The sequence below is a fragment of the Bifidobacterium reuteri DSM 23975 genome (assembly GCF_000741695.1).
GTDB classification, from domain to species: domain Bacteria; phylum Actinomycetota; class Actinomycetes; order Actinomycetales; family Bifidobacteriaceae; genus Bifidobacterium; species Bifidobacterium reuteri.
The window spans coordinates 346030-393206 of record NZ_JGZK01000001.1; the positions used below are offsets into that span (position 1 = coordinate 346030).

Annotated in this window: 53 protein-coding genes and 1 tRNA gene; 43 read left to right on the plus strand and 11 right to left on the minus strand. The window is 60.2% G+C overall.

Annotation, left to right across the window (positions count from 1 at the left end; translation table 11 throughout):
• Window positions 1-79: 79 nt before the first annotated feature.
• The 29 genes from rpsJ (at window position 80) to rplQ (ending at window position 15162) form a co-directional block, all read left to right on the plus strand.
• Entirely contained in the window at window positions 80-388 is a 309-nt protein-coding gene (gene rpsJ, locus BREU_RS01335) for a 30S ribosomal protein S10 (protein ID WP_003808013.1), read from the plus strand.
• Window positions 389-404: 16 nt separating this feature from the next.
• A complete protein-coding gene (gene rplC, locus BREU_RS01340; protein WP_044089116.1) occupies window positions 405-1046 on the plus strand; it encodes a 50S ribosomal protein L3 in 642 nt (213 codons plus the stop codon).
• Window positions 1047-1052: 6 nt separating this feature from the next.
• A complete protein-coding gene (gene rplD, locus BREU_RS01345) occupies window positions 1053-1712 on the plus strand; it encodes a 50S ribosomal protein L4 (protein WP_044089115.1) in 660 nt (219 codons plus the stop codon).
• A gap of 5 nt (window positions 1713-1717) precedes the next feature.
• Window positions 1718-2014, plus strand: coding sequence for a 50S ribosomal protein L23 (rplW, locus tag BREU_RS01350; protein WP_044089114.1), 297 nt, complete (start codon window positions 1718-1720; stop codon window positions 2012-2014).
• 36 nt (window positions 2015-2050) lie between these two features.
• Window positions 2051-2881, plus strand: coding sequence for a 50S ribosomal protein L2 (gene rplB, locus BREU_RS01355; RefSeq protein ID WP_044089113.1), 831 nt, complete (start codon window positions 2051-2053; stop codon window positions 2879-2881).
• 15 nt (window positions 2882-2896) lie between these two features.
• Window positions 2897-3175, plus strand: coding sequence for a 30S ribosomal protein S19 (gene rpsS / locus BREU_RS01360; protein WP_003814508.1), 279 nt, complete (start codon window positions 2897-2899; stop codon window positions 3173-3175).
• 16 nt (window positions 3176-3191) lie between these two features.
• Window positions 3192-3551: a 50S ribosomal protein L22 gene (gene rplV, locus BREU_RS01365; protein WP_044089112.1), complete on the plus strand. Its 360-nt coding sequence runs from the start codon at window positions 3192-3194 to the stop codon at window positions 3549-3551.
• Window positions 3552-3553: 2 nt separating this feature from the next.
• Entirely contained in the window at window positions 3554-4357 is an 804-nt protein-coding gene (gene rpsC, locus BREU_RS01370) for a 30S ribosomal protein S3 (protein WP_044089110.1), read from the plus strand.
• 6 nt (window positions 4358-4363) lie between these two features.
• On the plus strand, window positions 4364-4783 hold the full coding sequence (gene rplP / locus BREU_RS01375) for a 50S ribosomal protein L16 (protein WP_044089109.1): 420 nt from the start codon (window positions 4364-4366) through the stop codon (window positions 4781-4783).
• Entirely contained in the window at window positions 4783-5034 is a 252-nt protein-coding gene (gene rpmC, locus BREU_RS01380) for a 50S ribosomal protein L29 (protein ID WP_044089107.1), read from the plus strand. The genes rplP and rpmC overlap by 1 nt, the downstream gene beginning before the upstream one ends.
• A 2-nt stretch (window positions 5035-5036) precedes the next feature.
• Entirely contained in the window at window positions 5037-5297 is a 261-nt protein-coding gene (gene rpsQ / locus BREU_RS01385) for a 30S ribosomal protein S17 (protein ID WP_044089106.1), read from the plus strand.
• A 93-nt stretch (window positions 5298-5390) separates the two neighbouring features.
• Window positions 5391-5759: a 50S ribosomal protein L14 gene (gene rplN, locus BREU_RS01390; RefSeq protein WP_044089104.1), complete on the plus strand. Its 369-nt coding sequence runs from the start codon at window positions 5391-5393 to the stop codon at window positions 5757-5759.
• A 1-nt stretch (window position 5760) separates the two neighbouring features.
• On the plus strand, window positions 5761-6096 hold the full coding sequence (gene rplX, locus BREU_RS01395; RefSeq protein WP_044089103.1) for a 50S ribosomal protein L24: 336 nt from the start codon (window positions 5761-5763) through the stop codon (window positions 6094-6096).
• The gene (gene rplE / locus BREU_RS01400; protein WP_044089102.1) at window positions 6093-6665 is read left to right on the plus strand and encodes a 50S ribosomal protein L5; all 573 of its coding nucleotides are present in this window, start codon (window positions 6093-6095) and stop codon (window positions 6663-6665) included. The genes rplX and rplE overlap by 4 nt, the downstream gene beginning before the upstream one ends.
• Before the next feature lies 1 nt (window position 6666).
• Entirely contained in the window at window positions 6667-6852 is a 186-nt protein-coding gene (locus tag BREU_RS01405; RefSeq protein ID WP_003814530.1) for a type Z 30S ribosomal protein S14, read from the plus strand.
• 88 nt (window positions 6853-6940) lie between these two features.
• The gene (gene rpsH / locus BREU_RS01410) at window positions 6941-7339 is read left to right on the plus strand and encodes a 30S ribosomal protein S8 (RefSeq protein ID WP_003829896.1); all 399 of its coding nucleotides are present in this window, start codon (window positions 6941-6943) and stop codon (window positions 7337-7339) included.
• Window positions 7340-7356: 17 nt separating this feature from the next.
• Window positions 7357-7896, plus strand: a complete 540-nt coding sequence (gene rplF, locus BREU_RS01415; RefSeq protein ID WP_044089099.1) for a 50S ribosomal protein L6 — start codon at window positions 7357-7359, stop codon at window positions 7894-7896.
• A 1-nt stretch (window position 7897) separates the two neighbouring features.
• Window positions 7898-8269, plus strand: a complete 372-nt coding sequence (gene rplR / locus BREU_RS01420) for a 50S ribosomal protein L18 (RefSeq protein ID WP_044089097.1) — start codon at window positions 7898-7900, stop codon at window positions 8267-8269.
• Window positions 8266-8994, plus strand: a complete 729-nt coding sequence (gene rpsE / locus BREU_RS01425) for a 30S ribosomal protein S5 (protein WP_044089096.1) — start codon at window positions 8266-8268, stop codon at window positions 8992-8994. The genes rplR and rpsE overlap by 4 nt, the downstream gene beginning before the upstream one ends.
• A 5-nt stretch (window positions 8995-8999) precedes the next feature.
• A complete protein-coding gene (rpmD, locus tag BREU_RS01430; RefSeq protein WP_044089160.1) occupies window positions 9000-9185 on the plus strand; it encodes a 50S ribosomal protein L30 in 186 nt (61 codons plus the stop codon).
• Window positions 9186-9187: 2 nt separating this feature from the next.
• Complete coding sequence (gene rplO, locus BREU_RS01435; protein ID WP_044089095.1) at window positions 9188-9640, plus strand: 50S ribosomal protein L15; 453 nt, start codon at window positions 9188-9190, stop codon at window positions 9638-9640.
• Between the two features lie 274 nt (window positions 9641-9914).
• Window positions 9915-11252 (plus strand): preprotein translocase subunit SecY, encoded by a 1338-nt coding sequence (gene secY / locus BREU_RS01440; protein WP_044089094.1) that lies wholly within the window; start codon window positions 9915-9917, stop codon window positions 11250-11252.
• Between the two features lie 91 nt (window positions 11253-11343).
• Window positions 11344-11904 (plus strand): adenylate kinase, encoded by a 561-nt coding sequence (locus BREU_RS01445; protein ID WP_044089093.1) that lies wholly within the window; start codon window positions 11344-11346, stop codon window positions 11902-11904.
• A gap of 181 nt (window positions 11905-12085) precedes the next feature.
• Window positions 12086-12304 carry a translation initiation factor IF-1 gene (gene infA / locus BREU_RS01450; RefSeq protein ID WP_003808114.1) on the plus strand — a complete coding sequence of 73 codons (219 nt, stop codon included), beginning with the start codon at window positions 12086-12088 and terminating at the stop codon, window positions 12302-12304.
• A 23-nt stretch (window positions 12305-12327) separates the two neighbouring features.
• Window positions 12328-12441: a 50S ribosomal protein L36 gene (rpmJ, locus tag BREU_RS11420; protein ID WP_003814578.1), complete on the plus strand. Its 114-nt coding sequence runs from the start codon at window positions 12328-12330 to the stop codon at window positions 12439-12441.
• Window positions 12442-12587: 146 nt separating this feature from the next.
• Window positions 12588-12965, plus strand: coding sequence for a 30S ribosomal protein S13 (gene rpsM / locus BREU_RS01455; RefSeq protein ID WP_026641530.1), 378 nt, complete (start codon window positions 12588-12590; stop codon window positions 12963-12965).
• A gap of 86 nt (window positions 12966-13051) precedes the next feature.
• A complete protein-coding gene (gene rpsK / locus BREU_RS01460; RefSeq protein WP_034527262.1) occupies window positions 13052-13453 on the plus strand; it encodes a 30S ribosomal protein S11 in 402 nt (133 codons plus the stop codon).
• An 80-nt stretch (window positions 13454-13533) separates the two neighbouring features.
• A complete protein-coding gene (locus BREU_RS01465) occupies window positions 13534-14529 on the plus strand; it encodes a DNA-directed RNA polymerase subunit alpha (RefSeq protein WP_044089089.1) in 996 nt (331 codons plus the stop codon).
• Window positions 14530-14622: 93 nt separating this feature from the next.
• Window positions 14623-15162, plus strand: a complete 540-nt coding sequence (gene rplQ / locus BREU_RS01470) for a 50S ribosomal protein L17 (protein ID WP_044089088.1) — start codon at window positions 14623-14625, stop codon at window positions 15160-15162.
• Between the two features lie 209 nt (window positions 15163-15371).
• Here the strand turns inward: rplQ and truA are convergent, their stop codons facing one another.
• Window positions 15372-16286, minus strand: coding sequence for a tRNA pseudouridine(38-40) synthase TruA (truA, locus tag BREU_RS01475; RefSeq protein ID WP_044089087.1), 915 nt, complete (start codon window positions 16284-16286; stop codon window positions 15372-15374).
• A 325-nt stretch (window positions 16287-16611) separates the two neighbouring features.
• Here truA and BREU_RS01480 point away from each other — a divergent pair, with 325 nt between their 5' ends.
• The 6 genes from BREU_RS01480 (at window position 16612) to BREU_RS01505 (ending at window position 24466) form a co-directional block, all read left to right on the plus strand.
• On the plus strand, window positions 16612-18792 hold the full coding sequence (locus BREU_RS01480) for a circularly permuted type 2 ATP-grasp protein (RefSeq protein ID WP_044089086.1): 2181 nt from the start codon (window positions 16612-16614) through the stop codon (window positions 18790-18792).
• Between the two features lie 140 nt (window positions 18793-18932).
• A complete protein-coding gene (locus BREU_RS01485) occupies window positions 18933-19733 on the plus strand; it encodes a transglutaminase family protein (RefSeq protein ID WP_044089085.1) in 801 nt (266 codons plus the stop codon).
• A 239-nt stretch (window positions 19734-19972) separates the two neighbouring features.
• Window positions 19973-21283 carry an ATP-binding protein gene (locus tag BREU_RS01490; RefSeq protein WP_052381978.1) on the plus strand — a complete coding sequence of 437 codons (1311 nt, stop codon included), beginning with the start codon at window positions 19973-19975 and terminating at the stop codon, window positions 21281-21283.
• 152 nt (window positions 21284-21435) lie between these two features.
• A tRNA-Ser gene (locus BREU_RS01495) sits at window positions 21436-21520 on the plus strand.
• A gap of 314 nt (window positions 21521-21834) precedes the next feature.
• Complete coding sequence (arfA, locus tag BREU_RS01500; RefSeq protein WP_044089083.1) at window positions 21835-23394, plus strand: arabinosylfuranosidase ArfA; 1560 nt, start codon at window positions 21835-21837, stop codon at window positions 23392-23394.
• A gap of 22 nt (window positions 23395-23416) precedes the next feature.
• Entirely contained in the window at window positions 23417-24466 is a 1050-nt protein-coding gene (locus tag BREU_RS01505) for a LacI family DNA-binding transcriptional regulator (protein WP_044089082.1), read from the plus strand.
• Window positions 24467-24755: 289 nt separating this feature from the next.
• Here BREU_RS01505 and BREU_RS01510 read toward each other — a convergent pair whose 3' ends face one another.
• Entirely contained in the window at window positions 24756-25505 is a 750-nt protein-coding gene (locus BREU_RS01510) for a hypothetical protein (protein WP_044089159.1), read from the minus strand.
• Window positions 25506-25781: 276 nt separating this feature from the next.
• On the opposite strand from BREU_RS01510, the gene nusA reads away from it, so the two are divergent.
• The 5 genes from nusA to ribF all read left to right on the plus strand — a co-directional run bounded on the left by nusA (window position 25782) and on the right by ribF (window position 33564).
• Entirely contained in the window at window positions 25782-26855 is a 1074-nt protein-coding gene (gene nusA, locus BREU_RS01515; RefSeq protein WP_044089080.1) for a transcription termination factor NusA, read from the plus strand.
• A 333-nt stretch (window positions 26856-27188) separates the two neighbouring features.
• A complete protein-coding gene (gene infB / locus BREU_RS01520; RefSeq protein WP_044089079.1) occupies window positions 27189-30143 on the plus strand; it encodes a translation initiation factor IF-2 in 2955 nt (984 codons plus the stop codon).
• 188 nt (window positions 30144-30331) lie between these two features.
• Entirely contained in the window at window positions 30332-30874 is a 543-nt protein-coding gene (rbfA, locus tag BREU_RS01525) for a 30S ribosome-binding factor RbfA (protein WP_044089078.1), read from the plus strand.
• A gap of 7 nt (window positions 30875-30881) precedes the next feature.
• On the plus strand, window positions 30882-32192 hold the full coding sequence (locus BREU_RS01530; protein ID WP_044089077.1) for a tRNA pseudouridine synthase B: 1311 nt from the start codon (window positions 30882-30884) through the stop codon (window positions 32190-32192).
• Window positions 32193-32319: 127 nt separating this feature from the next.
• The gene (ribF, locus tag BREU_RS01535) at window positions 32320-33564 is read left to right on the plus strand and encodes a bifunctional riboflavin kinase/FMN adenylyltransferase (RefSeq protein ID WP_044089076.1); all 1245 of its coding nucleotides are present in this window, start codon (window positions 32320-32322) and stop codon (window positions 33562-33564) included.
• A gap of 21 nt (window positions 33565-33585) precedes the next feature.
• Here ribF and BREU_RS01540 read toward each other — a convergent pair whose 3' ends face one another.
• From BREU_RS01540 to radA, 7 genes are all read right to left on the minus strand, one after another.
• The gene (locus BREU_RS01540) at window positions 33586-34395 is read right to left on the minus strand and encodes an amino acid ABC transporter ATP-binding protein (protein WP_044089158.1); all 810 of its coding nucleotides are present in this window, start codon (window positions 34393-34395) and stop codon (window positions 33586-33588) included.
• A 51-nt stretch (window positions 34396-34446) separates the two neighbouring features.
• Window positions 34447-35343, minus strand: a complete 897-nt coding sequence (locus tag BREU_RS01545) for an amino acid ABC transporter permease (RefSeq protein ID WP_044089074.1) — start codon at window positions 35341-35343, stop codon at window positions 34447-34449.
• 224 nt (window positions 35344-35567) lie between these two features.
• The gene (locus BREU_RS01550; RefSeq protein ID WP_044089073.1) at window positions 35568-36437 is read right to left on the minus strand and encodes an ABC transporter substrate-binding protein; all 870 of its coding nucleotides are present in this window, start codon (window positions 36435-36437) and stop codon (window positions 35568-35570) included.
• A 309-nt stretch (window positions 36438-36746) separates the two neighbouring features.
• Entirely contained in the window at window positions 36747-37349 is a 603-nt protein-coding gene (locus BREU_RS01555; RefSeq protein WP_044089072.1) for a cupin domain-containing protein, read from the minus strand.
• 101 nt (window positions 37350-37450) lie between these two features.
• On the minus strand, window positions 37451-38836 hold the full coding sequence (locus BREU_RS01560; protein ID WP_044089071.1) for an amidohydrolase family protein: 1386 nt from the start codon (window positions 38834-38836) through the stop codon (window positions 37451-37453).
• On the minus strand, window positions 38836-40371 hold the full coding sequence (locus BREU_RS01565; protein ID WP_044089157.1) for an adenosylhomocysteinase: 1536 nt from the start codon (window positions 40369-40371) through the stop codon (window positions 38836-38838). The genes BREU_RS01560 and BREU_RS01565 overlap by 1 nt, the downstream gene beginning before the upstream one ends.
• A gap of 208 nt (window positions 40372-40579) precedes the next feature.
• Entirely contained in the window at window positions 40580-42049 is a 1470-nt protein-coding gene (radA, locus tag BREU_RS01570) for a DNA repair protein RadA (RefSeq protein WP_044089070.1), read from the minus strand.
• A 93-nt stretch (window positions 42050-42142) separates the two neighbouring features.
• Between radA and BREU_RS01575 the strand changes: the two genes are divergently transcribed.
• A complete protein-coding gene (locus BREU_RS01575; protein WP_044089069.1) occupies window positions 42143-42769 on the plus strand; it encodes a hypothetical protein in 627 nt (208 codons plus the stop codon).
• Window positions 42770-42989: 220 nt separating this feature from the next.
• On the plus strand, window positions 42990-43079 hold the full coding sequence (locus BREU_RS11425; RefSeq protein ID WP_004268639.1) for a 30S ribosomal protein bS22: 90 nt from the start codon (window positions 42990-42992) through the stop codon (window positions 43077-43079).
• Window positions 43080-43316: 237 nt separating this feature from the next.
• Here BREU_RS11425 and rpiA read toward each other — a convergent pair whose 3' ends face one another.
• Entirely contained in the window at window positions 43317-44015 is a 699-nt protein-coding gene (gene rpiA / locus BREU_RS01580) for a ribose-5-phosphate isomerase RpiA (protein WP_044089068.1), read from the minus strand.
• A 174-nt stretch (window positions 44016-44189) separates the two neighbouring features.
• Window positions 44190-45179, minus strand: coding sequence for a ribonuclease H family protein (locus tag BREU_RS01585; protein WP_044089066.1), 990 nt, complete (start codon window positions 45177-45179; stop codon window positions 44190-44192).
• Between the two features lie 467 nt (window positions 45180-45646).
• Here BREU_RS01585 and BREU_RS01590 point away from each other — a divergent pair, with 467 nt between their 5' ends.
• Window positions 45647-46612 (plus strand): hypothetical protein, encoded by a 966-nt coding sequence (locus BREU_RS01590; RefSeq protein ID WP_238566970.1) that lies wholly within the window; start codon window positions 45647-45649, stop codon window positions 46610-46612.
• The last annotated feature ends 565 nt before the right edge of the window (window positions 46613-47177 follow it).

The following is a 47177-nucleotide window of genomic DNA, read 5'->3' on the forward strand; positions in this document are numbered from 1 at the left end:
AGGGAGGCCATGCGCGCCGGTGCCCTAATGAAGCAGGTTGGTAAACACTACAACGAATCGCTAGAAAGGGCGGACGGCAATGGCGGGACAGAAAATCCGCATCAGGCTTAAGTCCTATGACCATGAGGTCATCGACCAATCGGCGAAGAAAATCGTCGAAACGGTGACGAACGCGGGCGCAACGGTTGTTGGCCCGGTTCCGCTGCCGACTGAGAAGAACGTGTTTGTCGTTATTCGTTCTCCTCACAAGTACAAGGATTCTCGCGAGCACTTCGAGATGCGCACTCACAAGCGCCTCATCGACATCGTGGACCCGACCCCCAAGGCCGTGGATTCCCTGATGCACATCGATCTGCCTGCAGACGTCAACATCGAGATCAAGCTGTAAGGGAGGAGGAAGCATTATGTCTAATCGCAAGGCTCTGCTGGGCAAGAAGCTCGGCATGTCTCAGGTCTGGGACGAGAATGGCTTCTTCGTGCCCGTCACTCTCGTCGACGTGTCCACCAACGTGGTGACCGCCGTCAAGACCGAGGAGACCGACGGCTACAAGGCCGTTCAGCTCGGTTACGGTGCCATCGACCCGACCAAGGTGACCAAGCCGCTGGCAGGTCACTTCGCCAAGGCCGGTGTCACCCCGCGTCGTCACCTCGTTGAGGTGCGCACCGACGACGTCGACCAGTTCGAGGCCGGTCAGGAACTGACCGCCGAGCTGTTCGCCGAAGGTGCTGAAGTCGACGTGACCGGTACCACCAAGGGTAAGGGCTTCGCCGGCACCATCAAGCGCTGGGGCTTCAAGTCCTACCGTCGTTCCCACGGCTCTCACAAGAACGAGCGCCGTCCTGGCTCCGTGGGCGCATGCGCTACCCCGGGCCGTATCCTCAAGGGCAAGCGTATGGCTGGTCGTATGGGTCATGTGACCTCCACCACCCAGAACTTGACCGTCATCTCCTCCGATGTCGAGAACGGCATCCTCGCCATCAAGGGCGCCATCCCGGGCCCCAAGGGCGGCATCGTTCTCGTCCGTTCGGCTGTGAAGGGAGCCTGATAAACCATGGCAAACGTTACTCTGAACGTCACTGACGCCAAGGGCCAGGCTGCTGGTACCGTTGAGGCCCCTGCTGAGATCTTCGGCGTTTCCGCCGAGGACGTGCAGGCTCACGTCCCGCTGATTCACCAGGTCGTCATTGCTCAGCTCGCTGCTGCCCGTCAGGGCACCCACGCCACCAAGACCCGTGGCATGGTTTCCGGCGGCGGCAAGAAGCCGTGGAAGCAGAAGGGCACCGGTCGTGCTCGTCAGGGCTCCATCCGCGCTCCTCAGTGGTACCACGGTGGCACTGTGTTCGGTCCTCAGCCGCGTGATTACTCGCAGCGCACCCCGAAGAAGATGAAGGCCGCAGCCCTGCGCTACGTGCTTTCCGATCGCGCCAACGCCGGTCGTATCGCCGTTGTGGACTTCGGCATCACCGATACCCCGTCCACCAAGGCCGCCGTCGCCGCGCTGAGCCCGATCACCGCCGACAAGTTCACCACGGTCGTCTTCACTCGCGACAACATCAACGAGTGGCTGTCCGTGCGTAACATCCCGACCGTTCACCCGATTTTCGTCGATCAGCTCAACACGTATGACGTGGTCACCGCGCAGTACGTGGTCTTCACCAAGGAAGCCTTCGAGGCTTTCGTGGCTGCCAAGACTGAGCCGAAGGAGGCCTGATTCCGATGGTCGCTATTCACAAGCCCGCACATGACGTGATTCTGAAGCCTATCGTCTCCGAGAAGAGCTACGCCAATTCCGATCGTGGCCAGTACACCTTCGTGGTGTCCAAGGACGCAAACAAGGTTCAGATCAAGCAGGCAATTGAAGAGATCTTCAAGGTCAAGGTGACGAACGTCAACACCCTCAACCGCGCTGGCAAGAAGCAGCGCACTCGCACCGGTTTCGGCCAGCGTGTTTCCCAGAAGCGCGCCATCGTGACCGTGGCAGAGGGCCAGACGATCGACATCTTCGGCAACTGAAGGCTAGCCGAGAAAAGTTAAAGGAAGAACTATATTATGGCTATCCGCGTTTACAAGCCGACGTCCGCAGGCCGTCGTAACGCGTCCGTCTCGGATTTCTCCGAGCTGACGCGCTCCACGCCTGAGAAGTCGCTTCTTCGCAAGAAGTCCAAGACCGGCGGTCGTAACTCCTACGGCCGTATCACCTCCCGCCACCGTGGCGGCGGTCACAAGCGTCAGTACCGTCTCATCGATTTCAAGCGTTGGGACAAGGACGGCGTGCCCGCAAAGGTCGCTGAGATCGAATACGATCCGAACCGTACCGCTCGTATCGCCCTGCTGCACTTCGCAGACGGCGAGAAGCGCTACATCATCGCGCCGAAGGGCATCAAGCAGGGTGACGTCATCGAGACCGGTGCCCAGGCCGATATCAAGCCGGGCAACAACCTGCCGCTGCACAGCATCCCGACCGGTACCGTGGTCCACGCCATCGAGCTGAAGCCGCTGGGCGGCGCCAAGATCGCCCGCTCCGCCGGTGCTTCCGTCCAGCTCGTCGCAAAGGATGGCGCTTACGCCCAGCTGCGTATGCCGTCCGGCGAAATCCGCAACGTCGACGCCCGCTGCCGTGCAACCGTCGGCGAGGTCGGCAATGAGGACCACGCCAACATCCAGCTCGGCAAGGCTGGTCGCGCCCGTTGGATGGGCAAGCGCCCGATTACCCGTGGTGAATCCATGAACCCGGTCGACCACCCGCACGGCGGTCGTACCCGCGGTGGCAAGCCGCCGGTTTCCCCGTGGGGCAAGGGCGAGGTTCGTACTCGTCGTCCGAAGAAGGCTTCGAACAAGATGATTGTTCGTCGTCGTCCGTCTGGCAAGAACCGCAAGTAAGGGAGTATCGAGAAGATGACTCGTAGCATCAAGAAGGGCCCCTTCGTCGACGCCCACTTGCAGAAGAAAGTCGACGAGCAGAACGAGAAGGGCACCAAGAACGTCATCAAGACGTGGTCCCGTCGTTCGATGATCACTCCTGATTTCATCGGACACACCTTCGCCGTTCATGACGGTCGTAAGCATGTCCCGGTGTTCGTCACCGAGGCCATGGTTGGTCACAAGCTGGGTGAGTTCGCCCCCACGAAGACCTTCAAGGGTCACGTGAAGGACGACAAGAAGGCCCGCCGCTAAGGATAAGGAATAGAACATGGAAGCTAAAGCAATCGCTCGTCACGTCCGCGTGACGCCGCGCAAGGCTCGCCGCATGGTCGACCTCATCCGCGGCAAGAAGGCGACCGAAGCCGTCACCATTTTGAAGTTCGCCCCTCAGGCTGCGGCCCTGCCGGTCCGCAAGACCCTGGAGAGCGCCATCGCCAACGCTCGTGTGAAGGCCGACAAGGCCGGCGAGCCGTTCCGCGAGAACGACCTGGTCATCAAGGAGACCTTTGTTGATGAAGGCGTGACCCTCAAGCGCTTCCGCGCTCGTGCCCAGGGCCGTGCTGCTCGCATCAACAAGCGCACCTCTCACATCACGGTCGTTGTGGCTAACAAGGAAGGAGCCCGCTAAAGATGGGTCAGAAGATCAATCCGTTTGGCTACCGTCTGGGCATCACCGAGAACCACCGCTCCAAGTGGTTCTCCGACTCCAACAAGCCCGGCGAACGCTACCGCGACTTCGTCCTCGAGGATGATCAGATCCGCAAGGAGATGAACAAGGACCTCGAGCGCGCTGGCGTGAGCAAGATCGTGATCGAGCGCACCCGTGACCGCGTCCGCGTGGACATTCACACCGCCCGTCCGGGCATCGTGATTGGCCGTCGTGGCGCCGAGGCTGAGAAGGTCCGCGCCAAGCTCGAGAAGCTGACCGGCAAGCAGGTCCAGCTCAACATCTTCGAAGTCAAGAACGCCGCGCTGGATGCCCAGCTCGTCGCTCAGGGCATCGCAGAGCAGCTGACCAACCGCGTCACCTTCCGCCGTGCCATGCGCAAGGCTCAGCAGGACGCCATCCACGCTGGTGCCAAGGGTATCCGCATCAAGCTCTCCGGCCGCCTCGGCGGTGCGGAAATGAGCCGTTCCGAGTTCTCCCGCGAGGGTCGCGTTCCGCTGCAGACCCTCCGCGCCCTCATCGATTATGGCTTCTTCGAGGCCCGCACCACCTACGGCCGTATCGGCGTGAAGGTGTGGATCTACAAGGGCGATATGACCGAATCCGAGTTCGAAGAGCAGCAGGCTCAGCAGAACAACCGTCCTGGCCGTCGTGGCGATCGTCGTCCGCGCCGTGGCAACCGTTCCGCCGCCCAGCAGCAGTCCGCAGCCCCCAAGGCTGAAGCTCCTGCCGCCGAGGCCGCTCCTGCAGCAGAAACGAAGGAGTGAGCAAGAATGCTTATCCCCAAGAGGACTAAGTACCGCAAGCAGCACCGCCCCGTGCGTTCTGGCATGTCCAAGGGTGGCAACGAGATCAACTTTGGTGACTACGGCATCCAGGCTCTCGCCCCGGCCTACGTGACCAACCGTCAGATCGAGGCTGCACGTATCGCCATGACCCGCTACATCAAGCGCGGTGGCCGTGTGTGGATCACGATCTTCCCGGATCGTCCGCTGACCAAGCACGCTCTCGGCGCCCGAATGGGTTCCGGTAAGGGTGCTCCCGAGTTCTGGATCGCCAACATCCGCCCTGGTCGCGTGATGTTCGAGATCGGTGGCGTCTCTGACGATATCGCCAAGGAGGCCCTGCGCCGCGCCATCGATAAGCTTCCGATGAAGTGCCGCATTATCGCACGTGAAGGTGGTGACATCTGATGGCTATCGGTACCGCTGATTACTCCATCAAGAATCTGAACGAGAAGACCGACGCGGAAATCGAAGGCTTCCTCAAGAAGTCCAAGGAAGAGCTGTTCAACCTGCGCTTCCAGCACGCGACCGGTCAGCTCGACAACACTGCCCGTCTCAAGGCCGTCAAGCGCGACATCGCCCGCATGTACACCGTGCTTCGCGAGCGTCAGCTTGGCATCAGCCAGGAGCCGGCCGCTACCGAATCCAAGGAGAAGTGATTATGGCTGAAGAGCGTAACTCCCGTAAGGTTCGCCGCGGCTACGTCGTGTCCGATAAGATGGACAAGACGATTACCGTCGAGCTCGAGCATCGTTCGACCCACCCGCTCTACGGCAAGGTCGTTCGTACCACCAGCAAGGTCAAGGCCCATGATGAACACAACGACGCCCACATTGGCGACCTCGTGAGTATTATGGAAACTCGGCCTTTGAGCAAGACCAAGCGCTGGCGTCTCGAATCCATTATCGAGCGCGCTAAGTAAGTAAAGTTCGGCAAGGCTCGCCATTTACCGGGGCATCATGGACTCCACGATGCCCCGGTAAATGGGGAGAACCAGCTCGGCTAAGGAGAATCAATGATTCAGCAGGAAACGCGGCTTCATGTCGCCGACAACACGGGTGCGAAGGAACTCCTCGCCATCCGAGTGCTCGGCGGATCGAAGCGACGCTATGCCGGCATCGGCGACGTGATCGTCGCCTCCGTCAAGGACGCCATTCCTGGCGGGTCGGTCAAGAAGGGCGACGTGGTCAAGGCCGTTGTCGTCCGCACTGTCAAGGAATCCCGTCGTACGGACGGTTCCTACATCAAGTTCGACGAGAACGCCGCCGTCATTCTCGGCTCCGGCCGTGAACCGAAGGGCACTCGTATCTTCGGACCGGTTGGTCGTGAACTGCGTGAGCACAAGTTCATGAAGATCGTGTCCCTCGCTCCGGAGGTGATCTGACATGGTAGCCAAGATTAAGAGCGGCGATCTGGTCAAGGTCATCCGTGGCAAGGACCGCGGTAAGGAAGGCACCGTGAAGCGTGTGCTTCCGAACGACCGACTGATCGTTGAAGGCGTTCAGATCGTCAAGAAGCATGTGCGTGCCACCCAGCAGGGTCAGCAGGCAGGCATTGTGTCCACCGAGGCTCCGATTCATCGCTCCAACGTGATGATCATCGATCCGGAGACCAAGCAGCCTACCCGCGTGGGTGTCACCATCAAGGAAGAGGCGCGTGACGGCAAGGTGAAGACCGTGCGCGTGCGCGTCGCCAAGAAGTCCGGAAAGGAGCTGGCATGACCGATACCACTGTCGAAGCGCCGGCCACCCCGCGCTTGAAGGCCAAGTACAACGAGCAGATCATCGCTGAGCTCGAGAAGGAGTTCAAGTACTCCAACCCGATGCAGGTCGCTCGTGTCCAGAAGGTCGTTGTCTCCATGGGCGTTGGTGCCGCTGCTCGTGACTCCAAGCTCATCGAAGGTGCCGTCAAGGATCTCACTGTGATCACCGGCCAGAAGCCGAAGATCACCAAGGCCAAGAAGTCCGTCGCTCAGTTCCATCTGCGCGAAGGCCAGGCCATCGGCGCGTACGTCACCCTGCGTGGCGACCGCATGTGGGAGTTCCTGGATCGTCTGCTGACCCTTGCGCTGCCTCGTATCCGCGACTTCCGCGGTATCAACGGCCACCAGTTCGATGGCCAGGGCAACTACAACTTTGGTCTCACCGAGCAGTCCATGTTCCACGAGATCGATCCGGATGCGATCGACCACGTGCGCGGTATGGATATCACTGTGGTGACCTCCACCAAGGACGACAAGGAAGCCTACGCTCTGCTGAAGCACCTCGGCTTCCCCTTCAAGGAGAACTGATATGGCAAAAACCGCTCTTAAGAACAAGGCGGCCGGCAAGCCGAAGTTCAAGGTGCGCGCTTACACGCGCTGCCAGGTCTGCGGTCGTCCCCACTCCGTCTACCGCAAGTTCGGCCTGTGCCGCATCTGCCTTCGTGAGAAGGCCCACCGCGGCGAGCTGCCCGGAGTTACGAAGTCCAGTTGGTAAACATCGACGCTGAAGGTCCGCGGCACGTTCCGCCCATGAGGGCGGAACAGCGGCGGAAACCACGGCGAGAAAGGGCATGAAGCCCAAAATGACAATGACAGATCCGATCGCAGACATGCTGACGCGTCTGCGTAACGCGAGCGCGGCCAAGCACGAAACCGTGGATATGCCGTACTCGAAGTTCAAGGCGAACATCGCCGAGATCCTGAAGCGTGAAGGTTACATCAAGGACTTCACCGCCAAGGAAGCCAAGGTCGGCCAGACTCTTGAGGTCACCCTCAAGTACGGTCCGAACGGTGAGCGTTCCATTCAGGGCATCAAGCGCATCTCCAAGCCGGGTCTTCGCCGTTACGCGAAGTCCGACTCCCTGCCGATGCCGCTCGGTGGCCTGGGCATCGCCATCATCTCGACCTCCTCGGGACTGCTGACTCAGAAGGAATGCCTCGACCGAGGCATTGGCGGCGAGATTGTCGCCTTCGTGTGGTGAGAAAGGAGAGCTGAAACATGGCATCGCATATTGGTAAGCTCCCCGTCGCCATCCCTGCTGGCGTCGAAGTCAAGATCGACGGTCAGAACTTCTCGGCCAAGGGTGCCAAGGGTTCCGACTCCTACGTGGTTCCGGAAGGCATCTCCGCTGTCGTCGAAGGCAACGAGATCATTCTCACCCCGGCCGATGACCTGCGTCCGACCCGTGCCAAGCACGGTCTGGCCCGTTCCATCATCGCCGGCATGGTCAAGGGTGTGCACGATGGCTACTCCAAGACCCTCGAGATCGTCGGCACAGGTTACCGCGCCGTCGCCAAGGGCCAGGGCATCGAGTTCTTCCTCGGCTACTCCCACACCATCACCGTCAACCCGCCCGAAGGCATCACGCTGAAGGTCACCGATCCGACCCATGTGGTCGTTGAGGGCTCTGACAAGCAGGTCGTCGGCCAGGTTGCCGCCAACATCCGCAAGCTGCGCGCTCCGGAGCCTTACAAGGGCAAGGGCGTCAAGTACGCCGACGAGCACATCCTGCGCAAGGCTGGAAAGGCTGGTAAGTGATATGAGCGTTGCAATTCTCGGAAAGGGCAAGAAGGTCGCCCTCAAGCGCCGTCATGCACGCATTCGCAAGCGCATCTCCGGCACCCCCGAGCGTCCGCGCCTGGTGGTCACCCGCTCCAACCGCCACATGGTTGCCCAGGTGGTCGACGACACCAAGGGCGTGACTCTGGTGTCCGCTTCCACTCTGCAGGCCGACTTCGCCGGCTTCCAGGGCACCAAGGTTGAGGCTGCCAAGAAGGTCGGCGAGCTGATTGCCGACAAGGCCAAGGCTGCCGGCATCACCGCAGTCGTCTTCGACCGTGGTGGCAACAAGTACACTGGTCGCGTCGCAGCTGTTGCTGAAGGCGCCCGCGAGGGAGGTCTGGCACTGTGAGCGACAACGAAGCAAAGGAAACCCAAGTGGCTGAAGAAACTCAGAACACTGTGGCGACCGAATCCAACAACGAGGACCGCAAGGGTCGTCGTGGCCAGCGCGGTGAGGGCCGTCGTGGCGAGCGTCGTAACCGTCGCGAGGAAAACCGCGGCGACGAAATGCTCGATCGCGTGGTGACCATCAACCGTGTGTCCAAGACCCACAAGGGTGGTCGTACCTTCAGCTTTGCCGCCCTCGTGGTGGTCGGCGATGGTAACGGCACCGTTGGTGTTGGCTACGGCAAGTCCCGTGAGGTCCCGGCCGCCATCGCCAAGGGCCAGCTCGACGCCAAGAAGCACATGTTCACTGTGCCTCGCGTCCGCGGCACCATCACCCACCCGGTTCAGGGCCACGATGCCGCAGGCACCGTGCTCCTGCTCCCGGCAGCTCCGGGTACTGGCGTAATCGCCGGTGGCTCCGTGCGCGCCGTTATGGAATGCGCCGGCATCACCGACGTGCTGTCCAAGTCCATGGGCTCTGCCACCGCCGTGAACGTCGTCCGCGCCACTGTGGCTGCCCTCAAGCAGCTCGAGGAGCCGGAAGAGATCGCAGCCCGTCGTGGCCTCGCTCTGAACGAAGTCGCTCCTGACAACCTGCTGCGTGCCCGCGCCGAAGGCATCGCCGAAGCCCGCAAGGCTCGCGAAGAGGCTGCTGCCAAGGCCGCTGAAGAGAAGGATGGTGAGTGATAATCATGGCTAAGAACCTGAAGATTACCCTGCATCACGGTCTCGTGAACCGTACTCCGGCTCAGCGCGCTACCGCCAAGACCCTCGGTCTGAACAAGATCGGTAAGACCGTCGTCCGTCCGGACACCCCGGCCAACCGTGGCTTGGCTAACGCCTTGCGCCACCTGGTCACCGTCGAGGAGGTTGACTGATTATGGCAGATAACGAAATCCTGCAGATGCACGACCTGAAGCCCGCTCCGGGCGCCAACAAGGATCGCACCCGCGTTGGCCGTGGTGAAGGTTCCAAGGGCAAGACCGCTGGTCGTGGCGCCAAGGGCCAGACCAAGCGCAATCACGTGCGTCCTGGCTTCGAAGGTGGCCAGCTCCCGCTGTACATGCGCCTGCCGAAGCTTCGTGGCTTCAAGAACCCGTTCAGGGTCGAGTTCCAGGTCATCAACATCGCACGTCTTGTGGAGCTCTTCCCCGAGGGTGGCGACGTGACCGTGGCCGACCTGATCGCCAAGGGCGCTGTGCGCAGCAACGCTCCGGTCAAGGTTCTGGGTGAAGGCGAAACCACCGTTGCTTTCAACCTCAAGGGTGTGAAGGCTTCGGCTTCCGCCAAGTCCAAGATCGAAGCAGCTGGTGGCTCCATCTCCGAGGACTGATAGTCTCTCTGAGGAGCTGATCACAGCAATATGACTAACCCCCGTTCGCTTTCCGGTGGACGGGGGTTCGTCATATTCCAACGTTTTTCAAGTACTGCCTACCCGGGCTAACGTCCATCGGTGATTCATCGTCCTCGAATATTGGACGAATATTAGAGATCATCACTATGCTTTTCTCGAGACATAGGTGTGGCAAGTAGGCACGTTAGACTATGCTCGTTCGATAGTTTGTGTATTTGTGCGCTCCCAAGCGTGCCATAGGGAGGAAATCCAGGTGAGGACATTAATCCAGGCCCTGAAGACTAAGGAACTCAGGAAGAAGATCCTATTCGTCCTGTTCATCATCATCATCTACCGTATCGGGTCGTTCATTCCGACCCCGGGCGTGGATTATTCGGTGGTGCAGGAGTGCGTCGGCAAGATGCAGACCGCGTCCGAGAACTTCATCGGTCTGGTGAACCTCTTCTCCGGTGGCGCCATGCTGCAGTTGTCCATCTTCGCGTTGGGCGTCATGCCGTACATCACGGCATCCATCGTCGTGCAGCTGCTGCGTGTGGTCATCCCGCGCTTTGAGGCATTGCACAAGGAGGGCCAGTCCGGCGAGGCCAAGCTCACCCAGTACACGCGTTACCTGACCATCGGCCTGGCCGTCCTCCAGTCCACGACCATCCTGGTCACCGCGCGTTCCGGCGCCCTGTTCAACTATGCGTGCGTCCAGGTCATCCCGGACGGCTCCGTGTGGAACCTCGTCGTCATGGTGCTGATCATGACCGGCGGCACCGGTCTGATCATGTGGATGGCCGAGCTCGTGACCGACAAGGGCATCGGCCAGGGCATGTCCATCTTGATCTTCATGTCCATCTGCTCCGGCTTCCTGCCCCAATTGTGGGAGATCGGCTGGGGCACCAACGGCACCGACGGCGACTGGGCCAAGTTCGCCATCGTGGTCTCGGTGCTCGTCGTCATCCTCATCTTCGTGGACTTCGTGGAACTGTGCCAGCGTCGTGTGCCTGTCCAGTACACGCGCCGCATGATCGGCCGCAAGATGTACGGCGGCTCCTCCACCTACCTGCCGCTCAAGATCAACATGTCCGGCGTGATCCCCCCGATCTTCGCGTCCTCCATCCTCGCCATCCCGACCCTGATCGCCCAGTTCGGCAAGTCCGACCAGTCGTGGGTCAAGTGGATCAACGCGAATCTGGCGAACACCACGAGCGTGTGGTACATCGCCCTGTACGCGCTGATGATCGTGTTCTTCTGCTTCTTCTACACGTCCATCACGTTCAACCCGGACGAGACCGCCGACAACATGAAGCAGTACGGCGGTTTCATCCCCGGCATCCGTGCCGGCAACGCCACCAGCCGCTACCTGACCTATGTGATGAACAGGCTCAACACGGTGGGCGCCGTCTACCTACTGTTCGTGGCCCTGATCCCGACCGTGCTGATCATGGCGCTCGGACTGAACGCGCAGCTGCCGTTCGGCGGCACCACCATCCTGATCATCGCCGGCGTGGGTCTCGACACCCTGCGTCAGGCCCGGGCCCAGACCGAGCAGTTCCAGTACACCGGTTTCCTGCTCGAAAACGTGGATCACAAGGAAGGCAAGTAAGCCTCCAATGACATCGGCACGGTTGGCATATGGCCAGTCGTGCCGATTCCGTACTAATACAACGACAAGCACTATCAAAAGGAGATAAACCATGCGTCTGCTCATCATGGGTCCTCAGGGCGTGGGCAAGGGCACTCAGGCCGCACTGCTCGCCGAGCATTTTGACATCCCCACCATTTCCACGGGTGATATCTTCCGCTTCAACATCAAGAACAAGACGGAACTGGGTCTGGAGGCCATGAGCTACACCGACAAGGGCGAGCTCGTGCCGGATTCCCTGACCAACAAGATCGTCAAGGATCGTCTGGCCAAGGAGGATTGCGCCAACGGCTGGATTCTTGATGGCTATCCGCGAAACGCCGCTCAGGTCGAAGCCCTCGATCAGATGCTCGACGAGCTGGGCACCCCGCTTGACCATGTGGTGGCGCTCGAGGCCGACCGCGAAGTGCTGCTGGAGCGTATGAAGAAGCGCGCCGCAGAGCAGGGACGTGCCGATGACACTCCGGAGGCCATCGCAAAGCGTCTGGAAACGTACGAGAAGGAAACCGCTCCTCTGCTTGACATCTACAAGTCTCGCGGCCTGCTGGTGCTTGAGAACGGTGTCGGTGAGATCAGCGAGATCAGCAAGCGCATCATCAGCGACCTGCACTGAGTCAGCCAACGAAGAGTTGATTCGATAGTTCCGATATCACAGATCGGATCAGGTACCCCTATGCGACACGCCGGGTGTTGCGTAGGGGTACCTCTGTATACGCCCCTGTATATATTTGAATGTCGGTGTGTCTTCGGATGCACTCGTAGTAATTCGTCCAGCGATAGGAAACCTGAGGCACATGGCAAAAGACGGTGTGATTGAAGTCGAAGGTCAGGTAGTGGAGGCACTGCCGAACGCGATGTTCCGCGTTGAGCTCGAAAACAAGCACATCGTGCTCGCCACGATCTCCGGCAAGATGCGCAAGAACTATATTCGTATTCTTCCCCAGGATCGTGTGGTGTTGGAAATGAGCCCCTACGACCTGAATCGTGGACGTATTACGTACCGCTACAAGTAAAGGTACACAAGTAAAGGATAACCATGAAGGTCAGCCCTAGTGTGAAGCGAATCTGCGAAAACTGCCGCGTGATTCGTCGTCACGGCCGCGTCATGGTGATCTGCACCAACCCCCGCCACAAGCAGCGTCAGGGCTGAGAGCAGATTCTCCAGCGGCACCACAATTAAGGCACTCACTCACAGTGCTTCCCGAAAGGGAACGACACTGAACCACGGGTACGTAGGCCCGTGCCGGACTACCGGGGGAGCGGGTGCAAGACCTACGGAAACAAGAAGGAATCGCAATGGCACGTCTTGCCGGAGTCGACATCCCCAATGAGAAGCGCATCGAGATCGCCCTCACCTACATTTTCGGTGTGGGCCGCACTCGTGCCAAGGAAACGCTTGCCGCGACCGGTATCAACCCGGACACCCGCGTCAAGGATCTGACCGACGAGCAGCTGATCACGCTGCGTGACTACCTCGAGGGCAACTACAAGATCGAGGGTGACCTGCGTCGTGAAATCGATGCGGACATTCGTCGCAAGATTCAGATCAACTGCTACCAAGGCCAGCGTCACCGTAAGGGACTTCCTGTGCGCGGTCAGCGCACCAAGACCAACGCCCGCACCCGTAAGGGCCCGAAGCGCACGGTCGCCGGAAAGAAGAAGGCCACCAAGTAAGAGTGGCATGATTCGAACCACGGGATGCTCGGCATTCCATCGTTCGAATATCAACAACAAAGTTCGTTATTAGGAAACGAGGGTCAATGGCAGCTCCAAAGCAAGCCGCTCGTAAGCCCGCTCGTCGCCGCGATCGCAAGTCGATTCCGGTGGGTCAGGCTCACATCAAGTCCACTTTCAACAACACGATCATCTCGATCACCGATCCGTCCGGCGCTGTGGTGTCCTGGGCCTCCGGTGGCGATGTCGGCTTCAAGGGCTCCCGTAAGTCCACGCCGTACGCTGCTGGTATGGCTGCCGAGTCCGCTGCCCGCAAGGCAATGGAACACGGTGTCAAGAAGGTCGACGTGTTCGTCAAGGGTCCGGGTTCCGGTCGTGAAACCGCCATCCGTTCCCTGCAGTCCGCGGGTCTCGAGGTCGGTTCCATCACCGATGTCACCCCGCAAGCCCATAACGGCGTTCGTCCTCCGAAGCGTCGTCGCGTCTGAGCACTCAGCAATACGAAATCAATCCAAAACCGCCTGACCGGTGAGTGCACCACCGAGTTCAAGCTGAAAGGATAACCACAGTGCTTATTGCACAGCGTCCGACTCTGACCGAGGAATCTCTGAATTCGCAGCGCTCCCGCTTCATCATCGAGCCGCTCGAGCCTGGCTTCGGCTATACGCTCGGCAACTCGCTGCGTCGCACGCTGCTGAGCTCCATCCCTGGTGCGGCTGTGACCTCTGTGCGTATCTCCGGTGCCCTGCATGAGTTCACCACTCTGCCGGGTGTCCAGGAGGACGTGACTGAGATCCTGCTCAACATCAAGGGCATTGTGTTCACCAGCGAGTATGACGAGCCTGTGGTCATGTACCTGCGCAAGAGCGGCAAGGGTGAGGCTACCGCAGGAGACATCACTCCGCCGGCCGGCGTCACCATCGCCAACCCGGATCAGCACATTGCCACTCTCGCCGAAGATGGCGAACTCGAAATCGAGTTCACCGTCGAGCGCGGTCGTGGCTACGTTCCGGCTCAGATGAACAAGCAGGACAATGGTGAAATCGGCCGTATCCCGGTTGATTCCATCTATTCCCCGGTGCTCAAGGTGAGCTACAAGGTCGAGGCGACCCGTGTGGAACAGCGCACGGACTTCGACAAGCTCATTCTGGACGTGGAGACCAAGCCCGCCATCTCGCCGCGCGACGCGGTGGCTTCCGCTGGTTCGACCTTGGTGGAGCTCTTCGGCCTGTGCCGTGAGCTCAACACCCAGGCTGAAGGCGTTGAAGTCGGTCCGGCCCCGGTGGCCGAGGAGACCAACCCCGAGATGGCTGTCCCGATTGAGGACCTCAACCTGACGCAGCGTTCTTACAACTGCCTCAAGCGTGAGGGCATTCACACCATCGGTGAGCTTGTCTCCCACACCGAGCAGGATCTGCTCGACATCCGCAATTTCGGTATGAAGTCGATTGACGAGGTCAAGGAGAAGCTGCAGGCCCTGGGTCTTAGCCTCAAGTCCTCGCCGATGGCCTTCGATACCAACAATCTCGAAGGTGGCACGTTCTTCTCGCCTGAAGACGAGTGATCTGCCCCTTTTGACAAACCGTCCATAATGGCAGGCGGATGTTCGGGCATATGCCCACCTGCCTGCCGTTGCGGACAATAAGGAGTAAAACCCATGCCTACACCTAAGAAGGGCCCGCGTCTGGCTTCCAGCCCTGCGCACGAGCGCCTCATGCTGGCAAACATGGCGACTAGCCTGTTCCAGAACGGTCGCATCACCACCACGCTGCCGAAGGCCAAGCGCCTTCGTCCGCTGGCCGAGCGCCTGATCACCTTCGCCAAGCGCGGTGACCTGCACTCCCGTCGTCGCGTGATGCGCGTCATCCGCAACAAGTCCGTGGTGCACGTGCTGTTCACCCAGATCGCCGAGCAGATGGAGCAGCGTGAGGGTGGCTACACCCGTATCGTCAAGATCGCTCCGCGCGTTGGCGATTCCTCTGCTGCAGCCATCATCGAGCTCGTCACCGAGCCGGTTGCCAAGAAGGCTGTCGTGAAGGAAGCCGAGGCTGCCACCAAGGTCGCCGACGAGGCTCCTGCCGCAGAAGCTGTTGAGGCTCCGGTCGCTGAGGCCACCGAGGCTCCGGCTGAGGAGACCGCTGCTGCTGAGGCCACCGAGGCACCGGCCGAGGAAGCCGCCGCCGAGAAGGCCGAGTGAGCTGAATAGCTTTCCGCTAAGCTAGATAGAGGGTTGGAATCCAAATGGATTCCAACCCTTTTCCATATCTCGCATCAGGTCACTTCTGGCATAATTCTGGGACGATTCTGGCACGATTCCCGATCCCGAGAATTTGCGTCGTTGGGGTGTTGTCAGCGACGCAAATTCTCGGTTGTCGATCATCCGGGGCGATACGGGGCTGCCAGATATCACGGGAGGGTACGAACCGCCCGGATTGCATTGGCGCGGGTAGCAAGTTGCTCATCCGGGGGGTAGGCGATGTGCTCCAGAGTCAGTCCTTGAGGCGCAATGGGCCCACTCGAGCCCTCCCGCACAGGGTGTGCCATCTTATCGGCGAACCAATCCAATGATTTGCGTCCCGAACCGACCTTCACACAGGATCCGACCAGAGAGCGAACCATATTGCGGGCAAACGCATCGGCGACAATCGTGAACACCAGCAATCCTGATTCCAATGACGGAGTCCGGTATGACTCGCCCATATCCGAACCTGATGGAACCAGCGGAACGGCGGGAATGCGCCTCCAATAGGCGTTCTTGACCTCGCGGATTGTGGTCCCGCCCGGGTTGGGCGTCGCGAACGAGCCGAAATCATGCAACCCCAATGTCATCGCCGCCGCCCGGTTCATTGCATCCACATCCAAAGCCTCGTCCACGCGCAGCACGAAACCACGTGATCTCGGGTCGGCTTCGGACGAGCGGTCGGCGACACGATACACATAGGTCCGCTCCAGCGCGGAGAAGCGCGCGTCAAAACCGTCAGGCGCAACCGTCACCTGGTGAATCACGATATCCGGGGGCAGTACGGCTTTGAGCCGGCGTGCCAAAGCATCGACGGCTGGCACCTCCATATGCCCGACGCATCGCAGCAATACCGCATCGCTCACATCGAGATGCGCCACCTGATGCGAGGCGTGCACGCCGGTATCCGTGCGTCCGGCGACGGTCAGTCGCAACGGATCGTCAGCGTCATCGGCAGACACGCGAAGCACCTTGTGCAACGCGTCCTCGATGGTGCCCTGCACCGTGCGCAGTCGTGGCTGCCTGGCCCATCCGAAGAAACCGCCGCCGTCGTACGCCAGATCAATGCGAAGTCGTGTCATAACCATCCATCCTAACGAGCAGCCGCGGATTCCGGTGGGCCGGTATGTTCCACGCCTACTGCACTGTGGGAGGCGTGGAACATACCGGGATCGCGATGATGCAGGACTCGCTGATGACATCATTCCGTCGGGAAGCGCCAGGCATGCCTCGAAGCGACTCTGTGAAGTGACCTGCCTGTAACATTCTCGCGCATTTGCCGAAACGGTGCTGTCCTAGGTTAATAACCATCACACCGGGTTGCGGTGGCGGCGTCAGCGTGCGCCAAAGCCTCCGCGATACGCAGGTGGCACCGAGCGGCCGTTTACAGCAAGGAGCAGGCACGAGATGATCGAATCAGCCGCGCATAAGTTGGCGCATGAACTAGTCAATCGCCGTGAAGCCATCAACCGGGAGCTTTCCAGAAACGGCGTGCGCTTCGGCATCTACAAGAACAACGAATACCATGACCGTCTGTTCCCTTATGACCCGGTGCCCCGCATCATCGAATCCGATGAGTTCGACGAACTGGAGAAGGGGCTGAAACAGCGCGTCAATGCGCTGAACGCCTACCTCAAGGACATCTATTCGGACAAGTCGATTGTGCATGACGGCGTCATTCCGGAAGAGTATGTATACACGTCCGCCGGGTACTTCCCGCAGGTCAATGGCGTGACGCCTCCGGGTGGCATCTTCGCCCACATCGCCGGCGAGGATCTGGTGCAGGGGGAGGACGGCCGCTGGTGGGTGCTCGAAGACAATCTGCGCATCCCCTCCGGCGCAAGCTATCCATTGTTCGTGCGCGATATTGAACGTCGCATCTCCCCGCGCCTGTTCCGCGATGTGCACATCCGCGACAACCGTGAATATCCGCGCCTGCTGCGCAAGGCCATGGATTTTGTCTCCACCGAGGGCATCGCCGTGGTATTGACGCCGGGCCGCTACAATTCCGCGTTCTTCGAACACGCCTATCTGGCCGAGAAGACCGGCGCGGCGCTCGCCTTCCCGGAGGATCTCGAAGTGGTGGACAACAAGGTGTACTTCCTTGATTACGCAGGCAAACGCCATCGCGTAGGCGTGGTATACCGCCGTTTGTCCGACGAATACCTCGATCCGTTCGCCTTCAACCCTGATTCGGTGATCGGCGTGCCGGGGATTCTGTCCGCATACCGAGACGGCAACGTGGCCATCGTCAACGCGCCGGGCAATGGTGCGGCCGACGACAAGGCCATCTACTACTTCGTGCCGCAGATGATCAAGTATTACCTCGGCGAGGAACCGATTCTGCACAATGCGCCCACGTATATGCCGATGTTCGAGGCCGATCGCAAGGAAGTCCTGAACCGCATGGGCGAACTGGTTATCAAGGACGTCGCCGAAGCCGGCGGCTATGGCGTGGTGTTCGGCTCATCGCTGGACACCGCCGCTCGCGAGGAGCTTGCCGAACGCATCAAGGAAGAGCCGCGCCGGTTCATCGCCCAAGAGGTGATTCAGTTCCGCGACATTGACGTGGTCGATGCCAAGACCGGGGAGATGTCGCCGCGCAAATGCGATCTGCGCGCTTTCGTGGTTACCGGCAAGAGCACGCACGTCTGGTACTCGGGTTTGACCAGATACTCTTCGGTGCCCGGCCAGATGATCGTCAACTCCTCGCAGGGCGGCGGATTCAAGGACACGTGGGTGCTGGCGCCGGAAACCGGTGTGGAACATGAACTGGATGCCGAGGTGCAGGTCGCCAATCTGCTCAGCCAGTCCCGTCATCACTCGCTGTCGCTGGTCACCGCGTCCAAAGCCGATAACCTGTATTGGCTCGGACGCTACACCGAGCGTGCGTTCACCACGCTGAACCAGTTCTTCCCGTTCTACGATCGCGTGATGGACACGGATGTGGACGCTTTCCGTCCATTTGCGCACGCGCTCGACCTGCCGGAGGATTTCGAGGACTTCGACGAGTTCGTCACGAGCTTCCTCTATGACGGTACGAACCCTGATTCTGTCCGTTCGGCTGTCACCGCCGCATTCAACAACGCGGTGATCCTGCGTCCGGAACTGAGCTCCCGTCTGCTGCAGTATGTGGAACTGGCCATGACCAACATCACCGATGCGGCACGCAAGGCGGCCGATGCCGACGATATCTACAATCAGCGCGACATCGCCGACGACATGCTCGCCTTCTGGGGCGGCATCGAGAACTCGCCTGTCGATCCCACGTTGAAGGCGTTCGTGTTCATCGGCAAATATCTGGAGCGTATCGATCTGTATACGCGTTTCGGGCTGTCGATGGAGCAGATGGATGCGCCGTTGCGCAAGCTTGCGTCGTATTCCATGGTGCTTGATGGTATGCCGTTGCCCAGCTGTTTTGCTGATGGCCTGAGCTGGCTGGTGGGTCAGTTGCCGGCCCGCGGGTACGATCAGGTGGCGGCGCTGCTCAAGAAGTATCTGGATGATTATTCCGGCCGCATCAGCGCGTTGGCCATCAAGGACATGGGGTCGTTGAGCTCCATGAACATGGACGCCAAGCGCATCTGACGCGTTGCAATGCTAAGGTGATATCAACATACAGCCGGTAATGCGGTCTTGTTGGCCTGTCATGCGGTAGGGCGATATGACGCCTGTACCCGCGGACGGGCCTCATGCCGTGGAACGTGAAGACAATCGCAGGAGCAGTATTGAAGAAACTCGTATTCGACTATGAGATGAAGCTTTCGTTCAGTGCTCCCGTGACCGACCATCGGTTCCAGCTCCGCTGCATCCCCGCGACGGGCCCGCGTCAGCAGGTCATCGACGTGGAGGTCAAGATCCGACCTGATACCGAGCTGGATACCACCATCGACTCCTTCGACTCCGTGGTGATGACCGGTTTCATTCCCGAGCCGCATGACGTGTTCAGCTATTCGGTGACCGGCATCGCCTTCGTGGACAATGCGCACATCAAGAAGGAGATCTACAAGCCGCTCTACCGCTTCAACTCCGCATTGACCATTCCCGGGCCATGCATCGAGGCGATGGTGGATCTGTGCCAGAGGCGTCTAGCGAAGCTGTCGGAGCATGCCACGCCGGTTGAGCGTGCCACCGAAGTGATGGATGAGGTATACCACGCCTTCGTGTATACGCCGGGTTCCACCACGATTCGCACCACCGCCGAACAGGCGCTCGCCCAGCGCAAGGGCGTATGCCAAGATTATGCGCATGTGATGCTCTCGGTATGCCGCCACGTCGGCCTGACCGCGCGATACATCGCCGGACTGCTCGGTGGGGAAGGTGCCACGCATGCCTGGGTGGAGGTGTATCAGGACGGTCGCTGGGTTGGTCTTGATCCCACGCATAACCGCCTGGTCGATGACAACTACATCACCATCGCGCACGGGCGCGATTATCGCGACTGCATGCTCGACATCGGTATCTTCTCCGGCTACAACGTCGAGCAGACCCAATGGGTCAACGCCTCCGTGCACGAGCAGCAGTCCTGATGGGCTCATCGTCTGCTGATACGGCTGTGATGCTGCACTAGCTGATGAGGCAGTATGCTGGCCGACGCGAAGACATACAGGCAGCGCAGCCGGTTCACATTCGGGTTTTTGCGGTTGAGAAATTCGGATTTTGGTAGTTGTGAAATTCGGATTATTGTAGTTGTATAGTTCGGATTTTCGCGGTTGAGAAATTCGGATTATTGCAGGCGAGATGGCGATGATGACGGGAGATGGATTCGATGAGTGAAGCAACGACGCATGGCATAAAGCCTGAGACCTACCGTCCTCGTATCGTGGACTCGCAGATCGCTCGGTATCTGCGCATCTTTGGTGCAGTTGAAATCGCTGGTACCAAATGGTGCGGTAAGACTTGGTCCGCCCGTGCACACGCGAGCAGCATCACGTATGTGGATCGCAATAACAATCTGACCGTCGCCAAAGCAGACCCATCGTTGATGCTGCTGGGGGACAGGCCGCATGTGATTGACGAATGGCAGTTGGCGCCCGCTATCTGGGATGAGGTGCGCCATCATGTCGATGATGAGCCAGCGAACAAAGGTCAGTGGTTGTTGACCGGGTCATCCACGCCGCTTTGCAGCGAGCTTCCGAATCACAGTGGCGCCGGAAGAATCGGACGGATTCGCATGAATCCCATGACATTGTATGAATCAGGGCTTTCCAGCGGTGAAGTCAGCCTGTCGGGGCTGTTCGGGCATAGGTTTTCTGCGGCGAGGTCCGGGTTGGATACCAAGGGGCTGATGGACGCAGTGTGCCGTGGAGGGTGGCCGGAGGCCGTGGATATGACCGTGTCTGATGCCCAAATTCTGATTAGGGAATACGTGAGACTTACCTTGGCTGAAAGCGTCCCTCGTCAAGGCAAGGACTCGGACGTGGCAAGGCGCTTGCTGGATTCGTTGGCGCGTAACATCAGTCAGGCTGTCACATTCAAAACGCTTCGCAAAGATATGTACGGTGCGGAAGAGAATCTGGATGATTTCATTTCAGAACGCACAGTAGCGGAGTATGTCTCCATGTTCGAAGGCATGTTCGTCATCGATCCTGTGAAGGGTTGGGTGCCGCCCGCCCGTGATCCGAAGCGATTGCAGACCAAGGCGCGTCGATATTTCGCAGACCCTTCAATCGCTGCCGCGGCGCTGGGCATGAATCCTGATGCGCTGATTCGTGATTGGCAGACCTTCGGTTTCCTGTTCGAAAACCTCTGCATTCGCGACTTGCTCGTATATGCGCGGGCGTTGCCGGACGTCGGCATGGAGCCGGTCCGCTATTATCACGATGATTCCGGGCTTGAATGCGATGCGATCATCGAATTGTCTGATGGACGTTGGGCGGGTATAGAGATCAAGACCAGCGAAGACAAGGTCCCCGAGGCGGCGGCGAACCTACGCCGACTGAAGAATAAACTGCTGAGGAATCCGAGCGCCCGCACTCGTGAACCGGAATTCCTGGCAGTGCTGGTAGGTATTGGGGAGTTCGCATATCGCCGAGATGACGGCATATATGTCATTCCGGTGGGAACGTTGGGGGTGTGACGTGGGATTGGGGGAGATGGGGAAGGTGCATAGCAGCGTGATGCGCATTGTGCTTTTCCGCAGCGTGTCCTTGACGCCTGAGTTGCCGCGAAACTCCGATTTGCCAGGTCGGCGGGATGTGGCATAATGAACAAGTTGCCTTTTGGCGACATGGATGAATGTCCGAGCGGTCTAAGGAGCACGCCTCGAAAGCGTGTGAGGTGGAAGCCTCCGCGAGTTCGAATCTCGCTTCATCCGCCCATAGGGTTCCGGGTTGTTCCGGGACCCTTTTTCTATTTCGTGGTCACGTTGGCGTTCCGTACCCTTTCTACGGCGTGTTGGTCGGAAGGACGCCAAAAGAACATCGTTGTACTCGCCGTTTTTGCGATCGGAGAGTAATCGTTGTATTATGTAAAACATCAAAGGTACAAGGTTGTATTAAATATCTGAAGTAATCAGTGATTGAAGTTGATTGGATGTGAGTTCTCCGATTTTCAAATTCGAGGTTCTGGCCGACGATATTAAGTACAACGTTGCTCTACCGAAAAGGCGGCATCGAAAAAGGAGCGATTATGCCTGAACAGTCCCCAAATGCAGCGCCTGATACGTCAAGGCTCGTTGTTGATAATGATTTCGAAGTCGCCCCGGTGAACGATCGGCTGTTCGGCTCGTTCGTTGAGCATCTGGGCCGTTGCGTGTATGACGGCATCTATGAGCCGGGGCATCCGCAGGCCGACGAAGATGGCTTCCGCAAAGATGTCATCGAGCTGGTCAGGGAGCTTGGAGCCACCACCATTCGTTACCCGGGCGGCAATTTCGTATCGGGCTATCGCTGGGAGGATGGTGTCGGTCCGAAGGAGGAACGCCCCCGTCGCCTTGATCTGGCCTGGCATTCCACCGAAACCAATCAGTTCGGCCTGCATGAAATAGCCAGGTGGTTGGACAAGGTCGGCGGCAATGAGTTGATGGAGGCCGTGAACTTGGGCACCCGAGGCCTGGAAGAGGCGCTTGACCTGTTGGAATATGCGAATATCCCGGGTGGTACCAAGCTGTCCGAAGAGCGTAGGGCCAATGGGGCCGATCAGCCGTTCGGCATCAGGATGTGGTGCCTGGGCAATGAGATGGATGGTCCATGGCAGACCGGTCACAAGTCCGCGGAGGATTATGGCACACTGGCGGCTTCGGTCGCGGCGGGCATGCGCATGATCGATCCGGATGTCGAACTGGTGGTATGCGGCTCATCCAGCCATGGAATGGACACGTTCGGGGCGTGGGAAGAGCAGGTGCTCGAAAAGACATACGAAAGCGTCGATTTTATCTCCTGCCATGCGTATTACCACCCTGAGCTGCAGCCGGATGGCACTCGTGACATGAAGAGCTTCCTCGCTTCCGGCGTGGATATGGAAGGCTTCATCAAGGATGTGGCCGCCGCCGTCGATGCCACCAAAGCAAGGCTGAAGAGCAAGCATGACGTGTTCATATCATTCGATGAATGGAACGTGTGGTACATCAACGATGAGCCGAGCAAAAATCCTGAGGGCATCGATAACTGGCCTGTCGCGCCGCGTCTGCTGGAGGATGTGTACAGTGCGGCGGACGCCGTCGTTTTCGGCGATCTGCTGATCACCCTGTTGAAGAACGCCGACCGTGTGCATGCCGCGAGCCTCGCCCAGCTGGTCAATGTGATTGCGCCCATCATGACCGAGCCTGGTGGCCCGGCTTGGCGGCAGTCCACGTTCTATCCGTTCTCGCTGACCGCGAAACTGGCCAAGAGCGGCACGGTGCTTGAGCCGAAGCTCACATCCGGGACCTATGAGACCCAGAAGTACGGTGAAGTGCCCACCGTCGATTCGGTGGCGGTACGAGGCAAGGACGGGTCGGTGAGCGTGTTCGTGGTCAATCGTTCCATGGACACGGCCAACGATTTCGAAATCAAGCTGCCGGAAGGTTTCATGTTCTCCTCTGCCAAGGCCGATACCCTGCACGAGGACGACCTTTTGGCGAAAAACACATTGGAGGACCAGAACCGTGTCGTTCTGCATTCCAATGACACCATCACCTCCGACGCCGAATCAGGCATGGTGCGTGTGACCCTGCCCCCGGTCTCCTGGACCGCCGTGCATGTGAAGTGAATTTGAAATGAAAGATGACGGGATGAAACGGGTCACAATCACAGATGTCGCCAAAGAGGCGCATGTCTCTATCAAGACGGTATCGAACGTCATCAACGATTCCGGAAGCATGCGCCCCGAAACCCGCCAACGCGTCAAGCAGGTCATTGAGCGTTTGGGGTATACCATCAATTATTCGGCCAGATCGTTGAAAACCGGCACGACGAGGATTATCGGCCTGGCGATTATGGCATTTGACCAGCCTTGGACGGCGATGTACGCAGGCGAGCTGATCAAAGCCGCACGACGGCATGGATACAGTCTCGTCATAGACACCTATGACGACGGTGGCTTATCCAGCATCATCGATGAGACCTACCGTGTCAATGCGGATGGATGGATATTCTATGCCGATCAGCCGTTGGCTGATTGCAAAGACATACTGAAACAGCGGTACCCGGTCGTCTTGACGGGGGATTCGCTGGCATACGGTCTGGTCGACAGTGTCACCATGCCCAATGTCCAACCAATCTACGACATAACGTCTACCTTGATTGCGGAGGGCGTCGGTTGTGTCGGGCTCATAGGGGCACCGGATGATTTGGTGGCAGAGCGGCGTCTCGACGATGTGAATGCTCTGCGGGAAGGAACGCGAGCGCTGCGTACACAGGGGTATTGTCGGGCGTTTACCGATGCCGGCATCGAAGTGAACGAAAACGTGGTTATCGAAGGCGGACGCTGGGACATGAATTGGGGTGCTCGCGGTGCCCGGCACCTGCTGAGTGTCCCGGCATTTCGTGACGCCCGATCTCGTGCCGTAGTGTGTCTGAATGACGCTTTGGCGCTTGGCGCGTTGCATGTGTTCAAGGAGCACGGTTGGAATGTTCCCGAGGATGTGCAGGTCAGCGGATTTGACGATATCGAGGAATCCCGCCATTGCAATCCTGCGCTTACCACGGTGAACTCCCATTTGGATCAATATGCCGATTCCGCAATCAGCATGCTGATTGAGCGCATTGAGGGTGCTGATTCTCCAGTTCGTGTGATATCGACGGATTTTGTGATAGAGCGTCGCGCATCGACGGCATTCTGAGATGTATGCCGGAACCACGTGTGTATTGTTCCGCAGGAAAGGACAGCATAATGGATACTGCGGCATCCGGCGAACATCCAGGTCGTGGCAGGCACGATGAACCCGGAGCGGCTCGAACGGATCTGCGAAGGCGCGGATATCGCGCTCAGCCGGCAGGACTGGTTGGACCTCTACCGTGCGGCGGGCAACCTCATGCCGTGATGCACGATCACAGTGGTGTGTGGCCTCGCAATAACCCGTACAGGGTAAAGGTCGAGGGAGTTGCTCAGTTCTGCCCGATTCATGCACCTTACTCGAACAGCGCGGCGTCGGTGGCGGGGTAGCCGAGCTGCATGGCGGTGTAGGCGTGCTTGGCCGCCAAGGCGGACAGGATCATTAGCGTATCGGCATCCGGCTTCGATTCGGTGTCCGCAACCGCTGCGATTTCGGTGCGGGCGCAATCCATTTCGATGGCCGCTGCAGTGGGGACGGTCAGTCCGCTGGCCTTATCTGGAATGGTCACGGGATTCGCCAGCAACGCATCGACCGCATACACCTTCTGTCTGGGGTCGGCATGCGATTGGCCTGTACTTGACGTCGATGAGGCTGATGAGGTTGATGAAGTCGATGACGCACCCTTCTCGGCCAACGACACCAATTGCTGCGACGCCGTCTTGTGCATGTCGCCGAGCCGCAAAGTCGCCCCTGCGGTTTTGCCTTGCGCTGCCAGTACCTCCATGGCGAATCCCGCACGGTCCTCGGCCACGGCCATAGCGTCCAACGCTGAGGTCTGGATATCCAGGGATGTGACGCCGTCCAATCGGGCGGCGGTTACCTCGGGAGCCGACTGGCCGAATTTCCCGGCTAACGTCGCCAAGGCCTGCTTGGTCTGGGCATTGCGCAATGTTCCTTCGGCGAATCGATCCGAGCACTGGGCCGCCACATCGATCCAGGCCAGCGGTACCGAGCGCAATGTCATGTAATACCGCAATTGCGGTGTGCCGTCAGGAAGCGCGTCGGCGGCCGTCGATGTGACAAGCGCCTGCTCGCACGGGCTCATTGTGCGTTCGGCCTCGGCCCGTCCCTCCAGCCGTGGCATCGAGCAGGCGGTCAGCGAGCACAGCAACGCCGTGGCACAGACGGCGGCGAACAATCGCGAGGCCGGACCATGATTGCCATGAGGATGTCGGCTGATAGGGGAGTGCACGCCATTGCCGGTGCTAGGAGGACGAAACTCAGTCATTGGCGAGCGTGTCTGCATGGAAAACTAGACTAATAGCAAACTGTGACCAATCAAAGGCCATGCGCCACATAACTTCATAGGAGGTACGGATCGATGGAACTGGACCTGACAGGAATGCACAAGCTCGCAGCCGAGCAAGGAATCGAACCGGAGACTCTTGATGAGGCGCTGGCTGAAGCGCTTCGCCTCGCCTACCTCAAGACCCCGCACGCGGCCAAGCATGCGCGCGTCGAATTGGACGAGCGTTCCGGCAGCTTCACGGTATGGGCCGCCGACGAGATCCCGGTGGAGCCCACCGAGGATGATCCGCATCCCGCGCCGAAGCTGGGCGAGGAATATGACGACACCCCGCATGATTTCGGTCGACTCGCTGCCGCCACGGCCCGTCAGGTCATCACGCAGCTGTTCCGCAAGGCCGAGGACGAGAAGATCTTTGGTGCCTTCTCCGGTCAGAAGGGCAAGCTGATTACCGGCATCGTCCAGCAGGATGCCTCCGATTCCTCCAATGTGCATGTGGCCATGGGCGATGTCGAGGCGCTGCTGCCTCGCCGCGAGCAGGTGCCGGGGGAACGTTACCGGCATGGCGAGCGTATCCGCGTGTATGTGGTCAACGTGGCGCGCGGCATCCGCGGCCCGGAGATCGTGGTGTCCCGCTCCCACCCGGAGCTGGTGCGCAAGTTGTTCGAGCGCGAGGTGCCGGAGCTGGTGTCCGGCGCCGTGTCCATTATGGCCATCGCGCGTGAGGCCGGCGCCCGCACGAAGATCGCCGTCAAGGCCAACACCGACGGCGTCAACCCGAAGGGCGCGTTGATCGGACCCGGCGGCTCCCGTGTGCGTGCGGTGATGGAGAACCTCGGCCCGGAGAAGATCGACATCGTGGATTACTCCGACGATCCGGCGAAGTTCGTTGCAGCGGCGCTCTCCCCGGCTGTGGCCACCGGTGTGCAGGTGATCAGCGAGAAGAACAAGACGGCCATCGCCTACATCCACGATGATCAGCTGTCTCTGGCCATCGGCAAGGAAGGCCAGAACGCGCGTCTTGCCGCCAAGCTGACCGGCTGGAAGATCGGCATCGAATCCGCTGAGGCCCATGCCAAGAAGGTGGCGGCGCAGAAGGCGGCTCAGGAGGCCGCTCAGGCTGCCGCGCCGGCTGACGACGCCCGGTGACGCCAGGAATACGCAGTAATCGAGGTAAGCGCGATTTGCGACTGCGTGATTCCCTGTATTGATTCGCGTATCGAGCGTGTCCCGGTTCACCGCATTCCGGACAGTGAAGAAGCCGCGAGCCGTACCGTCAATGGTGCGGCTCGCGGCTTTTCCATACTATCCAGCGCTATGAGTATGCTGGTGTGGCGTATGTGGGTAGTCGCAGTGTGCGTAAAATCGCCCGCACAAAAGCGAGGTAACACGAACATGGTCGAACGATGAGACAGGGTAGGCTTGCCGTCATCACCAACTGACCACGCTCTTGCACGCGTGGTCACAGAATAGGAGTAATTAGTGGGGAAACCACGCGTATATGAATTGGCCAAGGACTTGAACGTCGACAGCAAGACCGTCCTTGAGAAGCTCAAGGATATGGGAGAATTCGTCAAGTCCGCATCTTCCACCATCGAGCCGCCGGTGGCTCGTCGTCTCAAGGCGGCATTCGCCAAGGACTCGGACAAGGGCGGCGACAGGGGCGGAGCCAAGCCGTCGGCCGCAATGCCGCATAAGCCGGTCGCACCGAATATGAACCCGTCAGCTGCCGCACGTGGCGCAAAGAATGCGCAGAACGCACAGAACGCGGGTGCCACGCCGTCGCATCACGCACAGCCTGCTCAGCCTGGCCAGCCGGGTCAACAGGGGCAGTCCTCTTCGCATAACCAGCGTGTGCAGGCCACGCCGGGTGCTCGTCCTGCACGTCTGCAGGGGGGTGCTCGTCCGGCGGCACCGTCTCCGGCACGTCATGGCGGCCAGCATGAGAACCGTGACGGAGGCCGTCCGGCACGCCCGGGACAGGGGCGTCCGAACGGCGGTCAGCCGGGGCAGCATCAGAACAACGGGCAGCGTCAGAACAATCGCAACGCTTCCGCCCGTCCGGCTCCGCATGGCAGCGCCAATGGCAACAACAATGGCGGGAATGCATCCAACGCCATCCCGCGCCCGCACGCGCAGGGTCCGCGTCCGGGGAACAACCCGTTCTCCCGCAAGCAGGGCATGCATGCGCCGACGCCGAACGATATCCCAAGGCCTCATCCGATGGCCCGTCCGACCGCTGAAGGCGGACGCAACGGTCGTCCCGGCCGTCCAGGTCAGGGACAGGGACAAGGTCGTGGGTTCCGGGGCGGTCGTCCGGGCCAGGGCGGCGCTCGTCCCGGCCAGTGGGGACACAACCGTCCGGGTCAGGGCGGCGGCACCCAGGGCGCTGCACAGTCCGGTGCACGCGGTGGATTCCGCGGTGGTGCCGGTGCCGGCAACAACTTCCAGGGCGGCGGCGCACCGAGTAACGGTCCCGCACGCGGCGGTCGTGGTGGCCGCGGCGGTGCCGCAGGCGCATTCGGACGTCAGGGCGGCAAGTCTTCGAAGGCGCGTAAGAACCGTTTGGCGAAGCGTCACGAATATGAGGAGCTGAAAGCACCGACTATCGGCGGCGTGCGCATTCCGAACGGCAACGGTCAGGTCATCCGCCTGCGTCAGGGCGCATCTTTGGCGGATCTGGCAGAGAAGATCAACGTCAACCAGGCCGCACTGGTCACCGTGCTCTTCCACCTGGGACAGATGGCTACGGCCACGCAGTCCCTGGATGAGGAGACCTTCCAGATCCTGGGTGAGGAGATCGGCTGGAACATCCAGCTCGTCTCCGCCGAAGAGGAAGACAAGGAACTGCTGCAGCAGTTCGACATCAACCTTGATGAGGAAGAGCTGCAGGACGACGAGGATCTGAAGCCCCGTCCTCCGGTCGTCACCGTTATGGGCCATGTCGATCACGGTAAGACCCGACTGCTCGACACCATCCGCAAGACCAACGTCATCGCACGTGAGGCCGGCGGCATCACCCAGCGCATCGGTGCATACCAGGTCACCGTCACGCTGGAAGGTGAGAAGCGCAAGATCACCTTCCTCGATACCCCTGGCCATGAGGCGTTCACCGCCATGCGTGCCCGCGGTGCCGAGCTCACCGACGTCGCCATCCTTGTGGTGGCCGCCGATGATGGTGTCATGCCCCAGACCGTCGAGGCCATCAACCACGCCCAGGCCGCCAAGGTGCCGATCGTCGTGGCCGTCAACAAGATCGATGTCCCCGGTGCCAACCCGGAGAAGGTCCGTGGCCAGCTCACCGAGTACGGTCTGGTCGCTGAGGAATACGGTGGCGACACGATGTTCGTCGACATCTCCGCCAAGCAGAACATCAACGTGGACAAGCTCCTCGAAGCGGTGCTGCTGACCGCGGACGCCGAGCTCGACCTGAGGGCCAATCCGAATATGGATGCCCGTGGCGCCACCATCGAAGCCCGACTCGACAAGGGTCGTGGTGCCGTGGCCACCGTGCTGGTGCAGCAGGGCACCCTGCATGTCGGCGACGCCATTGTCGCCGGAACATCATACGGCCGCGTCCGCGCCATGCTTGACGAGAACGGCCAGGCGATGAAGGAAGCCGGTCCGTCCACTCCTGTCCAGGTGCTGGGTCTGACCTCCGTGCCTACCGCAGGCGACCTGTTCCTCGTGGCCGCCGACGATCGCGCGGCCCGCCAGATTGCCGAGAAGCGTCAGGCCACCGAGCGTGCCGCCCAGCTGGCCAAGCGCCGCAAGGTCGTCTCCCTCGAGGACTTCAAGAAGAAGTTCGCCGAGTCCGAGATCGATATGCTCAACATCGTCATCAAGGGCGATTCCTCCGGCTCCGTCGAGGCGCTCGAGGACTCCCTGATGAAGATCGAGGTCTCCGACGAGGTCGGCATCCAGGTCATCCACCGCGGTGTCGGTGCCATCACGCAGAACGATGTCAATCTGGCCACGGTCGACAAGGCCGTCATCATCGGCTTCAACGTGCGTCCGAACCGTCAGGTCGCTGACCTCGCCGAACGCGAGGGCGTGGAGATCAAGTACTACTCGGTCATCTACAAGGCCATCGAGGATATCGAGGCCGCGTTGAAGGGCATGCTCAAGCCGGAATACGAAGAGGTCGTCACCTCCCACTCCGAAATCCGCGAGATCTTCCGCTCCTCCAAGTTCGGCAACATCGCCGGCGTCATGGTGCAGGACGGCGAAGTCAAGCGCGGTACGAAGTGCCGTATTCTGCGCAACGGCGTCGCCACGGTCAACGATCTCGAGATCTCCTCGCTGCGTCGTTTCAAGGACGACGTCCAGTCCGTCAAGGAAGGCTACGAGGCCGGTATCAACCTCGGTTCCTTCAACGACATCGAGATCGGCGACATCATCGAGACCTTCGAAATGCGAGAGGTCGAGCGCAAGTAGTCCACGAAGTCGATGTCCCCGGTTCCCATCGAAATGAATCGGGGCATCGCCCACCGGCCCCACGATGCACTGCGGGGCCGACTGCAGGAAATTACTGAGGGGGTCCACGGCATTCGCCGATGAGCCCCCTCAGTCGTCTACGATGATACTTTTTGGCGAGCAGCCAACAACTACAGAAGGAAATACCAATGGCAGGAACCAATCCCCGTGCTGCACGTATCGCTGCGCTGATCCAGCGCGTCGTCGCCTCCTCCATCGAGCGCGAACTGCACGACAAGCGTCTGTCCAATATCACCATCACCGAAGTCCGTGTCACCAACGATCTGCAGATTGCGAAGATCTACTGGACGCAGCTCGGGCACGAAGGCAAGGAATCCGGTGAGCGCAAGCGCGCCCAGCAGGCCCTTGATCAGGCCAAGGGCCACCTGCGTACGCTGGTGGGGCGCAAGGCCGGACTGCGCTTGACCCCTCAGCTGCAGTTCGTGTTCGACGAGGTGCCCGGTGAGGCCCACGAGATCGAAGACATCCTGATGCTGGCCAGAAAGCGCGATGAAGAACTTGCGAAGGCCCGTGCCAACGCCCAGTACGCCGGCGACGCCGACCCCTACAAGCATGACGACGAGCCGGACGAAGACGAATTCGACGATGACGACGCCGACGATTCCGGCGACGCCGATGCCGTCGATGACGAGAACCGCGACGATGTCGATAACGAGAATCACAAAGCCTGAATCCCATATGGCACAGGCTCAACCAAGCGGACTGCTCATCGTCGACAAACCTCAAGGAGTCACCAGTTTCGACGCGGTCGCTGCAGTGCGCGGCGCGCTGCATATCAAAAAGGTCGGGCACGCCGGCACGCTCGATCCGATGGCCACCGGCGCATTGGTCATCGCGTTCGGCCACGCCACACGATTGCTCAATGCCATCGTGGCGCATGACAAGACCTATGAGGCCACGATTCGGCTAGGCCTCACCACCGACACCGATGACGCCGAAGGCGCGGTGCATGTGGACGAGTCGATACACTCCCGGTGGAAGGAGCTCACCAAGCGTCATGGGGAACAGGGGTCCTGGCAGACGGGAACATTCTGGCATGACCTGCTTGCCGACACCATCGCCTCGCACTTCACCGGGAACATCGAACAGGTTCCCAACACTTTCTCCGCCATCAAGATCAACGGCCAACGCGCCTACGATCTGGCCAGGGAAGGCAAGGACGTGGAACTCAAAGCCCGTCCGGTCACCGTCAGCGAGTTCTCCGTGCTGGATGTACGCGCGGGCGTCGTGACGGGGAAGAACGCCGGCGAGCCGTTGCTGGAGAAGGATATCGCATCGTTCCCGTTCGATTCGGCTGCGGGTCCGGACCAATCCTTTTGTTCCTCTCTGAATGACCATTCCGTCACCTCTGGCGATGGCGAGTCGGATCCGCGAGGCGTTGATACTGTTATTTCAGTTGCGAGCACCGGTCTGATACCGGTTCTCGACGTGAATGTCCGCATCAGTTGCTCGTCCGGAACCTACATACGCGCCTTGGCTCGTGATCTGGGCATGACGCTGGGCGTCGGTGGTTATCTGACCCGCTTGCGGCGCACTCGCGTCGGGCGGTTCGCGCTGCCGGATGATGCCAGCGGGCTCATTGCCGCCGACGCCATGCAGCAGACATCCGCGCATACCATCACCGCCCATACGGAAGCCAAGACATTCGTCAACCGCGAAGGGGAGCGCGTCACCCGCAACACATGTGTGTTGGACACTCCGGCAGGGCTTGCCGGCGAGGAGCGTCGCGCATGGGTGCTGGGTCGCGCACTGACCATGGAACAGGCGACTCGCGGCGCCATGCCCGCTGTGGATATCACAGCCGAAGAGGCTGCGGAGCTGCGATTCGGCAGGCGTATCGAACGGGTGGTTCCCCGGGATACGCAGGTCGCTGCCATCGCTCCCGCGCCGGATGACGTATCGGATGATGCGCCAGCCGATGTGGTGGCCATTCTCGAACGTGCGAACGCGCATCAGGCCAAACCGGTCACGGTATTCCCCCTCGCGTAAAGTGGTCACGGCTGGTGTGATTCCTCTGGACACCTCTCATACAGAGTCGCCAGGCATTATGTGACCGAAAGGAATCTCCGGGTTGCGCATTGATGCAACCCAATGTGGATAAAGGAAATCCTAGGATATGGAAATCACCTACTTGACTCCCGATGAACACGGCGAAGTCGAATGGCCCTCGTTCGACAACGACAGAAAAGCCGTGGTGACGTTAGGCGCTTTCGATGGCATGCATCGTGGCCATCAGGCCGTCATCCGCCGTACGGTGGAGCTCGCGCGCCAACATGGGGCGTTCTCGGTGGTGATCCTCTTCAATCCACGTCCGGCGTTTGTGCATGGTTGGGCCGCCAAGCATGACGGCACAGAGCCTACGGCGGCGAATGTCGATGCCGAGGCGTTGACCAGCGCGCACGAACGTCTCCGCCGCATGGAGCAGCTTGGTGTCGATCACGTGCTGGTGGTGCGGTATACGTTGGCGTTCGCATCCAAGTCCTACATCTTCTTCCTCGGTCGGCTGACCGGCAAATTGGGCATGCGCACGCTGGTGCTCGGCCAGGATGCCGCCATGGGCAAAGGAAGGGAGGGCGATGTCGCGCATATCGCGAACCTCGCCGCAGCCACCGGCGTCTTCGAGCTTGATGTAGTGGATGATCGGGGTCCCGGGGAGGTGCGTATTCCGCGCGATTTCAAGCCCGAAATGCCCGAACAGTGGGGTGAGCCGCACGATCCCTTGGCCGGTGCCACCAAAGCCGAGAGGCGCGCCTGGAGCAAGAAGCATCAGGCTAGGGCGATGCGCGCATGGAGCTCCACGAATGTGCGCTATTTGCTGGCTCATGGACGCATCCAGGATGCCAACGCCATTCTGGGGGAGCCTCATGGCATCGAAGGTGTGGTGGTGCATGGCGAAGAACGCGGCCGCACCATCGGATTCCCGACCGCCAATCTCGGCACGGATGTCGAAGGCTACATTCCTGTGGACGGCGTATATGCCGGCTGGCTGGTTGATCTAGGGCCCGCATCGGCACAGGACGGGCAGGGGAGCATGTCCAGCGAGGTGCAATCTGAGTCGCAGTCCAACATGCCGGCCGGGCGGGAGGAGTCGGCTGATTGCGATGCCGCATTGCGTAAGCCGCTCCGTTGGCCGGCCGCCATCTCCATCGGCACCAAGCCCACGTTCAGCGAGAAGACCGGACTCCATGAACGTGTGGTGGAATCCTATTGCATCACCGATGATTGGCTGGAACTATACGGGCACAAGGTACGTGTGGAATTCACCGGTTTCCTGCGTCCGCAGGTCAAGTTCGACGGTCCTGACGCGCTGGTCGACGAGCTCAAGCGCAATGTCGAGGAGACCAAGCGTCTGACGGCGTGACGACAGACGCTTGGTGAGCGTCTAGTGGCGGAAGTGGGCGAAGAATTCGCGGGTTTCCGGATTGGTGGATTCGTCCATGACTTCGCGTGGCGTGCCGTTTTCCGCGATGACGCCATTGCGCAGCAGCACGATGCGATCGGCCGCCTCATGCGCGAAACTCATCTCGTGGGTCGCCATCAGAATCGTGGTCCCCTGCGACTTCAGCTCTGCGACCATGTGAAGCACTTCGCCGACCAGCATCGGATCCAATGCCGAGGTGATCTCGTCCAGCAACAGCAGTTCGGGATCGGTCATCAGCGCTCGAGCGATCGCTACGCGCTGCTGCTGGCCACCGGAAAGCTGATCGGGGTAGGCGTCCGCCTTGTTGCGCATGCCGATGCGGTCGAGCAGCTCAAGCGCCCGCGTCCGCGCGCGGTCCTTATCCCAGTGGTGTACTTTGATGGCAGCCAGCGTCACGTTCTTCAACACCGACATGTGCGGGAACAGGTTGAATTGCTGGAAGACCACGCCGATACGGGAGCGGATCTGGTCCTGATTCGCGCGCGGGTCGGTGATGTCGGTGTCACCGAGCCAGATCTGCCCGTCATCTACTTGTTCGAGCAGGTTGACGCATTTCATCAGTGTCGACTTGCCTGAGCCGGAGGGGCCGAGGAGCGCGACCACCTCATGGGGGTTGATATCGAACGAGATGCCCTTCAGCACTTGGGTGGAACCGAAGGATTTGCGTACATCGTCCAAGCGCAGCACCGGTTTGGAGGTGGTGGTGTTGGAAGTCTGCTGTGCATGGGAGTCGTTCACTGTGGTCTCCTTCTTCGTCAGTGCCTCACTCATGGTCATATTCATGTTCGTGTCGGGTTCATGCTCACGGTCGGCGGCTCATGCTCATACTGTGCCCGCGCTCAGCTCGCGCTTGCGCAGGCGTGCCGTGTACCAGTCGTTGAGCAGGATGAACGGTACGCTCAGGAGGATGAAGAGCAGGCTGGCCACTACATATGGGGTGAAATTGTATGTGCTGGCCACATCGATCTGCGCGGCGCGCACGGCATCCACGGCACCCAGCACGGAAATCAGGCCGACATCCTTCTGCATGGAGATGAAGTCGTTCATGAGCGCCGGCGCGACTTTGCGCAACGCCTGGGGAATGACCACCAATCGGGTGGTCTGCCCGGCAGTCAGACCCAGTGAACGGGCTGATGCGCGCTGTGATGGATGCACGTCGTTGAATCCGGCGCGCAGAACCTCGGAGACATACGCGCTGTAGCCCATGATCACGGCGATGGTGCCGAGAATCGAGGGGTCGATGCGCCCGAACAGACCCAGACCCGGGATGCCGAAGCCGATGAGATACAGCACCACGATGATCGGCACACCACGCATCACGGTCGTATAGATCAGCGCCAGAATCCTGACGGGGAAGAGGATGGGGGATCGACTGGTGCGAACCAGCGCGATCAGGGTGCTGAGTATCGCCACGCCGACGAGCGCGACGAGCAGAACCTTGATATTCAGCCACAGGCCTTTGAGCACGTCAGGAAATGACTGGACGAAATACTCGCCGGAGAAGAATGTCTCCTTGACCCGAGGCCAGCCGGGGGAGAGCTTCAGTCCGACGACGATGATCACCACGAACACCACCGTGCTGATCAGGCTGGTGATCACCGATTTGATCTGCTGCTGGAGCCGGTATTGACGACGGTCCAACTCGACTTGACTGGTGGCATGCGCTGCGGGCTGAGCGCTGCGGTAATCGCCTTCCGGCGCGGTGAATGATCCGGTCATAGCTGAACCTCGTTTGCTTGTCTGAAGAACCATTGTTGCCGTATTCGGGTGATGATGTGCATCATACCCATGGATACGGCTCTGATATCACCGTGTCTTCCACAATGAGGTCTTCCACAATGAGGTCTTCCACAATGAGGTCTTCCACAATGAGGAGGAACGGTGGCATCAGAGCCGTGCAATCATGGCGATAGTCGCCATCAACGATGTGCGACAGGCCGCTGTCACTTCAATTCGGTCAGGTCGGTGGTGTACTCGGCCAGCCACTTGTCCTGCAGCTGCTTCAACGTGCCATCCGAATTCAGCTCGTCCACGGCCTTGGTGGTGGCGGCGGTGAGTTTGGAATCCTTCGGCAGCACAATGCCCATGCCGTTCTTGTCTTCGGAGCCGGCGATACGGCCAAGAACGGTGGCGTCCTTCACCTGTTCGGACTGCACCATGTACACGCACTCCACAGTGCTGGTCACCAGGGCGTCGATCTGACCTGCATCAAGCGCCTGGGCCAGAGCGGCATCATCGTTGAAGGTCTGGATGTCCTCCTTGATGGACTTCTTGACGTAGTCGTAAGCCAGGGTGCCCACCATCACGCCGATGGTCGCGTCCTTGAGGTCGGCCAGCGATTTGGCGTTGGCGAACTTTCCGTCCTTCTTGACGATGACGGCCTGGCTGTCGTTGTAGTAGCTGGAGGAGAAGTCGACTGCCTTCTTGCGGGCGTCCGTGATGCCGAACTGCTGGATGTTCATATCCCAGTCCTTGGCGCCCGGGGCGATGGCGGAGTCGAAGGTGGTGCGGACCCACACCACGTCGCTCTTCTTGAAGCCGAGCTTTTCGGCCACGTCGTAAGCGACGGCGGCCTCATAGCCTTCGCCGGATTCCGGCTTGTCGTTCATGACCCACGGCTCGTACGCGGGCTCGCCGGTGGCGATGGTGAGTTTGCCGGGCGTGACGGTCTGCTGGGTGATATCGCTGGAATCCGCGGTGTCGGAGCCTGTGGATTGGTTGGAGCTGGAGCCGCAGGCGGCGGTGAAGATTAGGGCCATGGCGCTGACGGTCGCAGCTGCGACGCGGATAAGCCCCTTCGTGTTGTTGAACATGATGGTTCCTCTCTCTTGTGCCTTATTGGGATAATGATTATTGATGTGGCACTCGGCGCGCTATGGCGATACCGTGAGACCGACATCCCGCGCCTGATTCGCCTGTTTGGCGCTGTGCGCCAATTGTAGGATAGTCATATTGCCGGTGTTGCCGCTGCCGTCATATTGGGATATCGGCGTTGGTTATGGCGGGTTATCGCAACATGTATCCGGTGCGTTTGCGGTTCGTGTGCGAACCGCGTCCTTACCTATTCGAATGTGAACTCGGCCGATTGCCGCTGATTTCGACGGTTGTTGCCATGTCGCCTCCTATTCGAGGGTGAACCCCTCGAATACGAAGCCTGGACTGACCACGCAAGAGACCAGTGCATCTCCTTCGCCGGGCAGTGTGCGCTGCCACACGCCGGCTGGGACCACAGCATGGCCGATGACCGGTTTGCTGGCGCTGTGCGCGGCCTCCTCGAAATCGACTGCGCGCAGGGGTTCCTGCGTGTTGTCCTGTGCGCTGCTCTGTGTATCGACACGGGCATCACCGTAGTAGGCATCACCGTAGTAGGCATCACCGTCGTGGAACTGGTCGTGCCGTGGCGTGATTCCCGACCCCAATATGATGCGGGTGCGCTCGCTATTCGCATCGGCGGGTGCTTCTCCACTGCCTCCAAGCTCCAGAGTCACCGGAGCTGGCCCGTGCCAGAGCCACAGCTCGTCGGCATCCACCTTGTGCCAGGCGCTGGCGTCGCCTTCGGGCAGCAGAAAATAGATAAGCGAGGCGAGTGGCCGTCCGCTGGCCCTGTCCTCACATGGGCTTTGCCAATCGCGCGTATACCAGCCACCTTCAGGATGTGCTTCGAGACCAAGCCGGTCGACTATCGACCGCGCCCATGCGCTCATGTTCTCTATCGCGACACTCATGGTTGTTCTCCTCCTTACTCGTCCGACCGTTGCGGATTCACTGGGGCTTTACTGCAGGAATGCGGTGCTGCAAGCCGGAAAACTGCGGTGCGAGAGCCCGGTCACCAAGCATGGTCGTTGTAGGTCTCATGGCCTGCGATCACGGTGGCGCGATTGGTTCCCGCGCCGTGCCGTACCAGTGTCTCCAGTGTCGCTTCGATTCCTGCCGGCGATGACGTGTCCACCGGAATGTCGAAGAACGCCAGGTCGGCGAGCGCTCCCGCGTTGATCTGGCCGATGCGGTTCATGCCCACGTGCATGCCCATGGATGCGGCGCCGCCCAACGTCATCATGCGAATCAGACGATGGGTCAGGTCGTCGTTCGTGTATCCCTGTTCTCGTGCCAGGTCATAGAGCATCGACACATCATCGAGCAGGTCGAGGCTCGGCGTGCTGGAGAGCGAATCGGTGCCCACCGCCACCAGATTGCCTTCCTCGAGATATTCGCGGATGGGTGCGTCCTTGCCGGTGTTGGTGATGCGGTTCGATCGGGGGCATAAGGCCACGCCGACGCCACGCTGTCTGAGGATGCGTCGATCTTCCTTGTCCGCCCACACGCCGTGGGCGATATGCACATCAGGTCCCAAGGATCCGAGCTGGTCGACGAATTGAATGGCTGAGGCTCCCTTGCCGACCTCTTTGAGCTGTTTGTAGCTCACCCAGTCATGATCGCGCCAATCGGCGGCCGAATACGTGGTGAGCACGGGCGGATAGGTGCCCGCTTCAAGCGGGGTTTCCGCAAGATGGATGTGCAGTCGCATATTGAGTCGGCGTGCAATATCCGGCAGATCCACGAACGGTTCGGATTCCAGCGTATACGGCGCATGCGGACTGATGCCCAGATTGGGGAGGCGCTCCTGGCTCATCTTGCGTAGCTGACGGCTCAGCTCGGTGCGTCCCTTCTCGAGCCATTCATCATTATGCCAGCCCATGACCTCCCAGTAGGCTATGCCGTGCATACCTTGGGAGGCCAGGGCACCTGCGGCATCCAGATCGGTGACGATATCGGCTGCCGCAGTCGTCCCCGATTCGACCATCTGACGCGCGCCGTCTTCGGCCCATTGCTTCCATGGCCGTGTGCGTTGCGCTTCGGCGTATACCGCGTTGAAGGCCAGCTCCCAGGCGCGGAACCGGTCATAGGTGCCACGTCCTACTTCTGCCATGCCGCTGTATTGCAGATGGGTGTGTGCGTTGATCAGCCCCGGTGTCAGCACGCCATCCCAATGACGCTCGACGATGGTGGCGTTCTGCGTGATCTCCTGCTTGAGCGCTTCCAGCACCCAATGACGCTTGCCGACATGCATGACGCGGTCGCCCTGCACCGCCACCGCGCCATCGATGATGACCGGGCCGGTCACCGGGATCACCAATCGTGCCGAATATAGCGTCACATGGTCCACCAGCTCCGGGTCGGTGTCTGACCAGACATGTACTGCAGAATGGTTCATCAGGCCTCCTTGGTCGCCGGGGTATCCGCTTCGGGTTGTGTGGCAGAGTGACGCGCGTTCTCTTCGAACCTCGTCAATCGCCAGTCATAGCCATTATCGGCCACCGCGTGGCTGGCCCGATAACCGCGCGCCTTCAATGCCGCGTCGGCTATGCGACGGTCGGTCGCGGCATCAAGCCGGATCAGATGGTGGGGGAGTTCCCCGCGGTGATCGAGCAGGTAGGCCACCGCGCTGGCCTGCACGGCGAAGCTCAGATCCATGATTTCAATCGGATTGCCGCCGCCGACCGTGTAGTTCACCCCGTCACCATCCGCGAGCAGCGTCACCGTAGGCCCATCCGGAACATGCAGCTCGACGCTGTCCCGGTTCACCTCCGGCATGAAATGGGGGATCTCATCCAGCGCGATTTCATTCGCGATACCACCGATGACGGCCACGACCGCGCCTTCATGCATCAGACGCAGATGGTCGAGCGTGATCGTATGACGCACCCCGGTGGCGGAGACCACGATGTTCGCTTCGGCGAGCGCATCGTCGATGTCTTGCGCTGCGAATCCATCGAATACCGCTTGCAGGGCTGCCACTGCATCGATGTCGCATACCGTCACTGTGGCGCCGAGCGCGCGGACCCGGCGGGCGAACCCACGGCCCACAGGCCCATAGCCGATCACGGTGACCCGTGCGTTCTCGAATGCATGATCGCCGAGAATCCGCTGCATCGTGGTCACGCAGGTCTCTCCAGTGCCGTGGGCGTTATCAAAGCCGGTCTTCAGTATGCTGTCATTCACTGCGACCACGGGGTATGTAAGCGCTCCGGCGGCCTCCATGCCGGCGAAGGCGCGCACGCCGCTGGTCGTCTCCTCGGCCACGCCGATGAGATTCGCTACAAGGTCCGGACGCTCCAGCGAGGCGAGACGGGCGAAACTCGCGCCATCGTCGATGATGATATCCGGTTCGATGATGTCGAGCAGTCGCAACGCGGCGTCGTGCGCCTGTTCCGGGGTCCAATCGCGACTGGACTCCACGATGACGCCCTCTCGTCTGAGCTGTTCGGCCACACGCGGGTCGGTCGAGTCCGGTCCGCAATAGACACCGACAATCGCGCCTGCGGCTTTCAGTTTGCGCAACAGGATCGCCGTCTTCGGCTCGAGGATAAGGCATACGGCGATGCGGACGCCGGTGAAATCGGTGCCTTCCCGCTGCAGTTCTGACAACACGTTGTGCAATACAGGCATATGCGCTTCGGCATAGGCCATTGCCTCCAGGCCGGTGGCGTCGCGCATGTCGGGAATCTCGTCGATTGGCGTGTCCGCGTCAAAGCGGAATGATGTGGCAGCCATACCTGTCCTGCCGCAGGTGGTCTCGACCGCCATGCCCCATTCCTGTGCCGCGCGCCGCGAGTCTGGGGTCATCCCGGAAGGGGCGGCAACGAGGCGTGCGCCTGCCAGTGAACGGTTCGTGCGCTGTGACATGGCTTCGGCCCAGGAGGCGAAGTCGTGAGGCGATGAATGGTCTGGCGTCATCCCTGTTGCCATGCCTGTCTGTGCTTCCGTGTCCATTGCTGACCCCTTGTCGCGGATTGTCCCTGTTGTAGATTGTCCATATGCCTGCGGTGTTTGGCACCTGTGCTGTTTGGCGTCCGTCCGTCGGATGGTGAGCACCATCCTAAAGCATGTCCTTCATTCGCCCGATGCCGCCATGCTCGGCTGGTGTGCCGTGACATCGTGCCGGCCTATCGATTGGTCACTTCATGAGCGCCTCCAATGCATCCTTGAGATGAATGACCTCGATGATGTCGAGCCCCGGCACGGTAAAGCGCTTGCGCATGGACGGCACCACGGCCGCGGTGAATCCCAGTCTTGCCGCTTCGCGCAGGCGATGCTCCAAACGTGGCACTGGACGAATCTGCCCGGTGAGGGATATCTCTCCGATGGCGCATGTCGTGCGCGATATCGGCCGGTTCTTCGCGGCGCTCGCCAATGCGCCCACAATGGAGAGGTCGCAGGAGGGCTCCTTGGCGTTCCCGCCCGCAATCGTGGAAACGTACAGGTCGTTGGCGAGCAGATTGATGCCGCCGTGACGGTACAGTACGGCCGTCAACATGGCGATGCGGCTTGGATCCACGCCGTTGACCGCGCGCCGTGGTGTCGGCAGCACCGATTTCGTGACCAGCGCCTGCACCTCGATGGGCAGGCTGCGGTGCCCGTCCAGAGTGAAGGTGATGCATGTGCCGTCCACCGAACCGGTGTCGGAGTCCCGGCCTGCGCCGGTGGACAGGAACAGTCCTGTAGGATCGGTGACTTCCTCGATGCCTTCGCCGCTCATATCGAAGCAACCGACCTCGTCGGTCGGTCCGAATCGGTTCTTGATCGCTCTGAGCATGCGCAGCGCCGTCTCGCTGTCTCCCTCGAACTGGCAGACCACATCCACCAGATGTTCCAGGGTTCTGGGGCCGGCGATCGAGCCGTCCTTGGTGACATGGCCAACGAGGAACACCGGGATGTCCAGTGTTTTGGCGGTGTCGATCAATGCGCTTGCCACTTCGCGGACCTGCGTGGAACCGCCTGAGATGCCATCGACCTCCTGGGAGACGATGGTCTGCGCGGAATCCACAATCGCCAGCGCAGGCCTATGCTGTTCGATCAGGCCGAGCACTGTGGACAGGTCGGTCGTCGAAGCCAGCAGCAGATTCTGTTCGACGGCGTTGATTCGTGTGGCTCGCAGTCGAACCTGCGCCTGCGATTCCTCGCCGGAAATATACAGCACGGTGCCTGATTGCGCCTGTCCGCCATTGCTTTCCCGGGAACGGGACGCATCGGGATGCGCAACGGCGCGAGCCACATTGCCTGCGGTCTGCAGCAGCAGTGTCGACTTGCCGATGCCAGGCTCGCCTGCGATAAGCGTCACCGATCCGGGCACCACGCCGCCGCCCAGCACGCGGTCGAATTCGCTGAATCCGGTCGAAAGCCGCAACACCGTCTCCGTGCCGATCTCGGTGATGGGCCTGGCGGCTGCACGGGCGGTGCTTGGAACCGCTACAGATGGCGTGCGTGATGTACGGCCCGGTGCCGCTGTTCGCGAACCGGAGGCCGCTTTCGCTTCATGGAACTCCTCCACGGTGCCCCACTGCCCGCATTCGGGGCATTTGCCGTACCATTTCGAACCGCTCCACCCGCATTCGGAACATACGTAATGCACAATTGACTTCGCCATGGTTCCACACTAACGCCGGATTTCGGTAGCGGTAAATTTTTTCCCTGTCTGATGGTACGGAAAGGCGTCACACGGCTGTGAGAGAATTTGGCCATGACCAACTCCGAGAACGTTTCGACGACGCAATCCCATGGCAAACTGATTGCCGTGGTGATTGCCGCCGCTGTAGTGATTATTCTGGCAGTGCTTTCCGCGTTCGTATGGCCGGGATGGGCCATCAAGAAAGATGATGCCAGCACTCCTCAGACGACGCAGCAGCAGGCCGCTGCGGAGGAGCCCACCAAGCCGACCATAGACCCCACAGCCCTGCCGGATGACGCCAGCGAGCTGTTGAAGGCGATGCCGGACAGCGTGCTGAATTTCGCCCGCACGAAGGCCGAGGCGACGACTTCTTGGAGCAGTGCTTCTCCGCTTGAGGAATACACGGTGACCTATTCCACCGGGGACAACGCCAAGGACGTTACTTTGGTGGTCGCCCAATGGTCCACCGCGGATAACGCCAAGACGCAGTATGACGCTCTGGCGGCGGCGCAGACCGGTGAGGAGCTCGCTTCGGGTAATGTCAAGGTCTCCGGCGACACCACCGGTTCATACACCGTCAAGGCGAATCCTTCGGATGCCAAGAAGGCCGTCGCCACGTGGCAGAACGATACGGTGGTGTTCCAGGCGAGCGGTGACAAGCAGGCGCTGGAACGGTTCTACCAGAAGTTCCCGCTGTGATGCACCACCTGTGAATGGACATGCGATTGCGTTGTCAAGGCTGCCACGATGGCGGCCTTGTTCCGTATCTGTGGATGCTTGGCATGTCCTGTGAGTTTGCGTGAACGCGGAATGAACAGGTGATGAAGCGCCGTGCGGCACACGAGTTCCCTCTGTCTTGCAACACGTGTACTATAGTGCAAGTTGCAACTTTTACGATTAATCGAAATGGAGGCTTCAGATGGGTTCTGTCATCAAGAAGCGCCGCAAGCGGATGAGCAAGAAGAAGCACCGCAAACTGCTGCGTAAGACCCGCCACCAGCGTAAGTAGTCTTACCTGCAATCAAGGCATGAAAACCCCGCAATCGCAACGAATGCGGGGTTTTTCGTATTCCATCGCGCTTCACGGATTGCTGGCATATGGACGCCGATATGCAAAACCGCTTTCGCGGGCGCGTCTGCGCTGCGAAAGCGGCTTGTCTTGGGATGGCGATGTGGTGTGGCGCCGAATCCGGTTGGTGCAATCGGCTGATGATTACACCAACCGATCACTTAGAGGCCGGAAAGGTCACTTGTTGGCGTTGGTCAGCACACGCGGGCCGTTCGGATCGCCCACGATGACCTTGTCCACCATGTTGAGGAACAGTCCGTGCTCCACCACGCCGACCGTGGTGATGAGGTCTTCGGCCAGCTCCTGCGGATGGTCGATGCGCTCGAGATGCAGGTCGACCACGAAGTTGTTCTCGTCGGTGCGCACCTCCTTGCCGTCGGCGTCAAGACGAAGCACCGGCTTGTAGCCCTTGGCCTCGAACTTCTTGATCACGTGGCCGGCGCCGAACGGAATCACCTCGACAGGCAGCGGGAACTTGCCGATGGTGTCCACCACCTTGGACTCGTCGACGATCCATACGATCTGGTTGGAGTTGGTGGCCACGATCTTCTCCCACAGCAGGGCGGCGCCGCCACCCTTGATGCCGTTGAAGTTCTTGTCCACTTCGTCGGCGCCGTCGATGGTGATGTCGATGTGATCGACGTCGTCGATGTCCACGATCTTGATGCCGTAGCTTTCGGCCTGGGCCTGGGTGCGGCGGGAGGTGGTCACGCCGGTGAACTCGAGGCCTTCCTCCTGATGGCGGCGGCCGAGTTCGTCGACCAGGAACTTCACGGTGGAGCCGGTGCCGAGACCGGCGATCATGCCGTCCTGGATGAGCTTGGCGGCCTCGATGCCAGCCGCCTTCTTCAGCGCGTCCTGCTGAGCCTTGTCCATGGGATTTCTCCTTTGTTTCCTTGGTTCAACCGTATAGGTATAACGGTGCACAGCTTGCTCTCTTATCCTAACGCGCATGAGCGAATTTGTGCCGTCGTGTCCGTTTCCATGCGTATTTGTGCGGATTGCGTGATGTGAGATAGCCCTTATCGTGCAATCCGTGATGCATATGCGCTATTGGCGGAAGAACGGCGCATTGGTGATGGTCAGCTTGCCGTCGCCGTCCACGTAGCCCTCGATGGCGATCGTGCCGGAGATCGGCATCGGTTGGCCGTTGAAATACGGGCTGGTCTTGGGGGCGGGGGAGAAGGTCAATGTTCCGGACACCGTCAGTCCGCTGGGAGTGGCGCTGCGCTGCCCTGACTGGACGGTGGACGGATGAGGCTGCGCTGGTTGCGCGGATGGTCGTGCATCTGTATCCGGTTGTGCCGCAGAGTCGAGCGAATGATCTTCGGCATGCTGGATATCGTGCGAATCGTCGGCATGCTCGCCGAAATCGAAATCGGGCACGCCTTCCGGCTCCGCCAGCATATCAGCAAGCGATTGTCCGGATGCCTTACCCATGCCGGCACGAGATTCGTGCGATTGCGGATGCGTTTCGGATGGTTCGGGCTTGCGCAACGCCGAGGCATCGGCCTTGCCGTCCAATACCAGCTGCACATCCGGTGGTACATCGGTGCCGTGCGCATATTCGGAATTCAGCAACGACTGCCACCCCTCGATCGGCAGATAGCCATCCCGTGCGCCGGAGCGGCAGTCGCCGGCATAGGTGCGGGCCAGCTCGTCCACCAATTCGTTGCCCGCGTTGCCGGCGTGGCCTTTGACCCACTTGAAGTTCACCGGCCCCGGACGCTTGGAGATCTCGGCGTCGATGGCCTTGATGAGCTCCACATTCTTCACTGGCTTCTTCTGCGAGTTCTTCCAGCCGTTGCGCTTCCACCCTTTGACCCAGGTGGTGGAGCAGTTGATGGCATATTGCGAATCGGACTCGATGAGCAGTGGTTCCTCGCCGGGGTGCGCGCGCAGCGCCTCCAGCACCGCGCACAGTTCGCCGATTTGATTGGTGCCGTTCGTGGCACCGCCCGCGTCATAGCCATGCTCATCGTGTTCATGGCCGGGTGCACCGCCCGCATTCTTGTCGTGATCGGCCCAGGCCCAGCCCATGGGGCCATTCGGATTGCCTAGTGCGGATCCGTCCGTCGATACTGTGATGGTCACGTTTCGCTCACTTTCCGGTCGGTGCGAACAGCCCCTCCGTGGGGCACGACTGCGCTCGCTCACCTTTCCTGTGGATTATCCGCTCGACTGTCCACATGACGGCGCTGCTTCGGATTATCCGGCGCATCGCCGTCCATCGGCGCGACAGTCGCTCTGCGCTCCCACCCTAACGTACGCCATGCGCAACGATTACTGTGCCGTTAGATGGTCGCTGAGTCATCGAAGTTATCCACATTTACTCTGTATAACGGAAGCTGGAACCACATACCCTGTTTTGGCTTCCCTTTTTTCGGCCGGTTCGTTACGGTGAGCCCATGAGTACCGCAATCAATGATGATGCCTATGCCGCACCTCACTATTCACTTGCTGCCGCGGAACCTCCACCGGAGGAGTCGGAAGTGACTTGCGCCCCTATGCGCGCCGCTGAGTCCGTGAGTGAGAACGGCCCAGTCCCTGCGATGGGCGAAAGCATCGCGCAGCGCAAACGCGATACTGCGCAACGCTGCACTGAAGTCGCCAAACGATTGGACCGTAGGCTGCTGTTCGGTATGACCACGTCCCTTGCGCTGCAATCCGTGCCGTTGCCGGCCGACTGCGATCTCGACCAGTTGGCATTGCATGCCGTGTGCAGCACACGGGACAAGCGCATTCGTGCTCGAAACGAAGAAGTACGCACCCATATATGGAGATACGTCACCAATGAGAACGTGGTACGGATCAATCGGCATGTCTTTGCATTGGACCTGTTCCATGTGTGGGCGCAGATGGCGGTGCATGTTCCGTTCGAATCGTTGGTTGTGCTTGGCGACGCCATCGTCACCGCCACGGCGAAGCAGTCGTCATTGGCCAACAATCGTGACATCTTGGCAGTGCATCGCGATTTCGCTGCGTGCATCAACGGACTTGTGGGATTCAAGGGCCGGTCTCGGTGTCTGCGCGCATTGGAGCTGGTCGTGCCCGGAGCGGATTCGCCGAAGGAAACCGAGGAACGAATCTCGCTGTTATCACATGGCATTCCTCAGCCTGCGGTGAACTATACGGTTCCCGATGCACTGTTCGACTCGGGTTTCCCAATGACGTTGGACATGGCCTGGCCGGAATACAAAGTCGCGGTCGAATATGATGGCGATCATCATCGTACAAGCAAGACGCAGTGGCGGCGTGATCGGGAGAAACGGGCCCGGCTGATCGGCCGGCGGTGGACCGTGTTCGTCGCCACCGCCGCGAGCCTTGCCGATGAGGATGCGCGTGCCGAGTTCGCCTTCAATGTGGCGCGCGAGCTTGCCCGTCGCGGCGCTGTATTCGAGTTTCGGGTGATCGCGATGACGATCGAGCAGCTGGCCGAGCGCCGATTGAAGGAGTCTCGCCGAAGAAGTTGAGGTCGACTCAGAGGAGTGGGGGTATTGGCGGCAAGGCGGGAAACCATGTCTGCTGACGACCTGAATTCAGTCAATGAGGTTCTCCGAAGGTGGGCGGAGATGCTTGGGATGGGGATGCGGAGCAATCTTTCCTGCATTCGCGGTGTATGGAAGCGATTCGGAGGGCAGTCAACTATTCATTGGCGCCCGGCACGTATGCCTGCCTTGTTGTGCCGTCCTGTTCTTGGGAATCTGCCTAAGAAAACGATGAATGTGCCTAGTGGTCCGTCTCGCAATTGTTTGAGTGGTGTTGGCCCCCTCTGACGAGGGGATGGCAGCGAAGCTGACTGGGGGAAAGACAGAAGCTGGGCCCCTCAATATATGGCGCTATTGCTGTTTTCGTGGGTGGTTGTTTGCCGGTGAGGCGTTGAACCGGTAAGAGAAGAGCGCTTTTTGGTTAGGATGTTCATCGACCAAGAAAAACACAACCGAAAAGCGCCTGATGAACAGCATATTCAAACAGCTCCTCAACGTCAAAGGCATGGTCGTCGAGAACGTCCGCATCGTCGACGGGCCCATGCGACCC

Bases quoted from the DNA above. Each gene is read 5' to 3' on its own strand.
- BREU_RS01545 (WP_044089074.1), bottom strand. From the start codon at position 35,343: ATGACCGGATCATTCACCGCGCCGGAAGGCGATTACCGCAGCGCTCAG.
- rplR (WP_044089097.1), top strand. From the start codon at position 7,898: ATGAGCGTTGCAATTCTCGGAAAGGGCAAGAAGGTCGCCCTCAAGCGC.
- arfA (WP_044089083.1), top strand. From the start codon at position 21,835: ATGCCTGAACAGTCCCCAAATGCAGCGCCTGATACGTCAAGGCTCGTT.
- truA (WP_044089087.1), bottom strand. From the start codon at position 16,286: ATGACACGACTTCGCATTGATCTGGCGTACGACGGCGGCGGTTTCTTC.
- nusA (WP_044089080.1), top strand. From the start codon at position 25,782: ATGGAACTGGACCTGACAGGAATGCACAAGCTCGCAGCCGAGCAAGGA.
- BREU_RS01585 (WP_044089066.1), bottom strand. From the start codon at position 45,179: ATGGGCTGGGCCTGGGCCGATCACGACAAGAATGCGGGCGGTGCACCC.
- BREU_RS11425 (WP_004268639.1), top strand. From the start codon at position 42,990: ATGGGTTCTGTCATCAAGAAGCGCCGCAAGCGGATGAGCAAGAAGAAG.
- rplD (WP_044089115.1), top strand. From the start codon at position 1,053: ATGGCAAACGTTACTCTGAACGTCACTGACGCCAAGGGCCAGGCTGCT.
- BREU_RS01565 (WP_044089157.1), bottom strand. From the start codon at position 40,371: ATGGCAACAGGGATGACGCCAGACCATTCATCGCCTCACGACTTCGCC.
- BREU_RS01550 (WP_044089073.1), bottom strand. From the start codon at position 36,437: ATGTTCAACAACACGAAGGGGCTTATCCGCGTCGCAGCTGCGACCGTC.
- BREU_RS01505 (WP_044089082.1), top strand. From the start codon at position 23,417: ATGAAACGGGTCACAATCACAGATGTCGCCAAAGAGGCGCATGTCTCT.
- BREU_RS01560 (WP_044089071.1), bottom strand. From the start codon at position 38,836: ATGAACCATTCTGCAGTACATGTCTGGTCAGACACCGACCCGGAGCTG.
- rpiA (WP_044089068.1), bottom strand. From the start codon at position 44,015: ATGGACAAGGCTCAGCAGGACGCGCTGAAGAAGGCGGCTGGCATCGAG.
- ribF (WP_044089076.1), top strand. From the start codon at position 32,320: ATGGAAATCACCTACTTGACTCCCGATGAACACGGCGAAGTCGAATGG.
- BREU_RS01530 (WP_044089077.1), top strand. From the start codon at position 30,882: ATGGCACAGGCTCAACCAAGCGGACTGCTCATCGTCGACAAACCTCAA.
- rplF (WP_044089099.1), top strand. From the start codon at position 7,357: ATGGCATCGCATATTGGTAAGCTCCCCGTCGCCATCCCTGCTGGCGTC.
- BREU_RS01480 (WP_044089086.1), top strand. From the start codon at position 16,612: ATGATCGAATCAGCCGCGCATAAGTTGGCGCATGAACTAGTCAATCGC.
- rplO (WP_044089095.1), top strand. From the start codon at position 9,188: ATGGCAGATAACGAAATCCTGCAGATGCACGACCTGAAGCCCGCTCCG.
- rpsC (WP_044089110.1), top strand. From the start codon at position 3,554: ATGGGTCAGAAGATCAATCCGTTTGGCTACCGTCTGGGCATCACCGAG.
- BREU_RS01490 (WP_052381978.1), top strand. From the start codon at position 19,973: ATGAGTGAAGCAACGACGCATGGCATAAAGCCTGAGACCTACCGTCCT.
- rpsK (WP_034527262.1), top strand. From the start codon at position 13,052: ATGGCAGCTCCAAAGCAAGCCGCTCGTAAGCCCGCTCGTCGCCGCGAT.
- rplB (WP_044089113.1), top strand. From the start codon at position 2,051: ATGGCTATCCGCGTTTACAAGCCGACGTCCGCAGGCCGTCGTAACGCG.
- rpsH (WP_003829896.1), top strand. From the start codon at position 6,941: ATGACAATGACAGATCCGATCGCAGACATGCTGACGCGTCTGCGTAAC.
- rplP (WP_044089109.1), top strand. From the start codon at position 4,364: ATGCTTATCCCCAAGAGGACTAAGTACCGCAAGCAGCACCGCCCCGTG.
- BREU_RS01575 (WP_044089069.1), top strand. From the start codon at position 42,143: ATGACCAACTCCGAGAACGTTTCGACGACGCAATCCCATGGCAAACTG.
- rpsS (WP_003814508.1), top strand. From the start codon at position 2,897: ATGACTCGTAGCATCAAGAAGGGCCCCTTCGTCGACGCCCACTTGCAG.
- BREU_RS01405 (WP_003814530.1), top strand. From the start codon at position 6,667: ATGGCAAAAACCGCTCTTAAGAACAAGGCGGCCGGCAAGCCGAAGTTC.
- rplV (WP_044089112.1), top strand. From the start codon at position 3,192: ATGGAAGCTAAAGCAATCGCTCGTCACGTCCGCGTGACGCCGCGCAAG.
- BREU_RS01555 (WP_044089072.1), bottom strand. From the start codon at position 37,349: ATGAGTGTCGCGATAGAGAACATGAGCGCATGGGCGCGGTCGATAGTC.
- BREU_RS01540 (WP_044089158.1), bottom strand. From the start codon at position 34,395: ATGAGTGAGGCACTGACGAAGAAGGAGACCACAGTGAACGACTCCCAT.
- BREU_RS01445 (WP_044089093.1), top strand. From the start codon at position 11,344: ATGCGTCTGCTCATCATGGGTCCTCAGGGCGTGGGCAAGGGCACTCAG.
- rpsJ (WP_003808013.1), top strand. From the start codon at position 80: ATGGCGGGACAGAAAATCCGCATCAGGCTTAAGTCCTATGACCATGAG.
- rplE (WP_044089102.1), top strand. From the start codon at position 6,093: ATGACCGATACCACTGTCGAAGCGCCGGCCACCCCGCGCTTGAAGGCC.
- BREU_RS01590 (WP_238566970.1), top strand. From the start codon at position 45,647: ATGCGCGCCGCTGAGTCCGTGAGTGAGAACGGCCCAGTCCCTGCGATG.
- rplW (WP_044089114.1), top strand. From the start codon at position 1,718: ATGGTCGCTATTCACAAGCCCGCACATGACGTGATTCTGAAGCCTATC.
- infA (WP_003808114.1), top strand. From the start codon at position 12,086: ATGGCAAAAGACGGTGTGATTGAAGTCGAAGGTCAGGTAGTGGAGGCA.
- rpmJ (WP_003814578.1), top strand. From the start codon at position 12,328: ATGAAGGTCAGCCCTAGTGTGAAGCGAATCTGCGAAAACTGCCGCGTG.
- rbfA (WP_044089078.1), top strand. From the start codon at position 30,332: ATGGCAGGAACCAATCCCCGTGCTGCACGTATCGCTGCGCTGATCCAG.
- radA (WP_044089070.1), bottom strand. From the start codon at position 42,049: ATGGCGAAGTCAATTGTGCATTACGTATGTTCCGAATGCGGGTGGAGC.
- rpsQ (WP_044089106.1), top strand. From the start codon at position 5,037: ATGGCTGAAGAGCGTAACTCCCGTAAGGTTCGCCGCGGCTACGTCGTG.
- rpmD (WP_044089160.1), top strand. From the start codon at position 9,000: ATGGCTAAGAACCTGAAGATTACCCTGCATCACGGTCTCGTGAACCGT.
- rpmC (WP_044089107.1), top strand. From the start codon at position 4,783: ATGGCTATCGGTACCGCTGATTACTCCATCAAGAATCTGAACGAGAAG.
- rpsM (WP_026641530.1), top strand. From the start codon at position 12,588: ATGGCACGTCTTGCCGGAGTCGACATCCCCAATGAGAAGCGCATCGAG.
- rplC (WP_044089116.1), top strand. From the start codon at position 405: ATGTCTAATCGCAAGGCTCTGCTGGGCAAGAAGCTCGGCATGTCTCAG.
- rplN (WP_044089104.1), top strand. From the start codon at position 5,391: ATGATTCAGCAGGAAACGCGGCTTCATGTCGCCGACAACACGGGTGCG.
- rplX (WP_044089103.1), top strand. From the start codon at position 5,761: ATGGTAGCCAAGATTAAGAGCGGCGATCTGGTCAAGGTCATCCGTGGC.
- rplQ (WP_044089088.1), top strand. From the start codon at position 14,623: ATGCCTACACCTAAGAAGGGCCCGCGTCTGGCTTCCAGCCCTGCGCAC.
- BREU_RS01510 (WP_044089159.1), bottom strand. From the start codon at position 25,505: ATGAGCCCGTGCGAGCAGGCGCTTGTCACATCGACGGCCGCCGACGCG.